Raw genomic sequence first — 57,671 nt, 5'->3', positions numbered from 1 at the left:
TGCCTGCACCGGGTCAGTGACGGTGCTCGAAAACCGTGTTGTCGAGCAGATCGCAGCCGTTGGGTAGCGCGAAGCCGGGAACATGGCGGTGGCCGATATCGACCAGGCCGGTACCCGCCGCGAGGATCGGTTTCTTCCGGACCACCTCGGCAAGAGCGGCCTGGAAGGCTGCGGGAAAGCCGACGCGCGGATAGAGCGCGAGGGTGTCATCGATGAGCTGGGGCGTGACTTCGTCGTAGTAAAAGCCCAGGACATCCAGGTGCGAGCCCAAGTGCACGAGCGCGATTTCGGGCTCCTTGTACTCGGCGATGCCGATGCTCGAGTGAAATGCGATCGCGTCCCACACGGCCTGCGCCTTCGCTTCGGGAAATCGATCTTTGCGCAGCAGGTCGCGCGCCGCATCGGCACCGTCGACCTCGAATCGCTTGTCGGCCATGTGTGCCTGGCTCAGGCCGAGGTCGTGCATGATCGCCGCGAGGTAAACCACCTCGCGGTCGTACTTCAGGCCTCGCTTGCGGCCAAGGAAATCGGCGAACCACCACGAGCGGTGGACGTGATTGACCATGTCCCTGTTATGGACCTGCTCGACAAGGGCGGCGGCTTTGCGCGTGAAAGCGGAATCGGGCGCGCTGATACCGCCGATGGATACGGGTGCGTTCACGGGGGAGGCTCCGGATGAGTCGGTACGGGTAACCAGGGTACCGACTCACCGGATGGCAAAAATGACTGTTTAACGTCTATTCGTGCCAATCATCAGATAGCTTCCACCGGGGTGTGGCTGATGTGCGGCACGGCGCCCGGATCGACGTCCTTGTCCGGACGGATGCGGAAGCAGAGTGCGTACAGCGCGGGCAGGAACAGCAGGGTCAGGATGGTGCCGCCGATCGTGCCGCCGATGAGGGTGAAGGCCAGCGAGCCCCAGAACACCGAGAAGGTCAGGGGGATGAAGGCCAGCACGGCGGCAAGCGCGGTGAGGATGACCGGTCGCGAACGCTGCACGGTCGCCTCGACCACGGCGTGGTACGCATCGAGACCTTGCCGCTCATTGGTTCGGATCTGACCGATGAGGATGAGCGTGTTGCGCATGATGATGCCGGCCAGGCCGATCAGACCGAGGATGGCGTTGAAGCCGAACGGCTGGTGGAAGGCGATCAGCGTCGGGACCACGCCGACCAGGGCCAGCGGCGCGGTGGCCAGGACCATCCCCATGCCGGCGAGGGAGCGCACCTCGAAGATGATCACGATCATCATCAGCAGGAGCATGACCGGGAACACCGCCGCCAGCGCCTTGTTGGCCTTGCCTGCTTCTTCCAGCGCGCCGGCCGGCACGATGGCATAGCCGGGGGGAAGCTTGTCCATGACGGGCTTGAGCTTGCCGATCAGGTCCATGGAAACATCGGGTGGCTGGAACTGCTCGCCGATATCGCCGCGAACGGTGATGGTGGTCATCCGGTCGCGCCGGCGCAGGATCGGATCTTCCATCCGGACTTCAGCATGGCCGAGCTGGTCCAGCGGGACACGACGTCCTTCCGAACCGACCAGCGAGAATGCGCCAAGCCGCGTCGGATCGAGGCGTGTCGGGCCGTTGCTACGCGCGACGACGTCCACCGAACGAATGTCTTCACGCACACGCGTCACCGTCACGCCGGTGAGCAGGAATTGCAGCTGGGTCGCGGCATCATGCGAGGTGAGGCCGATCGCCTGGAGACGATCCTGGTCCAGCACGAAGTGCACGGCAGGCACCCGCTCCATCCAGTCGGTATTGACCGTTCGCATGCCCGGGTTCGCCTGCATCACCTGTTGCACGTTCTGCGCGATGTCACGAACCTTCGATTCCTCGGGCCCGGAAACACGAAACGCGACCGGGAAGGGCGAATACGGCCCGAAGACGATCTGCGTCGCACGGACGCGTGCTTCGGGCGCGAGGCCATCCTGCACCGCCTGGCGCAGGCGCAGCTTGAGCGCATCGCGTGTCTTCTCGTTCTTCGTAAGCACGACGATCTTCGCGAACGAGGGATCGGGCAGTTCCGGCGCCATGGCGAGGAAGAAGCGCGGTGCGCCCTGGCCGACATACGAGGTCACGATCTGCGATTCGGGTTGCTTGCGCGCCCAGTCTTCGACTTTCTTCGCCGCCTTCGACGTGGAATCGATGGACGTGCCCTCGGGCATCTGCACCTCGACGAGCACTTCGGGGCGATCGGAGATCGGGAAGAACTGTTGCTTGACGAAGCCCATGCCGAAAATAGCGACGACGAACAAGCCGACCACCGACGCGATCACCAGGACCTTGTGGCGCACCATCGCGGCGATGAGCCGACGGAAGGCGCGGTAGCGCGGCGTGCCGTAGATCGCGGCATGCCCGCCCTCGATCACCGGGATCTTCGGCAAGAGCTTGACGCCGAGGTAGGGCGTAAAGATCACCGCGACCAGCCAGGAGGTCAGCAGGGAAAACATCACGACCCAGAAGATGTTGCCGGCATACTCACCGGCCGACGAGTGCGCAAAGCCCACCGGCATGAGGCCGATCGCCGTCACCAGGGTGCCGGCCAGCATCGGGGCCGCCGTATGGCTCCATGAGTAGGTTGCCGCGGCGACCCGATCGTGGCCTTCCTCCATCTTCACCACGATGGTCTCGATGACGATGATCGCATCGTCGACCAGCAGGCCCAGCGAAAGGATCAAGGCACCCAGGGTGATGCGATCGAAATCGCGGCCGGTCACCAGCATGATGACGAACACGCCGGCGAGGGTCAGCGGCACGGCGGCAGCGACCACCAGGCCGACACGGAAGCCGAGACTGACCAGGCTCACGGCGATGACCACGGCGAGCGCGACGAAGAACTTGAGCATGAACTCGTCGTAGGCCTCGGCGATGTTGACGGCCTGATCGGTGATCTTGGTGAAACTCAGGCCGAGCGGCAGGTTCGCGGAGATTTCCGTCGCCTTGCTCTCGAGCGCCTTGCCGAGTTCGAGGCCGTTGTAGCGTTCCTTCATCACCACGCCGAGAACAAGCGTCGGCTCGCCGTCGTTGCGGATGAGGAAGGTGGAAGGATCTTCGTAGCCGCGGCGTACCGTGGCGATGTCGGACAGGCGGATGGTCTTGCCGGCGGTGATCACCGGTGTGTCCTCGATGGCCTTGACGTCGTCGAAGGCGCCGTCGAGGCGAATCTGGATCTGCGGCCCTGCCGTGTCGATGGAACCGGCCGAGGTCAGCACGTTCTGCTTGTTGAGGGCGTCGAAGATCGCCGAGGGCGTGACGCCGAGCGTGGCCAGGCGCTCATGGGAAAACTCGACGAAGATCTTTTCCGGTCGCTCGCCGATGATGTTGACCTTCTTCACGCCTGCGACGTGCAAGAGATCCTGGCGCAGGCTCTCCGCTTCACGAACCAGCATGCGTTGCGGCTCGCCACGCGCCTTGAGGGCATAGAGGGCGAAGGTCACGTCGGCGTACTCGTCGTTGACGAGCGGGCCGATCACGCCGGGCGGAAGTTTCGCCGCTTCGTCGCCGACCTTCTTGCGCGCCTGGTAGAACTCCCCTTCCACGTCGGCGGGTGGGGTGTCGTCGCGCAAGGTCAGGGTGGTGAACGCCAGGCCCGGGCGAGTGAAGGTTTCGCTGCGGTCGTACCAGCGCAGTTCCTGCAAACGCTTCTCGAGCGGCTCGGCGACCTGGTCCTGCATTTCCTGCGCGGTGGCACCGGGCCACGCGGTCACGATGGTCAGGACCTTGATCGTGAAGTTGGGATCTTCGGCACGACCGAGGTGGACGAAGGCAAACAGACCGGCGACCGAGATGGCAATGACGAGGAAGAGCGTGACCGCGCGTTCGCGGACGGCCAGCGCCGAGAGATTGAATCCGGCGCTCATGGCTGCGCGCTCGCCGTCGGGCTGGTGCGGACGGGTTCGCCCTCGTGCAACTGGTGGGCGCCGAGTGCGATGAAGCGTTCGCCCGGCTGCAGCCCGCCGGTCACCGTGACCGTTTCCTCGCCGACGGCGCCGAGGGTCACCGGGCGCCACGTCACCGACTGCGCCTTGGCGGGAAGCATCCACACGCCGGGGCCCGTGCCGCGATCGAAGACGGCCGAGATCGGAATCAACGCGGCGGCGCGCGAGGCGTTCGGCAGGTGAACGACGACGGTCGAGCCGAGCGGTGCGTCGGCGGCGGCGCCTTCGAGCACGTAGCGCGCTTCGAACGTGCGTGTCGCTGGGTCGGCGGCATCGGACAACACGCGAAGACGCGCGCTGCCGGCCTCACCGTTGCCGCCGTAGAGCGTGGCGCGCGCCACCGAGCCGATCGCCGGACGCAGCGTTTCGGGAAGATCCACGAGGGCTTCGCGCGGCCCGGCATGCGCAAGGCGGACGACCATCTGGCCAGCGGCGACGACCTGGCCCGGCTCGGCGAGCGTTTCCATCACCGTGCCATCGGCGTCGGCGAGCAAGACGGAATAGCCGGCTTCGTTGGAGGACACCGAAGCCTGCGCCTGGGCGGCGCGAAGGCGCGCGGCGGCGGCATCGGCGGCGGCCTTGGCCTGATCGTAAGCCGAGGCGGACACGGCGCCTGCGTCGACGAGGCCGCGCAAGCGCTTCTCATCCGCGGCGGTCTGCAGCGCCTGTGCGCGTGCGGCTTCCACCTGGCCCACGGAGGCTGTGTCGGCCAACGCGAGGTCGGTGCGGTCCATCCGCATCAGCGGTTGGCCCTTCTTCACGGTCTGGCCGGCGTCGACCAGGCGCTCGATGACCTTGCCGGGAACGCGGAAGCCGAGATTGCTCTGCACCCGCGCGGCGACGATGCCGGAGTAGCTGGATTCCCCGACCTTGCTGGTGTCCAGCGTGGCCGTGCGAACCAGGGGAGGGGCGAGGCGGGGATCGGCTTCGGTCCGCGAGCAGCCGCTCAAGGCGCCGGCCAACAGAACGGCCCCGATCAATAGGGGGACAGGAAGGGAAACGCGGTGACGGGCGTGCATGACGGCTTTCCGAGAAGGGAAAGCGACACTTTTGTGTCTTGTGACCAGATTGTCAACTGGTCACAGCAAATATTTTTTCGCGGGGTCAGGTCGAGAGACTGCGCAGGATCAGTCCGATGACCGCAGGCAGGCCGTCTTCGACGATGTCCAGGTTGTGCTGCAGGAGCACGGGATCGGAGAACGGCAGGACGGCGATCCAGATGCCCCGGCACACTTCGTCCAGCGGCGTTTTCCGCTCGAAGTCGCCGTTGGCACGACCCAGGCGAATGATGCTTTCCAGCAGGGCATTCAGATCGGTGACGTACTTCGTCGAGCTCGCCCAGTTCTCCGAACGGGAGAAGGCCACGATGTCGTAGAGCTGCCGGTCGTTGAAGAACTGTTCCAGGCACTGCTTTACCGATGTGCGGAACAGCGCGCGGACCTTCTCGTGAGGCGTCGGGGCTGCCTCGACAGCGGCCGCGATCGTGGCGAACTGCGGCGCCAGGCAGCGCGTACAGATCGCCTCGCCGATGGCCTGCTTGGAGTCGAAGAATTTGTAGAGGTACGCCTTGGAGAAGCCGATGGCGCGCGCGAGATCGGCCATCGTGGTCTTGGCATAGCCGTAGCGGCTGAAATGAGCGTCGGCGGCCTCGACGATCTGGTCCCTGATGGTCGGGGTCTGGTCGTCGGCGGTAGGGGATGTCTGGATCATCCCATCCGTATACAGGAGCGGCTTTTACTTGACAACCAGTGACCATATCGTAATCTGGTCACTCAGTTTCTAAGGATTCACTCATGAAGCCCCTCCTGTTCGCGCTGGCGTCGACCCTGGCCGTTTCGGCCTGCGCGGTCGGTCCCGACTATGTCCGCCCCGACCTCCACGCGCCGGCCGCCTTCCATGCCACGGCCCCGGCCGCTTCGTCCGCGCCGGTCGCCAGCCTCGAGCGCTGGTGGGACGCATTCCAGGATCCGACCCTCTCGCGCCTCATCGCGGTTGCCGTGAGCCAGAACCTCAGCCTCGAGCAGGCGAAGGCACGGGTCCAGTTGTCACGTGCCGGGCTCGGCGCGGCAACGGCGGAGCTCCTGCCTTCGGGGTCCGTCGCCGCCTCCGCAGCGCGCGCGAAGCAGTCGACCGAGACACCGCTGGGGCGCGTGCTCGCCTCGCAGCCGGGCTTTGATCGGTTCGGCAACGCCTACGAGGGAGACCTCGTGGCCGGCTGGGAGCTGGACCTCTTCGGCGGCCTCCGGCGTGGACGCGAAGGCGCGGTGGACGACCTTGAAGCCGCGCAAGCCGGCTACGCCGCCGCCACGCTCGAAGTGCAGGCGCAGGTGGCCGACGACTATCTCGCCATTCGTGGACTGCAGCAGCGACTCGCCGTGGCCCGTGAGCAGGTCGACACGCAGACGCGGCTGACCCACACCATTCGCCTGCAGTTCGAGGCCGGCATCGCACCCGCGCTTCAGTTACACCAGGCCGAGGGCGCGCTGTCGCAGGTCGAAGCCACGGTACCGGCGCTCGAGTCGGCGTTGGCCAGTGCGATGAACGCGCTCGACGTCATGCTTGCCCGGCAACCCGGTGAGTCCCAGGTCGAACTCGCCGCGATCGAACCGATTCCGCAGGCGCCGTCGCTTGCGGACGCCGGCGGACCGGCCGACCTGCTGCGTCGACGCCCCGACCTGATCGCCGCCGAGCGGCAGCTGGCAGCGTCGAACGCGCGCATCGGCCAGGCGATCGCCGAGTACTACCCGAAGTTCTCTCTTTCGGCGCTGATCGGCACGGCGACGACGACGGCGGGCCAGCAGTTCTCCGGTCCGGCCAACCAGGCGCAGGGGGTGCTTGGCCTGCGCTGGCGTCTCTTCGATTTCGGCCGCGTCGATGCGGAAATCAAGGCGGCCAGGGCGCGGGATGCGGAGGCGCTGGCGACGTACCGACTATCCGTGTTGCGCGCGTCGGAGGACGTCGAAGACGCGCTCGTTGCGCTGGACAAGCGACAGCAGGAGGCGACTATCCTCGCGGGCGGCGAAGTCTCGCTGCAGCAGGCCGAGATAGCCTCGGAGGCGGCATACAAAGGCGGGGCGGTGAGTCTGATCGAAGTGCTGGATGCGAACTCGCGCCTGCTGGCTACCCGCGATGCGAAGGTGCAGGCACAGGCCGGCTCGGCGCGTACCGCGGTAGCCGCGTTCCGGGCACTGGGTGGCGGCTGGGATCCGCAGAACGGTGTCGCGTCGGTCGCTAGTCCCTGAGATGCCGGTGCCAGGCCTTCGTGGCCTCGTCGACCGGCACCAGGCATTCGACGCGCAGTTCCTGCGGGCCTGGGCTACGCGGCGTACCGACCGTGGTGACCAGGGAAAAATAGCTCAGGCGATGGTCGGCGTCGGCAAGTGTCAACGGAATGACCGGCAGGTCGCCTGCCGGGTCGTCCATCGTGCTGGCGTCGATGTCGGGGTACGCGTGCAGGGAGGTGACGAGTTCCCGCGTGGCGTCGTCGATCACGCCACCCACCGACTCGCGACGCACCCGTTGCAGCAGGGCGGCGGAGATGTCGTCCCAGTCCGCGACAAACGGCCGCAATCCCTCGGGATCGAAGATCAGTCGAAGCATGTTGCGCGGACGCGCCCAGCGGTCGAGGTCGATGAAGGAACCGAGCATGCGCCTGGTCGCCTCGTTGGCCATCACGACGTTCCAGTAACGGTCCATCACCAGGGCGGGGAAGGGCTCGTGGTGGGCGAGCATGCCTTCCAGTGCATGGCGGACGATCGCGAACGAGGCTGCATCCCACGACTCCTCCGCGTAGATCGGCGCGTAGCCGGCGGCGAGCAGCAGCTGGTTACGTTCACGAAACGGCATGTCCAGGCCGTCCGCCACGACCATCAGCATCTGCCGCGTCGGTGCACTGCGCCCACTTTCGATGAAGCTGAGGTGGCGTTGCGAGACGCCGGTTTCGAGGGAAAGCTCGAGCTGGCTGAGGCCGCGCATGCCACGCCACGCCTTCAGGATGCGTCCGAGCTCGCTTGCGGAAGCGTCGGCGTGCGTGGTCATGTCGCGGTCCTCGCCATTCTGGGGTTACTCGCCCTTGTTCCGGATCACCTCGGTGAGCTCACCGGTGTCCGTGTTGTAGAACAGCCCAAGGATCTCGGCATGCCTGGGCACGCCCGGGCTGGCACGGAGCAGGTCGGTATCGTACTTCAGCGACGCCTCGTAGTCGGTGATGCTGATGCTGCCGCGGTCGTAGACGCGCGAAAGGTCGGCGCCGTGCTCATGGCGAAAGGCCGTGATCATGCCGTCGGTCGAGTACGAGGTGGCGCCACAGTTCGAGTGATGCACGACGACGACCGTTTCGATCCCGAAGAGGAATTCGCCGACCGTGACCGAACGCAGGGCATCCACGGCACGCCCGGCGGCGACGGAAACGGTGCCCATGGTCGTCGTGGAGCCGACGCGGTTACCCGTCTCGTTGAAGACGACTTCGCCGGGATAGACCTGGTCGCCGAGAAACTGGGCGACGGCGCCTGGAATCTCGCGGACGCGCGGGTCGTAACAGTAGATGACGATGCTCTTCAGTGGCACGGCATGCGAGAACGCTTCGCGCATCGTCGGCTCATCGAAGCCGGGCTGAGCACTGAATACGAACTCGCTGAACCTGGCGGGTACGGTGTTCATCGGGATGATCTCGCGAGGGAAAGTAGGCGAAGTATTCGATCGCGGCCGATGTGCGGCAATTACGTTCGAGGTAATAAGCTTGGCTTTGGCCTCCGTGCAAAAAGACGTTTGTTCAATAAAACCCCGGTCGAATCCACAAACATTTCATGCATTTCCACCACCCCACGATTCAGGAGCGTTGTATGGACGGCACGATTACTACGAAAGACGGCGTATCCATCTATTACAAGGATTGGGGCACGGGCCAGCCGATCGTCTTCAGCCATGGTTGGCCCCTGTCGGCCGACGACTGGGATACCCAGATGCTGTTCTTCCTGGAGCAGGGTTTCCGGGTGATCGCCCATGATCGCCGTGGTCATGGTCGCTCGAGCCAGACCGAAGACGGCAACGACATGGATCATTACGCGGCGGACCTCGCCGCGCTCACCGAACACCTGGACCTGCGCGACGCCGTGCATATCGGGCATTCGACCGGTGGCGGCGAAGTGGCACGCTACGTCGCCCAGTACGGCCAGCAGCGTACGGCGAAGATCGCCTTGCTCAGCGCGGTACCGCCGATCATGGTGAAGACGGCGGCCAATCCCGACGGCCTGCCCATCGAGGTGTTCGATGGCCTGCGCTCCGCCCTGGCGGCCAACCGCTCGCAATTCTATTTCGACGTGGCGTCCGGTCCCTTCTATGGCTACAACCGTCCCGGCGCGAAGCCGTCGCAGGGCATCATCACCAACTGGTGGCGCCAGGGCATGATGGGTGGCACCAAGGCCCATTACGATTGCATCAAGGCATTCTCGGAAACCGATTTCAACGACGACCTGAAGAAGATCGAGCAGCCGGCGCTCGTCCTTCATGGCGACGACGACCAGATCGTTCCATACAAGGATGCCGGCGTGCTGTCGGCCAAGGTACTGAAGAACGGCACGCTGAAGATCTACGAAGGCTTCCCGCACGGCATGCCGACCACGCATGCGGACACGATCAACGCGGATTTGCTTGCGTTTATCAAGGGCTGATTCGCAGTCTCTCACGCAAGCCGCAAGTAATCGCCGGCTATAAATTGACACACGTAGTCAATCTACCGACACACGAGGCCGTTGCAGCGATGCAGCGGCCTCGTTCGTAACGAAGAACCGTTGAATCCCCCGCAATTTGTAGGAGCCGATTCATCGGCGATGCTCTTGATCCAAACTTGGCACGCCCATTGCTGACACAAAAGACCACCACAGCAAGGAAACCGTAAATGACTACGATTGGTTCGACGACCAGCGTCAATCCCATGCCCCAGATGCACGTTCGCGGCGGCCACGGTGGCCACGGCGGCGGCAAGGGTCTGCTCAACACGGATACCGATACGACGACGGACTCGCCGTTTACCGATAGCCTGACCTCGGCGACGGCGACCGACCCGCTGACCGCTGCGCCGACGGCTGCCACGACGGCGGCATCGAGCACGGCTTCGACGGCCACGACGCTTGCTTCGACCGTGGCTTCGCAGCTGCAGAATCTGTTGGGTATCGCCTGAAGCAAAGGACAGCGCCCGGTTATATCCGGGCGCTGTCTTCAGAAGCATCGCCGGCGAAGCCGGCTCCCACATAAGCGCTGGATCAGGGCGTGGCTTGCCAGATGGGTTTGCCGCCGTCGACGATCCACGTGGTGCCATCGTTGCGCAGATACAGGTACGCGCCCGGGTGTCCCGCCGAGCCACTGGCCCAGCGTGGCTGACCGCTCTGGTCGTATTCGACCAGGTTGCCGTCGCCCTGCATGATCGTCGTCTTGATCGGCTGACCCGCCGTGCCGCTCGAATAGAGTCGCGTGCCATCACGGTAGACGGTGAGGTCGCCATTCGCGTCCTGTGCCAGGCTGATGTGGCCATCGCACGAGGTCAGCGGATGCGCGGGGGCGAGGATCTCATTCGGATGAAGCACGCCACACTCCGGCACGACATCGAACGGACCCGGATCGGTCGGCATCGTGGCGGTCACCGGACTGGCGCCGTGGAACATGGCAGCGATCTCGTGCGTCACGCGCAGGTTCCAGTCGGTCGGTAGCTTGTATCCGTCGACATCGAGCGTCAGCCACGGGTATTGCGACGGAGCCTGCGAGGCATTCGAGGCGACCTTGAGCAGCGAGGTGCCTTCGCCGAGTTCGTCGAACATGGCGATCTTCACGGTGCGGACGCCCGCACTGCGATCCCGGTACGCCTGGTCCCAAAAGAACTTTCCGCCGAGGCTCTTTGCGCCTTCCGACGGCAGGTTGCCCTTGGTCTGGTCGCGGCTGGACGACGCCGGGAGAATCGTCGGCATGTAGATCTGCCCGTTCGCGGCAGTAGCCGCCAGGTGCACGCGTGTACGGTTGGTCTCGTACCAGTCGAGGTCGCTGTCCTGATACACGCCGACGTTCCACGGCTGGATGATGTCGAACTTCTTGACGACGTCCGCGTAGGCCGGCTGTTCGAGATAGGTGTTGCTCACGCCACCCATCACGGTCGCATGGGCCACGTTGTGGAACCAGTCGATCACCCGCGACGCCAGCGCCGGCTTCATCTGCCAGGTCGTCTCGCTACCGCCCTGGTCGATGCCCCAGAGGGAGACGACGGGGCGGCCGCCCTGTTGCTGGTACATCGCGCTCTGGGTGACGTGGAGGTCGTTGACCAGATGCAGCCAGTCGCTCGTCAGCTTGTTGAAGATGGCGTCTTCGTCGGCCTGGGTGCTGGTGTTCTCGAACTGACCGCTGACGTCGTACTCGATGAAGAACGAGCGGCCATTGTCTCCGGCCGCCTGCATGGCGTTGCGCAGCACGATGTCGTTTTCCTGGTACAGCATGTCGAGCGAGCCCAGGAAGCGCTGGAGGATCGCACCATCAACGCCGTATTCGCGCATCCAGCGGAAGTGCGTCTGTGCAGTGCCTGCATTCAACGACGAGAAGAAGTTCGCCTGCTTGCCACCGATCGTGAGTCCCGGGGCAGGGCAGAGGGCCTCGGCGGGATATTCATCGGTGATGGGGAAGGTCGGGATCGAGCTGTTCGTGGCCGTGGGGTCGATCTGCGAGATATAGGTCCAGTGGAACCAGTTGCTCTCGGGGCTTGGTGCACCCGGACAGTGGAACCATCCCTGATAGGCCGCGAACACCTTGTCGAGCACGGTCGAGGTATCGGCGACGTCGGCAGCCGATGCCATCACTGGCTGGAAGCACGCGAGCGCGATCATCGCGGCGAGAGTTTTTCTGAATGACATGGGTGTCCGATGGGTGGCGGGGTGATGCATCGTGGCCCGCCTGCCCAGGTTCGAACGTGTCTGGATTCACGCTTTCGGTAAGAGATTACGTCCAGCATGTCCGGGTAGTCATGCCGTCGCGTCCTGGCCCATCAGTCACATGCGACTCCGTCGTAGGCGCTGTTAGGCTGGATGCCCGCCGCACGTGAAGCAACGCCATGCTCCGTCGTCTTGCCTTGCTTGGTCTGTGCCTTCCTCTCGCGGCCTATGCCACGGATACCCCTGTGGAGACCTGGCTGGTCAAGACCGACCTCTGGGGCAATACGGCTTATCAGACGCTATCGCTGAGCCGGAACGGCGACACGTTGAGTGGAACCTTCGACGGTGACAGGTTGGTGGGAACGCGGCACGGCCCGTCGCTGGACGTGACAGTGACGGACGCCGACAAGGCGACCCATCACTTGAAGGCGACCATCGATGGCGAAGCGATGGTGGGCGTCGCGGACGATCCCGACACCAACCATCCCGGCAGGCGTGTGAGCCATGCGTTCACGGGTCGTCGCTTGCCCGAGCGCTCCCGTGCCTCGCCCCAGGTGGTCACGTTCACGCCCAAGGACTATGCCAACGAATTCTCCGCGAGTCGTGCGCCGGTGCTCACGCTCTGGCCGGGCGATGGCGTCCGTACACGCACCATCGATTCCGGTGGGGTGGATGAGAAGGGCGATACGGTGGCGCTGTTCGGCAATCCACAGGTGGGCCCGTTCTATGTCATGTCGGCTGAGCCGGGCGACACGCTGGTTGTCCACATCAAGCGCCTTCGCCTCAACCGTGACTACGCGGACAGCCTGGACAGCATCGTCGGGCCGGCACTGGGACAGTCGCTTGCAGGCAAGGCGCAGGAGCTAGGCAAGCCGATCCGCTGGAAGCTCGATCTCGCGAACGGGGTCGCGAGCCCCATGAGCCCGTCGCCTGCGCTCGCGCATTACCGCGTGCCAGTGCGGCCGATGCTGGGTGGCATGGCGGTCGCTCCCGGCTTCGGTTCGCCTGCGATGTCCACGGGGGACACGGGGCGCTCCGGTGGCAACATGGATTTCAACCAGGTGATCGAAGGCAACACAGTCTACCTGCCGGTGTACCAGCCCGGTGCACTGTTGTACTTCGGCGATGCGCATGCGCTACAGGGCGACGGTGAGACGTCCCAATACGCGTTGGAGACGTCGATGGACGTCGAGCTATCGGTCGACGTGATCCATGGCAAGACCATCGCCATGCCGCGTGTCGAATCACCGACGCAGATCATGGCGCTGGGGCAGGCCGGGTCGATCGACGAAGCCACGCGCGCGGCGACGACCGGATTGGTCAAATGGCTCGCCCAGGACTACGGTCTGAGCCTGTCCGATGCGGCGCAGGTGTTGGGCAGTGCCGTGCATTATTCGGTCGCGAATCTTGCCGGCCGCAGCGTGGGCGTCGCGGCGAGCCTGGACAAGGCCTTGCTGTCGAATCTGGGCAAGCCGGTCCAGCCGTCGCCCGCGAAGTAACGACGGGCCCGGCAGTGCCAGGACAGAGGTTTCTTCAAGACGCCGCGAATGGCCTGGGCTAGCGTTCGATGGCTTTCAGTCCGGCGCCTGGCCATGTGCGCCGTCGTTCGTCACCTGGATCGGGACAGCCCATGAACGCGACCGCGAAACTCCAGCACATCGGCCAGAGCCTCTGGCTCGACAACATCTCCCGGGACATGCTCGACACGGGGCAGCTCGAGACGTATATCCGCGACTTTTCGATTACGGGGCTGACCTCGAATCCGTCGATCTTCACCAAGGCGATCACGGGTGGGACCGACTACGACGCCCAGATCGCCACCGAGCGCGCGACGGGCGCAACGCCCGAAGAGATCGTGTTCCGTCTCATGGTCAAGGATCTCCAGCGCGCGGCGGATCTGTTCGCACCGATTCACGCGACGACTGGTGGCAGGGACGGTTGGGTTTCGATCGAAGTGTCGCCCCATCTGCTCGACGATGCGAAGGGTTCGCTGCAATGGGCGCAGACGCTTCATGCGCAAATGAATCGTGCTAATGCCTTCGTCAAGGTTCCCGGCTCGCCACAAGGCGCCGTCGCCATCGAGGAAGCCATCTTCCAGGGCATCGCGATCAACGTGACGCTGTTGTTCTCACGCGATCAATACCTGGCCGTGGCCGAGGCGTACATGCGTGGGATCGAGCGGCGCATTCTTGCCGGGCTCGACCCGAAAGTCCGCTCGGTGGCGTCGGTGTTCGTCAGCCGCTGGGATGCCGCTGCGGCGAAGCAGGGGCGGACGGACTTGCGCAACAAGCTCGGGCTCGCTGTCGCCGCCGATGTGTGGGATGGCTACCAGGGCGTGCTCGCGTCCGAACGCTGGAAGACGCTGGCTTCCGCGGGTGCGATGCCCCAGACCCTGCTCTGGGCAAGCACCGGTGTGAAAGATCCCGACGCCGACGACACGCTGTACATCACCGCGCTCGCCGCACCCGACACGATCGACACCATGCCCGATGCGACGTTGCGCGCCTTCGCCGATCACGGCAAAGTGCCAGACAAGGTGGGTCTCGATCGCGATGCGGGTGCCGCCGTCCGGCGCGCCGCCACCGAGGGCGGCCTCGATGTGGTTGCCCTGGCCAGGCAACTGCAGATCGACGGTGGCGCCGCCTTCGTCACCGCGTGGGACGAGTTGATCACACGCGTCGAAGGCAAGGTCACCGTCTAGGCCCATCGCCGATGAATCGGCTTCCACACGAGGCAGAGTGGTGCGATGTCCCACGTGCTTGTATTTCAACGCGCGCTCGTCTCGGAAGCCCCGTTGCTCACGAAACTGGCGTTCGCCTCCAAATCGCACTGGCCCTATCCGGTCGCCCAGTTAAAGCGCTGGGCACCTGCCCTCGAGGTCACGCCGTTGGAGATGGCCGGCTGCCCCACCGTGATCGCACGGTCGGGTGACACGGTGGTGGGGTTCTACCAACTCAGGAGCGGGGTGGAGGGAATCATGCGGCTGGAGCACTTCTGGCTCCTGTCCGCGTTCATGGGGAGAGGGTTCGGGCGGGCCATGCTGGCAAACGCTGCCGGAAGGGCCGGGGATCTCGGCGCCGAGCGCCTCAGTATCGAGTCCGATCCCTACGCCGAAGCCTTCTATCTTGCTTGCGGCGCCGTTCGCGTCGGCGAGGTACCCGCGCCGATCGAAGGCGCCGACGACCGGGTGCTTCCCGTCCTCGAATTGCCCTTGCCGTTGCCCGAAACGTCGTGAAACCTAGGTGAATTAAGGCGCTGAAGAGGCGGATTTCGCAGGGTTTTTTGCTATGGCGGGAGCCGGTTGATAACCGTTGCTTGATGATATATTTACCCGCTACGACAGCTAACAAGCCTGGTCATCATGAGCTCACCCGTACCCCGTGCGTCGCGCTCACGCGCGATGGATCAGCGCACGTCCATCGCGCTGGCCGCTGTTATCGTTTTTTTCGTGGTCAGCGGCGCGCTTGCGTACCTGAACATCCGGACCATCCGGGATGGCAACGAAAAGGTCATCCAGTCGCAGCAGACGGTCACTGCGCTCAGCGAGATCCTCTCCGCGGCGCAGGACGCGGAAACCGGGCAACGCGGTTTCCTGCTGACGGGGAACGAGCGTTATCTCGAGCCTTATCGGGCCGCGCTGGCGAGCATCCCGGCGCGTCTGGAGTCCATCCACGCCACGACCCGGGATAACGTCGGCCAGCAGGTGCGGCTGAAGGAACTCACCGTTCGCCTCGACGACAAGCTCGCCGAGCTCAAGGACACGATCGAGGTGCGGCGTGCCCGTGGGCTCGATGCCGCGCTGGTACTGGTCAACAGCGATCGCGGCAAGGCGGCCATGGATGCCGTGCGCAACCAGCTGGCCAGCATGCAGGCGGAGGAGTCGTCACTGCGCGACAAGCGCGTCGTGGAGATGACGGCCGCCTATGGCAACGCCCTGACCAGTGGCCTCCTCAGCGGTCTCCTCGGCGTCGCATTGACTGTCTTCGTGGCGGTGATGATCCGCAATGCGTCGCGTACGCGTCAGCGGGCGACGTGGTTGCAAGCCGGACAGCTCGAGCTGGCGGCCGTCATGGCCGGCGATCAGGAAACGGAGGCCCTCGGTGCGAACATCCTGGCGTTCCTCGGGCGTTTCGTCGACGCGCAAGCGGGAGCGTTGTTCGTCAACTCGGAGAGTTTCTACGAGCGCATCGGGGTCTACGGTCTTGCCGCCGGTCACGAGGTCGTCGCGCGTTTCCTGCCGGGGGAAGGCCTCCTCGGGCAGGCCGTCGCGGAACGCAGGACCTTCGTCATCGACGACGTACCGGACGGTTACCTCGCGATCGGTTCGGCCCTGGGCCAGGACAAGCCACGCCATCTGGTCCTGTTGCCGACCGTTGTCGACGGCGACGTCAACGGCGTACTCGAGCTCGGCTTCTTCAGTGCCGTGGATGAGGACGCCATCACGCTTCTCGAACAGGCTTCCGCCGCCATCGGTGTCGCGCTCCGCTCGGCGACCTATCGTGCCGACCTCAGCCGGCTCCTGGAAGAAACCCGTCGGCAGTCCGACTCGTTGCAGATGCAGGGCGAAGAGCTCCGCGTGTCCAACGAAGAACTGGAGGAACAGAGCCGCGCGCTCAAGCAGTCCCAGCACGAGCTCGAGCAACAGCAGGCGGAGCTGGAGCAGACCAACGCCCACCTCGAAGAGCAGGCCAATCAGCTCGAATCGCAGCGCGACGATCTGGCCCGCGCGAATGAAGTCATCGAGAACAAGGCGAAGGAGGTGCTGCGCGCAAGCCGCTACAAGTCGGACTTCCTCGCCAACATGTCGCACGAGTTGCGCACGCCGCTGAATTCGGCGCTGATCCTTTCCAAGCTTCTCGCCGACAATCCGCGTGGCAACCTGACCGAGGAGCAGATCAAGTTCGCCAATACGATCCACTCGTCCGGCAACGATCTGCTTACGTTGATCAACGACATTCTCGACCTGTCCAAGATCGAGGCGGGTCATATCGAGATCCACGCCGAGTCGCTGTCCGTCGAGCGGTTGATCAAGGGTCTTGTTCCGCAGTTCCAGCCAGTGGCCGAGCAGAAGGGCCTGATCTTCGAGGTGTCGACGTCACCGGATTGCCCGCCGATCGTCGAGACCGATCGTCAGCGCCTGGAGCAGGTGCTCAAGAACCTGCTGTCCAACGCCTTCAAGTTCACCGAGCAGGGCAGCGTCCAGTTGCATGTGTCGTGCGATGCCCACGGCGATTTCGTCTTCGCCGTGAGCGATACCGGTATCGGTATCTCGGCCGAGCAACAGACACGCATCTTCGATGCCTTCCAGCAGGCCGATGGCACGATCAGCCGCAAGTACGGCGGCACGGGCCTGGGCCTGTCCATTTCGCTGGAGCTGTCGCGCCTTCTCGGCGGCAGCATCGCGGTCGACAGCCAGGTGGGCAGGGGCAGCACCTTCAGCCTGACCCTGCCGCCGCTGCTGGGATCGGTTCGTGCGCCGGGCGCTGGCGAGTCGACCGCCCCGGTTGCCCTGGCCAACACGCCATCGCGCGACGATGTCGCGCTCCCGGTTCCGGTTCCCGCACCGAAGGTACCCGACGACCGCTTCGAACCGGCCGATCACCGGCGGGCGATCCTGGTTGTCGAGGACGACGAGCGGTTCGCCCAGATCCTCCTCGAACTGGCGCGCGAGATGAATTTCCGCTGCCTGATCGCCACCAGTGCGCAGGAAGCGCTCGCCCTGGCCCGGCACCATCTGCCGCAGGCGATCGTGCTGGACGTGGGCCTGCCCGACCAGTCGGGCCTTTCCGTGCTCGACATCCTCAAGCGCGACGTCCGCACCCGCCACATTCCCATCCACGTCGTTTCGGCGACGGATCACTCCCATGCCGCGATGTCGATGGGCGCGGTGGGCTACCTGCTCAAGCCGGTCAAGCGCGCGCAGCTGGCCGAAGTGCTGGGCAAGCTCGACGCCAGGCTCTCGCAAGCGGTGCGGCGCGTCCTCGTGGTGGAAGACGATGACGTCCAGCGCGATGCGATTCGCCAGCTTCTCGCGTCGGCCGATGTCGAAACCGTGGCCGCCGCGACGGCGGCGGAGTGCCTCGAACATCTCAAGAGCCAGACCTTCGACTGCATGGTGCTCGACCTCTCGCTGCCTGACGCCTCCGGCTTCACGCTGCTCGAGACGCTGAGCGGGGAGGGGATCCATGCCTTCCCGCCGGTCATCGTCTACACCGGTCGGGACCTCACGGCCGACGAAGAAGCACGCCTGCGTATCTATTCCCGATCGATCATCATCAAGGGTGCGAAGTCACCGGAGCGCCTGCTGGACGAGGTGTCGCTGTTCCTCCACCAGGTCGTGACCGAACTGCCGGCGGAACACCAGAAGATGATCCAGGAAGCGCAGCACCGCGATGCCTTGCTCGAAGGTCGGCGCATCCTGGTGGTCGAGGACGATGTGCGTAACGTGTACGCGCTGATCAATATCCTGGAGCCGCGTGGCTGTGTACTCACCGTCGCCCGCAACGGACAGGAGGCGATCGACGCGCTGAACAAGGCCAGCGACGGCTCGGGACAGGACATCGACCTCGTGCTGATGGATGTGATGATGCCGGTCATGGATGGCCTGACCGCCACGCGGGCGATCCGCAACGATCCTCGCTGGAAGAAGATGCCGATCATCGCGCTCACCGCCAAGGCCATGCCGGACGATCAGGAAAACTGCCTGAAGGCCGGTGCGAGCGATTACATGGCCAAGCCGCTGGATGTCGACAAGCTGCTTTCGCTGGTGCGCGTATGGCTCGCGCAGTGACGACGATGGAAGACAGCGCGGCCGATCGTCTCGAGGCGATCGAGATCGAGCTGATCCTGCAGGCGCTGTTCCAGCGCTTCCACTACGATTTCCGCGGCTATTCGCGGGCGTCGGTCACCCGGCGTCTGCGGCAATTGCGCGACAAGCTTGGCTATCGCACGCTGTCGGCCATGCTGGAAGCGCTCCTGCACGATCCGTCCATTGGCCCCCAGGTCGTGAGCTACCTGACCGTCCAGGTCAGTGAGATGTTCCGCGACCCATCCTACTTCCGTGCCTTGCGCGAGCATGTCGTGCCGCACCTGCGCACCTATCCGTCGCTGAAGGTGTGGGTCGCGGGTTGTAGCAGCGGTGAGGAGTTCTACTCGCTGGCGATTCTGTTTCGTGAGGAAGGCCTGGAGCAACGGACCATGTTCTACGCGACGGATATCAACGCCGGGGCACTCGAGGCGGCATCCGCCGGGGTGTACAACCTCGATCGCATCCGTGGCTTCACGGAAAACCATCAACAGTCCGGCGGCCGGTCCTCGTTGTCGGATTACTACACGGCGGCTTACGGCAAGGCCTCGTTCGATCGTTCGCTGCGGGAGCGGGTGGTATTCGCCGACCACAGCCTGGTGACCGATGCGGTGTTCGGCGAGATGCACCTGATTTCCTGCCGCAACGTGCTGATCTATTTCGACAACTCGCTGCAGGACCGCACCATCGGGCTTTTCAGCGATTCGCTCATACGCAAGGGATTCCTCGGCCTCGGCTCGAAGGAAAGTCTGCGCTTCTCCGCCCATGCCGATGCGTTCCAGGACTTTGTCCTCGAGGAACGGATCTACCAGAAGCAGGACCATTGACGTGGTTTCTCCCATCATCGGTAAGGACGCGGCCACCATGAGCCCGGTACATTTTCTTCTCGTGGACGACCTCGAAGACAACCTCGTTGCGCTCGAGGCACTGTTGCGTCGCGACGACCTGGTCTTGCTCAAGGCACGTTCGGGAGAAGAAGCCCTCGAGCTCCTGCTCGTGCACGACGTGGCATTGGGGCTGCTCGATGTGCAGATGCCCGGCATGGACGGCTTCGAGCTGGCCGAACTCATGCGTGGCAACGAGCGCACGCGCAACGTGCCGATCATCTTCCTGACCGCGAGCAATACCGATAACCACCGGAAGTTCCGGGGCTATGAGGCCGGCGCGGTCGACTTCATCCAGAAGCCGGTCGAGTGGGACATCCTGCGCAGCAAGACGAAGGTGTTCTTCGACCTGCATCGCCAGAAGCAGCAGATCGCGGCGCAGCGCGACGAACTCGAAGCCTACGCCGAGACGCTCACCCGGTCGGATCGCTACAAGGACCAGTTCCTGGCCATTCTTGCCCACGAACTACGCAACCCGCTTACGCCGTTGCGCATGGGGCTGGACGTGCTCAGGGGCCAGCCCACACCCGAGCGAACGACGCAGATCCACGGCGTCATGGACCGTCAGCTGGTCCACCTGGTGCGCCTGGTGGACGACCTGCTCGATGTGTCGCGAGTCAGCCAGGGCAAGGTCGTGCTCAAGCGCGAGAAAGTCGAGATTGCCGACATCGTCCAGGCGGCGCTCGAGGCCAGCCAGCCCTTCGTCGAAGGCGGCAACCATACGCTGCGCGTCACGGTGGCGCCGCATGCCCTGTGGGTCAGCGGCGACAAGACCCGCTTGACCCAGGTCGTGGGAAACCTCCTCAACAATGCGGCCAAGTACACGCCATCGGGCGGCACCCTCACTCTCAACGCGTATCGCGACGAGCAGGACGTGGTCATTGCCGTGTCGGATAACGGCATGGGCATACCGCTATCGATGCAGTCGAACATCTTCGAGCTCTTCACCCAGGTCGGTGAGCATCTGACGCGCTCCCAGGGTGGTCTCGGCATCGGCCTCGCCCTGGTGAAGCAGCTCGTGTCGATGCACGAGGGATCGATCGCCGTGAGCAGCGATGGCGAAAACCTGGGCAGCACGTTTACCGTGCGCCTTCCGCTTCTGGTCGCTCATGACGATGAGGTGTCGTCGCGCACGGCCGGCGCCGTCGCCCCGAATGGACAGGCGCTGCGCATCCTCGTTATCGACGACAACGCGGATATCGCCGAAACCATCGGCTGGCTGTTGAGCGACATGGGCCACATGCATCGCCTGGTGCTCGACGGACGGACGGCCCTCGATGCCGCTCGCGACTTCGAGCCGGATGTGGTCCTGCTGGATATCGGCATGCCCACGATCGACGGCTACGCGGTGTGCCGGGCATTCCGTGAGGACCCGGGTCTCAGGTTCCTGCCGATCATTGCGCAGACCGGCTGGGGCCAGGAAGCCGACAAGGCGGCGACCGCCCGGGCGGGCTTCGACTACCACCTGGTCAAGCCGGTGGGCTACGGCGAGCTGCAGCAGGCGCTTGCCTTCGTAACACAGCTGGAGCGCGCGCAGGTTGGCTGAGAGGTCGACAACCTTTTAGCCCCCCAAGGGCACGCACCCCGGTATGAGCCGGTTTTACCGGCGATCCCGCGGCAGCGGGCCAGTTCATCGCGAGCACCCGATCGCCGATGAATCGGCTCCCACAGGGGGCAGGTTATCGCGAGCACCCGATCGCCGATGAATCGGCTCCCACAGGGGCAGGTATGAAGCTTGTTTTTGCTCACCAACTCCGTGCCTTGGCGGCGTTGTCGGTCGTGGTGAATCACTACTGGGGAATCTTCTTCTCGCCTGTGGTGCGGGCGATCGTCGGCGTACCGGCGAGCTTCGTGCCGGTGCAGCCGGAATATACGCGGCACGTGCTTGCGCCGGGGGCAGGTGGTTTTCTCTACGGCGCTTTCGGCGTCGGCGTGTTCTTCCTCATCAGCGGCTTCGTCATCCCGATCAGCCTTCGGCAGCTTTCGACAGGGCAGTTCCTGATACGCCGCTTCTTCCGCATCTATCCGGTGTACTGGTTCTGCCTGCTGATCAGCCTGGCCATGTACGGCGTGAGCGCCTGGTATTGGTCGACGCCGTTGTCCGACCGGGTGAGCGTGTCTTACGTGGCGAGCAACCTTCTGCTGCTACACAGAGCAGCCGGCATACCGTCGCTGGATTTCGTCTGCTGGTCGCTGGCGGTGGAAGTGAAGTTCTATGTCGTGTTCGCACTGATCGTACTGATCGGGAAGGACGCACGGCAGGTAGTCCGGCTTTCCATCGGGCTGCTCACCATGTGTTGCGTTGCCACATACCTGACGACGCATGGCGCCTCTCCGGATTCGTTTATCGCGTACCTGGTCTCCGACATGAAGTACATGAGCTTCATGTTCCTGGGCTGCCTTTTCTACTACGTGCTCTACGATGAACTCGACGCACGTTCAGCCTTTGGCTATGGCACGCTCATCTTCGTTCTGTTCGCGGCGATCGGCGCCATGCACGAGGCGCAGGTGTTCGGGCCGCTGGTGAAAAATTACACGTACGCCCTCGTTCTGTTCGCGCTGTGTTATCGGCTCAGGGACACCTTCAGGAAGAACCGGATCCTCGATTTCCTCGCGGACATAAGCTTCCCGCTCTACCTGGTGCATTCGATGATCGGGTACGTGACCATGCCGATACTGATCGACCGTGGTATGTCCTACTCCCTTGCTTCCCTCGCGTGCGTCGGTCTGGCAATTCTTGTCGCCTGTCTTGTGCATGTCTACGTCGAATTACCCGCCAATGCCCTTGGCAGGCGTGCCTCAAGAATCGCCCCTGGGCGGGTCCCGGCAGGTATTTGACATTCGTAACTTCGTCCAGCAGCATGTGACGAGGTTCGGACATCTAAACGTCCCGTCCCCCTGGACACATCGCGAGGCAACACCCTTTTGATCCCGCAGCAGCTCACCAACACGCATTCCACAGCCGTCGCTACGTCGATCGCTGCGTGTTGTTGTCGCCGTACTGCCTGATCCGCCAGCGCTGAGGCGCTGAGCCCTGCCGTCACCCTGGCGGTTCGCTTGCCCTGATCCCACGTCACACGCGGCTGCCTGCCGCGACGTCATGACGTTGCCTGAAAACGAAGGAACTCCCCATGCGGCCTTTCCCGCCCTCGCGCGTCGCCCTGTCCCTGTTCATTGCTGCCGCGTTATATGCCGGAGGCGCCCACGCCCAGGACACACAGGCCGGTAGCCCCAGCCATCCCGGCGACCCCAGCGGTGCCGCCACCAAGTTGCAGACCGTCGTGGTCACCGGCACCCGCTCGGTCAATCGCAGCCAGAGCAGCTCCCTCTCGCCGATCGATGTCGTTTCCTCGCAGGATCTGCAGTCCTTCGGCGATACGCAGCTCGGCGCCGTCCTGTCGCGTCTCGCGCCGTCACTGAATTTCCCGCGTGCGCCCGGTAACGATGGCTCAGGCATCGTGCGCCCGGCCGCCTTGCGCGGCCTTTCGCCCGACGAGACGCTGGTCCTGGTCAATGGTAAACGCTGGCACACGGGGGCCTTGCTCAACCTGCAGGGTGCGCTCGGGCGGGGTTCCGCACCTGCCGACCTCAACTCGATTCCGATCTCGGCCATCGACCACATCGAGATCCTGCGCGACGGCGCGTCGGCACAGTACGGCTCGGACGCCATCGCGGGCGTGATCAACATCGTGCTGAAGGGCGCCGCAGGCAAGGGAACCAACGAGGCGAGTGTCACGGCGGGCCGATACAGCGCCGGTGACGGCAAGCAGTGGCAGGGCGATGCGAGCCTGGGCGTTCCGCTCGGCGGTGACAAGGGGTGGGCACGCATCAGCGTGGTCGACGGGCACGCGGATGCGACGGACCGGGGAGGGCGCGACTACCGCGATCCCACCTCGCCCGTGTATGGCCAGAAGACGCAGCGCATCGGCGAGCCGGACATCACGACACACCAGGCTTTGTTGAACGTCCAGTACGCGCTCGCGTCGAACATCGATTTCTATGCCTTCGCCGACACCAGTAGCCGCGAAGGTACCTCACCCGCGCTGTTCCGTACGTACAACAGCGCGCGCAACGTGCCTTCGATTTATCCCGATGGTTACCTGCCACTCAACGACGTGCGCTCGATCGACAGCGCCGTCGTGGCCGGTGTGCGTGGCACGACCGAGGGTGGTTGGCGCTGGGATATCAGCGGCAACTACGGCCGCAATCGGGTCAGCATCGACCCGATTCACACGCTCAACGTCGATCTCGGCGCGGCCAGTCCCACCCGGTTCAACGCGGGCCGCCTGATCGCGACGCAGAAGGCGTTCGATGTCGATATCGCTCGCGATCTCACCCTCGGCTGGCTGGATAATCCGGTCACGCTGGCGTTCGGCGTCGAGTATCTTCACCAGGCGTACGAGATCGAGCCGGGCGATCCGGCCTCGTATTTCGGCACGGGTTCACAGGGCTTTCCGGGCTTCCAGCCGGGTGACGCGGGCAAGAACACCCGGCACGACATCGCCGAGTACCTGAGCCTGGAGAACCAGATTACCGACAAGCTGAGCGGTTCGCTGGCCCTGCGCCATGAGGATTACACCGACTTCGGCAACACGACGTCTGGCACCTTGTCCGCGCGCTACGACTTTACCGACAGCTTTGCGCTGCGTGGCACGGCCGCCACGGGCTTCCGCGCGCCGTCCTTGCCGCAGCAGTTCTACTCGACGACGTCGACCAATGTGATCGGTGGCGTGCCCACGCAGATCCGTAACTTCGCGGTCGGCAACCCGGTCGCCCAGGCGTTGGGCGCGGAACCGTTGAAGGCCGAGAAGTCGCACAACTACACGCTGGGCGCGGTGTACGCGCCGGGCGCATGGACCCTTTCGCTGGATCTCTACCAGATCACCATCGGCGACCGGATCGTGCCTTCCGAGAACCTCGTCGGTGACCAGGTTCAGGCGTATCTCTCGAGCCAGGGCTTCGCGAATATCCAAGGCGGCAGCTACTTCACCAATGCCTTGAAGACGCGCACGCGCGGCGTGGACTTCAGCAGCGGCTATCGCCTGGACCTGGGCACGGCCGGTACGCTGCAGTTCACGGCGGCGTACAACCGCAACCATACGTCGATCCTGTCCGTGGCGCCGAATCCGCCGTCACTGGCCGCCAGTGGGCTGGAGCTGGTGCGCGTGGGACACATCGCCCAGGGCTACATCACCGATGGCGCGCCTCGCGACAAGATCGCCCTGGGTACCGATTACGGGCTGGGTCACTGGAACCTCCACGGTGCGCTGACGCGATACGGCCAGTTCACCGTCAACCAGGACCCGGTGAGCAATCCGGGCTTCGATCAGGTGTTCCCGGCACGCTGGCTGCTCGACCTGTCGGCAAGCTATGCGGTCAGCGGCTGGACGTTCACCGCGGGCGCCGACAACCTGACCAATGTCTATCCGCAGAAGTACAAGGCCGGTAGCGACGGTGCCGTCGGCGGGACGTGGCCGTACCCGGACTATTCGCCGTTCGGGTACAGCGGTCGCTACCTGTATACGAGGGTCAGCTATCGCTGGTGACCTGGATCACCTGCCGCGAGAAGCGCTCCATTTCCTCCAGTTGCGGGCTCATCTGCAACAACAGCAGGTCGAGTCCCGCAGCGGAGAATTCGGCGATGCGTGCACGCACCTGCGCGGGCGTTCCCACCAGGCCCGGGCGAAGACCGCGATTGGATACCGAGTATTCCTTGATCTTCAGTTCGCGCTCGAGTTGCGTTCCGGACAGCCACTGTTCGAAGTTGGCGAAGCCGGGGGCCTCGGTGTCCAGTGCGGTGATGCGCTCGACCTCGGCCTGGGCGTCTTCTTCGGTGTCGCGGACGATCGCATAAGCGGCCATGCCGTACTGCATGGGGGGCAAACCATTGCGCTCGCGACGCGCACGCATGTCCGCGATCTTCTCGGCGATGAACTCCGGCTCGTCGCCGTGCATGACATAGGCATCGCAGCGCAGGGCGATCAGCGACTTGGCGGCCTCCGATTCGCCACCGGCGTAGATGGTCGGTCGCGGCGACGACAGCGGTTTCGGTTCGCAGATGGCGTCTTTCAGCTGGTAGCGTTCGCCGGTGAAGGTGAAGGGTGTCTGCGACCACAGGCCGTCGACCACCTGCAACCATTCGCTGGTGCGGGCATAACGGTCGTCATGTTGATCGAACTGCAGGCCGTACTGGTTGGCTTCATCGGCCCACCAGGACGACACCACGTTCAGGGCCAGTCGGCCGCCCGAGATGCGATCGATGTTGGCGGCCTGCTTGGCGAAGAGGGCCGGCTGATGAAAGTTGGGGCGCACGGCCACCATGATTTCCAGCTTCTTCGTCACCGCGGCAAGCGCGGCCGCACTCGACCAGGCATCGAGCGCCGGCTCGGTGACGCCCTTGATGTCGTTGAGGTTCAACTCGGCGATGAGCGTGAGGTCGTAGCCGATTTCTTCGGCGCGCCGACACAGATGGCTGAGGTATTCCCAGCTGGCCTCCATGTTCTCGTCGCGGATATTGCGCAGCCATCCGCCGAAGACCGGCGCCCAGAATCCATACCTCATGCTGCTTTCCCCGTGGTGGCATCGATGGCGTGGGTCAGGTAGTCGACCAGTTTTTCGTGCGGATCCCAGCCGAGCACGTTGAGCGGGTCGGCCACGAAGTTGGAGAGACCGTTGATGTCGTAGAAGCGACGGGCGCCGTCGCGGTCGTCGATCATGAATTCGATGCCGCCGATATCGAGCTTTGCCGCACGCGCTATCGCCTCGACGGCGCGTATCGCCTCGGCATCCGGGGTGTACTCGCTCACCGTGACCGTCGGTTTGTCGATCAGGCAGACGTCGGCGGGACACAGGTCGAAGGTTCCGCCGTCCGTATTGAGTGAGATGGCGTAGAGGAACTTGCCGTCCAGGGTCTCCATGCGGACCATGCGCTGGTCGCGCGCCGGCACGTATTCCTGCACCAGGGTGACGCTGTCGATACCTTTCGGCGTGGTGCCATCGGCGACGGCCTGTGCCAGTTCTTCCAGTGTGTCGTAGCGCGACACGCCGGCCCCCGATCCGCCGATATTCACCTTGACGATGACCGGAAAACGCAGTCCCCTGGTGGCTGCGACGATGTCGGCCTGTCGGTGAACGACATGCGTGGCGGGGATGTCCAGCCCCAGCGACGTGATCACCGACATCTGCCGCGCCTTCGAGGCATCGATCGCGAGGGCAGGGGTGCCGTTGATCACACGCGTTCCATTCAACTCCCAGTGCGCGTAGAGCGACTGAGCGTAGAAGATGGGATGTTCGTCCTGGCGCAGGAAGGAACTCATGGCCAGCCGACTGAAGACGAGCGGGGCGGGCGCCTTCTTCTGTGCGATATCGAAGCCATGATCCTGGAACGAGATGGCCTGGTAAGTCACGCCGCGGCGATCGAGGGCGGCGAAAAGTGGCTTGAACCATTCGGGGTGTTCGTAAACGATCGCCAGCGACGGTGCGTTCGACATGCGTGGGTTTCGATCTGTAAGGACTTACAGAGAATTCACATGGCCCGGGTACAAAGTCAAGTGAAGATGGAAGTCTGGACGTCTTAACGTTCGCATGATCTTCCGATGCGCGTCCCCGTTCGTCCCTGCATGGGCGCCTTTCGTCCCTTTCGGATGGCAACGGCGGCCGGAAAGGGAGAGAGTGCTGCCTGGTCCACGGGAGGGGAGGGCACGTATGGTGTCTCGCAGCATCACGATCGTCGCTGGCACGGCGGCGTTGGTTCTCGTGGCGGCCGTCGTCGCCTTTCATGCGCTCTCGGTCGGGGACCTGTTTAGAACGGCGACCAACTCGGTCAGTCGCTCCCTCTGCGGTGCGGCCTTTATTTCGCACGTCGACCCGGATCGCCTCTTTCGTGAAGAGCAGTTGCCCAACATGCGCTCCATCGGTTGGGCGTTGCGTTACCGGGTCGATCGCGAACGGCACGACGTCCGCACGACGGTCCTCGGCGGGTTCGGTGCGCGTGCGGTTTATCGGCGAGGTTTGGGCTGCGTTCTCCTGCACGGTGATGATGCGACGCCGAATCCGGCCGGCTTCGCCGGCACGCTGAGCGATGCCTCCAGCGATGACCCTGACCCGTGGGGCGCCGCCGTGGTCGAGACGACCGACCCTGCCATTCGTGCGGCGCTGGATCTCGCCTTTTCCGAACCCAATCCCCAGAGTCCGCGGCACACCAAGGGCATCGTCGTGCTTCACGATGGCAAGCTGATCGCGGAGCGCTATGCCCCCGGCTACGGTCCCGACACCCCGATCTGGGGTCATTCCCTGTCGAAATCGCTGACCCAGGCGCTGGTCGGTATTCTCGTGCGTGAAGGCAAGCTTCGTGTGGATCAGAAGGCGGGACTATCGGCTCATCCGGACGTCACCGTCGACCAGTTGCTTCGTATGGACAGCGGCCTGCCTTTCGACGAGACCGACGGTCCGCTCAACCCGATGACGCGTATGTTCTTCCTCGAAAGCGACATGGCCGGGTACGCGGAAACCGTGCCCCTGATCCACGCACCCGGCACCGCGTGGGCGTACAGCAATCTCGGCTACGTATTGCTGTCGCGGGTCGCCATGGATGCCGCCGGTGCCCGCGACGCCGTGGCGGCCGAAACCTTCGTTCGAGACGAACTGTTCGCTCCGCTCGGCATGCGTCACGCGGTGATCGAGACCGATGTAGCGGGGACCCCGGTCGGGTCGAGCCATGTGTATGCATCCACCCGCGATTTTGCCCGCTTCGGCCAGCTCTATCTGGACGACGGCGTCGTCGATGGCCGGCGGATCCTGCCCGAGGGCTGGGTGGCATACAGCCACTCGCAGACGCTCGATACCGGCTATGGCGCTGGCTTCTGGACGAACCTGGTCGAGCACGGCACCGTGCCGGTCTGGGGCGCGCCGTGGGGCCTGCCGGAACTGCCGAAGGACATGTTCTTCGCCCGGGGCGCGTTCGGCCAGTACATCGTGATCGTACCGTCGGAACACCTGGTGGTCGCGCGCCTGGGCATCAGCGTCAACGGGGGCACCGGCATAGGCGACGTGGTCGCTCGGATCATCGCGGCCCTGCACGGGCGGCGCGAGTCGCAGTAATCCTTGCGACATACCTCTCCGTATCGGACTTTTGGGTGCTACCGGCGGGCCAGGATCGTGGCTAGGCTCGTCCGTGGCAACTTGCCCGGGGAAATGGAATGAGCAGCGTCGATATTGGCCGGACCTCGTCGAGGGTCGTGCGGCCACCGTTCTATCTTGTCATGTCGCTGGCCATGGCCGCGGTGATCATCGGGGGGTTCTCCACGACGGTACCGGACGATGTCGCGGCCGGACCCAAATTTCCGCTACTCCTCGCCATCCACGGCATGGTGTTTACCCTGTGGATCGTGCTCTTCGTCGCGCAACCGGCGATCGTCGCACGCGGCTCGCTCAAGCTTCATCGCCGGGTCGGATGGATCGGAGCGGGACTTGCCGCCGCGATGGTGCTCATGGGCCTGGCGGCGACGTTCTACGCGATCCACTCCAATCACATGCCTTCCTTCTTCCCGGCGCCGCTGTTCCTGGTGATGAATACGATAGGCATCGCGGTCTTCGGCGGCATGGTTGCGGCTGGCGTGACGCTGCGCAAAAAAGCCGAGTGGCACAAGCGCCTGATGCTCTGCGCGACCATATCGATTCTGGGCCCGGGTCTCGGAAGGTTGTTGCCGATGGAATCGTTCGGCCGCGCGGCGCCCATGGTGATGTTCGCCGCGATCCTGGCGTTTGGCCTGGCCGGGCCGATCTACGACATCATCATCCGTCGCCGCGTGCACCCGGCCTACCTCTGGGGCGTCTCGACGATCATGGTCAGCATGGTGATCACCGGGCCGATCGCGTTCACCCCGGCGGCGAGCGAGTGGGTGACCTTCATCCGTTCGCTTTAGCGGCGACCGTTCGACACGGGTTTCGGACCGCTCGTCCCTCGGACCGTGCCGTCCATCCTGCCGCGCACGACGGGAAGAGGCGTTTGACGTAGCGTTCGACCATGCACCCGACTGACGGCACTGTTCTCGACGTGGAGCGACTCTCATACTTGGCGCGCCCCGCCGGGAAGAACGTCGTGACCGATCCCATGACATGGCCAACGTGGAAAAAATGGGCGCTGGTGTGGGCCGTGTGGACCGTGCTGGCGGTTTCCTACGCGGCCAGTTCGGTCGTCTCCGCTCGCGCCGAAGGCCATCCGGGCGGCTGGTTCCGGCCGCTGGTCTGGACCTTCCTCGACTTCTACCTGTGGATGTTCCTGACGCCCCTGGTCGCCTGGCTCGGTCGGACGACGGCGCGAGAGAGCTGGGGAAGGTTCTTCGCCATCCATGTGCCGGCAGGGCTGATGCTGGCGACGATACAGGTGTCGCTGACCCTGTCGCTTTACTGGGCGATCTGCGGGCCGTCGGCATCGATGAAGGACATGACGTTTGCGGCCTTCGTGCGCATGCAGTTCGTCTACAACACCCACCTGAGCTTCATCACCTACGGTGTCTTGCTCGTGCTGCTCCGCGCGATTCACTCGCAGCAGCGTCTGCGCGACGAGCGAATGCGTAATTCGCATCTGGAAACACAGCTGGTGCAGTCCCAGCTGCAGACCCTTCGCGTGCAGCTGCAACCGCATTTTCTCTTCAATACCTTGAACGCCATCTCCGCGCTCGCACTTGCCGACCCGATGCAGGCACGCCTGATGATTTCGCGCCTGAGCGATTTCCTCCGTCTCACCCTGGAAGAGCGCCACTCGCAACAGGTGCCGCTCTCGCGTGAGATCGAGTTCCTCGAGTGCTATCTCGGCATCCAGCAGGTGCGCTTCCAGGATCGTCTGATCACGCATATGGATGTCGCAGGCAATACCGTTCACGCCCTCGTGCCGAACATGATCCTGCAGCCGCTCGTGGAAAACGCGCTGCGCCATGGACTGCTGGACAAACCCGAGCGCGGCACCCTGCATATCCTGACGCGCCGGGATGGCGACGATTTGCACGTGCAGGTCGACGACGACGGGCTTGGCCTGCCACCGGAGGGCCCCACCGACGGCATCGGTCTGGGCAACACGCGAACCCGCCTGGACATGCTCTTCGGCGGCTCGGCCACGTTGGAGCTGTCGCGGCGACCCGACGGCGGTACGCGTGTCGACATGCGCTTTCCGTACCGGGAGCAGGCGGCATGAGCACGCCCGCTATCCGCGCACTGCTGGTCGACGATGAAGTGCTGGCTCGTCTCGCGCTGCGCCAGGCGCTCGCCTCGCATCCGGACATCGCCATCGTCGGCGAATGCGGCAATGCCGCCGAAGCGAAGCAGGCGATCGCGGCGCTCGAGCCGGAGCTCCTGTTCCTGGATATCCGCATGCCGGGGATGGACGGCTTCCGGTTGCTGCACGGCATGCAGCGCAGCAGCCTGCCCATGGTCGTCTTCGCGACGGCGTACGGGCAGCACGCCCTGCGGGCGTTCGATGCGAATGCCATCGATTACCTGCTGAAACCGATCGACCAGGCGCGTTTCGACCAGGCCATGTGCCGGGTGCGTCAGCACTGGCAGGGCCTGAACATGGCGCCGACGCCTGCACCGACGGCGTACCTGCAACGTATCAGCGTGCCCAGCGGCGAGCGCATCCGGGTCATTGCGACCGCCGACATCGACTGGATCCGTGCCGATGGCAACTACGTGCGCATCCATGCGGCCGGTACCTCGCACCTGCACCGCGAACCGCTGACCGGTCTGCTGGCGACGCTCGATCCCGCGCGGTTCCTCCGTATCCATCGTGGCATCGTGGTGAACGTCGACCGCATCGCCGAGGTCCATCCCCTGTTCCAGGGCAGTGCCGAAGTCGTGCTGCACGACGGCACGCGACTCAACCTGAGTCGTCGCTTCCGCGCCAGCGCCCGTCATGCCCTCGGCATGAGCTGACCGCTCGCACCACGTCACCCACCGCTCGTCCCGGACAGCACACCATCGATCACATCCTGCATGCGGCGTCGCTCCGGTCGGTGCATCGTTTACAGGGTCAAACACACTCTGTGACGAGGAACGTAGTCATGCGATCGAGCACATACCTTCTGACTTCCACGCTCGTGCTCGGCCTGATCGGAGCCACGGCGATGGCCGGTGAATTGCTGGCCCCGGGCATCGTGTCCACGGGGCTTCAGGAAACGTCCGCCGCGATGATGCCGGACGGGAAGACCGTGTATTTCATGCGTTCGGATTTCGCCGAAAAGGACGACACGATCCTGGTCTCGCACCGTGACGGGAAGCAATGGTCGCTACCGGAGGTCGCGCCATTCTCCGGTCAGTGGCACGATTCCGAGCCAGCGATTTCGCCTGACGGCAAGCGCCTCTACTTCGTGTCGAACCGCCCGGTGAGGGCCGGGGACGCGGCGCTGGTCGCCGAGATGGATGGCAAGCAATTCCCCGGTACCAACCTGTGGTACGTGGAACAACAAGCCCATGGCCAGTGGGGTCCTGCCACGCACGTCGATGGTGAACTCAACGACGGCGCGCAGATCTACAACCCCTCCATCGCGGCAAGCGGCAATATTTATTTCTCCGCGCACCGTGCGGACTCGGGGAAGTTGTACCAGCTGTACGTGGCGCGTCGCACGGCGTCGGGTTATGCGGCACCCGAGCGCGTCGATCTGGGCGACGTGGCGAAGAATCGGATGGACCCGGGCATCGACCCCCAGGAGCGCTACATCGTCTACTCCGGCAACGAGGGCGATTCGGTCGGCAGCGCGGATATCTACATCAGCTTCCGCGGCGTGGACGGCACCTGGGGCAAGCCCGAGCGGTTGCCGGGTGACATCAACAGTGCCTCGCTGGATATCGCCCCCGCGCCAGGCCGCGTGTTCGGTGAGCTGTACCTTTCGAGCAATCGTTCGGACGGTCCGCGCTATCCGAAGGCGCGCGATGACCTGGCCTCGCTCCAGCGTCGCCTGTCGTCACCCGAGAACGGTTCGCGCAACATCTGGCGCTTCGACATTTCGCTGACCTTGAGGGATCACGGGCTGGATCACTGAACGATTCCGTGAAAGGATGTCCGGGCTAGTCTGAAAGCAGGGACGCTGCCATCCAAGCCCAGGTGCATGACAGGTGACCTTCCTAGATAGCGCGATGCTTCTCGGCGTCGGTGTTCTCGTCCTCGACTTCCTGTCGTGGCGCTTCCTTCGCTTCGGCGGCCGGAAAGGACACACATTCGTACGGATACCCCTGTTTCTCCTGCTGTCCTATGTCCTGTGGACCCATGGGATGGTGCCGTTCGCCGAGGCGCCCTGGAAAGACGACCCCTTCCGGCACGTCGTGGCCCAGGTGCTCGAGTTGACCTGGTGGCTGCAATTCGCGCAGATCGCCACGGCCCTGATGAGCGCCTTCATCCTTCCGCAGGGGCTGCGCGAAAAACTCTTCCGTGACGTGGTCCAGGCCCTGACGTTCACCGGCGCGCTGGTGGCCGGTCTGGGCTTTGTCGTCAACATGCCGATCGGCGGCCTCCTCGCCACGTCGGGTGCCGTGGCCATCGTGATCGGCCTGGCTGTACAGAGCACCCTGGCGGACGTCTTCTCTGGCGTCGTGCTGAGTGCGACCGAGCCTTTCAGTATCGGCGACTCGGTCACCATCGGCGACATCCAGGGCGAGGTCATCGAGAGCAACTGGCGGGCGACGACCCTGCTCAATGGCGACGGGAATACGGTCATCGTGCCGAACAGTTCCGCAGCCAAGTTGAACATCATCAACCAGAGCCGGCCGGAAAAGACGCACGGTGTGGATGTGCCTGTCCAGGTCACCACCCATGCGCGACCGGCGACCGTCATCGCCGCACTGACGGATGCGGTGACCAGCACTCGCGGCATTCTCGCCATGCCTGCACCGACCGTAACGGCTGTCGGTCTCCGCGGAAAACACGTCGATTATCGCGTGGTCGTCTACGTCGACGCGATGAGCGCGAAGATCAAGGTACGCAATCAACTGATCGATCAGATCCACCGGCATTTCCTTGCCAACGGTATTCCGCTGTCCTCCGGTGAGCCGGTGCACGATCTTTCCCGTGACGCGGTGAGCCTGCTCCGCGAGATCGACATGTTCCGGGCGCTGAGCGAAGCGGAACTGACGCAGCTCGCCGAAGCGATGGAGCGCAAGCAGTTCGAGCCGGGCCAGATGATCTACGAAGTGGGTACCACCTGCCCGGATGAGCGCCGTGCGCTGTACATCGTCACGTCCGGGGTGGCTTGTCTCCTGGCCGAGCACGCCGGGCGCTACGTCGAGATCGCCCGCCTTTCACCGGGCGATGCCGTGGGCAGGGCAGGCATCCTTACCGGTGAGAGCGTGCCCATCAAGCTCTGCGCCATCGGCCATGTCTCGGTCGCCTGGGTGCCGAAGGCGGCACTGACGCCGATCCTGCAGGCCAATCCCGCGGCGGGGCAGGACATGCTCGATGGACTCGTCGCCTTCCAGGCGATCGCGTCCGAAGCGTTCAAGGACCTGCCGGTGCATGCGGATTCGCATGCGGATATCTTCCACCGCCTGTTGGCGAGCATGCGTCGCCTGCATAGCCTGACGCCCAGGCATTGATCATGGTCTCTGCCCGGGTGGCGCTCAGCCGCCCTGAAGCGCCGGCTCGCCCGCCCGCAGCTTCCTGCCGGGACGGCTGGGCAGCGCGTGCCGCCAGATGCGCCAGATGACCTGGCCGAACTGACGGGGCAGGGAGCCGGTGTTGTAGTTCTGGCCATAGCGCGCGCAGATCGCTTTCACTTCCACGGCGATCGCGGCGTAACGATTCGCCGGCAGGTCGGGATAGAAGTGGTGTTCGATCTGGTGGCTGAGGTTGCCCGACAACACGTTGATCAGCTTGCCGCCGGCGATATTGGACGAACCGCGCAACTGGCGCAGGTACCAGTGGCCGCGCGATTCATTACGAATCGACTCCTTCGGAAAGACCTCGGCATCGGCGGTGAAATGGCCGCAGAAAATGATGACGAAGGTCCAGATGCTGCGCAGGGTGTTGGCGAGCATGTTGCCCAGGAGGACGGGCAGGAAGAACGGCCCGGCCAGCAGCGGGAACACGACATAGTCCTTGAGCAGCTGACGACCCATCTTGCGGCGCACCGGGCGGAAATCCTCGCGCATCTGCGCCGTCGACTTCTTGCCGGCGAACCAGCGACCCACGCGAAGCTCCTGGATGGCCACGCCCCACTGGAACAGCACCATGAAGACCATCGCGATCAAGGGCTGCATCAGGTAGAACGGGCGCCACCGCTGCTCGGGGAAGATGCGCAGCAAGCCATAGCCGATGTCGTCGTCCATGCCGCGGACGTTGGTGTAGGTGTGGTGCTGGAAGTTGTGCGTCTTGCGCCAGTTTTCGCCGGTCGCGACGATGTCCCATTCATAGGTATGGCCATTTAGCTTGGGATCGTTCATCCAGTCGTACTGGCCGTGCATGACGTTGTGACCCAGCTCCATGTTCTCGAGGATCTTGGACAGCGCAAGCAGCACGACGCCGGCGATCCACGCGGGAATCAGCACGCTGTGCACGAAAGCCCCGAGGAAGAGCAGCGCGCGGCCAGCAACGCCACACCAGCGCACCGAGGCGACGATACGCCGGATGTACGTTGCATCGCGTTCGCCGATGTCGGCGGTGACCCGAGCGCGGATGGCGTCGAGTTCATCGCCGAAAGCCTGTAGCTCGGCGGACGAGAGGGGGCGGTTGCGGACACGGCTCATAAGGATACTCAGAGGTCCAGGATCAGGTCGGTGCTCGGCGCGCTGATGCACAAGCGCACTTGCGAAGAAGGCTCGCTGCTGAGGTCACCGGTAAGGAGTTGACGTGTGGTGCCCGACTGGCGGCCACACGCGCAGGTATTGCAGATGCCCATGCGGCAGCCGTGGCGCGGACGAATGCCCTGTGCTTCGAGGCCTTCCAGCAGGGACGTGCCGCGAGGCAGGCTCAGCGTGCGGCCACTACGTGCGAGGTGCACCTGCACCTCACCCTCGTCGCCGTCGGCGCGCACCGGAACGCTGAAGGCTTCGGCTGCGAAATGCGCCACCTGGCCCTCGAGGCGGCTGCGAGCCGCCTGCACGAAGCCGCCGGGGCCGCAGGCGAGGACGCGACGTCCGGCCAGCGCGGTGATGGCATCGAGCGACACGGTATCGATACGCGGATCCGGCGAGGCATCGTCGCGGGTGATCAGGTAGCTCACTCGCAGGCGTGGGTGCGCCGCGGCCAACGCGTCCAGCTCGTCGACGAAGCACAACTCGTCGCGTCGGCGCGCCCAATACATCAAGTCCACATCGACCGGCATACCGCGCCCGGCGAGCGAACGAAGCAGGGCGCGCATGGGCGTGATGCCGCTACCGGCCGCGAGGAGCAGCAGGTTGTCGGTCCCGCCCGGGAGCACCATCTCGCCGAAGGCCGTATCCAGCGAGACCACCGTGCCAATGCGCGCATCGCGCGCCAGATGGCCGCTGACCAGGCCGCCGGTGATCGCCTTGACCGTGATCGCCAGGTTGCCGTCGCCCAGGACCGTCGGGCTGTAGCTGCGCTGCAGGCGCCTGCCTTCGATCTCCACGCCAAGATTGACGTGCTGGCCGGCATGCATGCCCTTCCAGTGACGGTTGGGCCGGAGCACCAGGGTGACCGCGTCACGGCTGGCCTGTACGCGCGAGACGATCCTCGCCAGCGGCTGCTCCAGCGTCCACAGGGGATTGATCCGGGTCGACCAGAAGTCGAACAGGGCGGGTGAGACCACGTGCCGGGCCAGGCGGACAGGCCACAGGGGCCGGGGGGCGAGGATCGCATTCATGGGGCTACTATACGCATGCACGCACAGCTGTGTATACAGTTGTGCATTCTCGGCATCGGGTTATGATTCAGGCCACGCCCGCTGCCGCCATCCCATGACCTCGATCATCCTGACCCCGTCATCCGACCTCCCGCCGCCGCGGAAAACGGCGATCGCGCGCGAGGACCTGATCGTGGCGGCCCTCAAGCTGATCGGACCGCATCGCAGCCTGTCGACGGTGAGCCTGCGCGAGGTGACGCGGGAGGCCGGTATCTCGCCGAACAGCTTCTATCGTCAGTTCCGCGACATGGACGAGCTGGCCATCGCCTTGATCGACCTGGCGGGCCGCTCGTTGCGCACGATCATCGGTCAGGCGCGCGAGCGCGCGACGTCGACCGATCGCAGCGTGATTCGCGTCTCGGTCGAGACCTTCATGGAACAGCTGCGTGCGGACGACAAGCTGTTGCACGTGCTTCTGCGCGAAGGTGCCGTCGGTTCGGACGCGTTCAAGCAGGCCGTCGAGCGCGAACTCAGCTATTTCGAGGATGAATTGCGGGTCGACCTGATCCGGTTGGCGGCCGCCGAAGGCGCAAGGCTCCATGAGCCTGCACTGGTGTCCAAGGCGATCACCCGCCTGGTCTTCGCCATGGGCGCCGTGGCCATGGACCAGCCGCCCGAGCGCGATCCGGCGCTGATCGAGGAGATCTCGCAGATGCTGCGCATGATCATTACCGGCGCGCGGGTGCTGGACAGCTCGCTCTCCTGAACCGTGCGCCCGATCCTGGCGCAAATTCGGCAACTTCCCGGAAATGCCTACATCGGGCCCTCCCGCCGACGCCATGATGGGCGCGGGACAGGGAGAACGTATGCCAGGGCAACATCGATCACCTCACGGCGCCGAACACAGGTCGCCGGCCAACACACTCGACGAACAGGATGTCGCCACGCTGCGCCAGCTCGACGACACCCGCTTCCTCGCCATCGGCCACCTGGACTGCGCCGCATGCGCCCGCCTGGCCCGACTCGGCCTGGTGCTCAGGGAAGCGGACGAGTACTGGAGGATCACGCCGGCGGGCCGGCTCATCGCCCGGGCCAACCAGGGCAAGCGGGCCAGCAGCTAGTGGCAGACCAGCACGGGGATATCGGTACTCAGCAGCACCTTGTGCGTTTCGCTGCCGAGCAATAGCCGGTCCAGCCCGCGTGTGCCGTGCGAACCCATCACGATGAGATCGCAGCCTTCCCGTGCGGCGATGCTGACGATCTCGCAGTACGGCCGGTTGTCGATCACGGTCTGGCTGGTGAATGGCACGCCGGCCGACCGGGCCTTGTCGCACACCTGTCGCAGATAGCCCTCCGACCGCCGTGCCGTCGCTTCCGGCAGGGCATCCGCGCCCTGGATCGCTTCGGCGACGACGGCGAAGGCGGGTAGGGGCGGCTCCACGCAGAGGACGAAGACCTTCGCCCCGATCCCGGCCGCCAGTTCGATCGCCTGATCCGCGGCGCGGCCGGCGGCGTCCGAACCGTCTGTCGCAATCATGATGTGCCTGTACATGCTCGACCTCGTCGTGTTGGCTGGCGCTAACGTACACCTGGCGTCGCTTTAAGGTCGCGGACCGTTTGTCGCAGCGCCATGTCCGGCGGTTAGCCGCTATATTTCAGGGCCGGCTACCCAGAGATCGTCGATGCCCCTGAATGTGCAGGCCCTGGCGAACCGTTCGCGGTTTGGATGGCCGGTGGTCGTGCTCTTCGCCGTCGGCTGCCTGGTTTCCACGGTCACGTTCGCCCGGCCGTTTCTCACCCTCGAACAGTGGGCACACACGACCTTTACGACGAAGGATGGCGCGCCCCTCGGTGTGCGAGCCATCGCGCAGGATCGCGATGGCTTCCTCTGGTTCGGCAGCGAAGAAGGCCTGACCCGCTTCGACGGGGTCCGCTTTGTCCGCATGTTCGCCGATCAGCTTCCGGCCACGCCGATCACGGCGCTGTATGCGGCCGGCGACGGGTCACTCTGGACTGGCGATCGCTACGGGTCGGTAACGCATATCGCCAGCGATGGCGCAGTCACTACGTACGCGCCGCCGACGTTGCTGCGGGCCACGGTGATGTACCTGTCGCAGGCGCGCGACGGCACGCTCTGGGTCATCACCGTTTCCGGTGCGCAAAGCTTCCGTGATGGGACATGGCGGCGGTATACCCCGGAGGCGGACGGCACGCCGACGGAGCCACTGTTCCAGGCGTACGGGGACCGACACCAGAGAATCTGGCTGCTCACCGAGCAGAAGGCCTATCGCCACGACCCGGGCGCCGCGCGTTTCGTCCCGGAAACGCTGGAAGCCGCGAAGGACGCCATGCTGGATCGGCCCGGCACGTCGTGGCGTCCCAACGACCTGACCAGCGATGAGCAGGTGGATGCCGATGGCGCCTTGTGGATTCCGACCTTTCGCGGCCTCGTGCGCCTGCACTGGCCCGCGGATAAGCCTGCCGCGGGAGCGCCGGTCGAGGAGTGGGTGAAGCGCGAGGACGGACTCACCGGCCAGGAAGCCGAGAACGCGTTCGCCGATCGGGACGGTGCGATCTGGGTGACGACCAGCGGGGGAATCGATCGCTTCAGGGTCGGCAAGCTGATCCCCCTGGCGATCGTTCCGGCGCCGTATACCCCGGCCATTTTCGCCGACAGCTCAGGCGGCCTGTGGATCGATTCCCTTTCGAACGTCCCCGTTGTCCGCTACACGGACGGCGCCGTACGTCATCCGGAACTCGGCAGTCGCGTGGAGCGACTCGCCGTGGCTCCGGATGCCGCGGTCTGGGCTCTCGGGCCGGAGGGACTGGTCCGGCTGGACAACGGCGTGACCACGCCCGTACCGCTCCCGCCGGACTTCGCCTTGCTCAAGGCCATGCGTGTGGGAAGCAACACGATGGCCGTGACGGCCAGTGGCGCGCTATGGCTCGGGCACATGGGCACCTGGCGCTTCGATCACGGCGCGTGGCTCGACCAGAGGCAGATCCCCGGGCTTCCTGGTCACGAGGCACCTCCAACGGCCATGGCCGCGCGGGGCGACACGGTATGGATTGGCTACACGTCGGACCGGCTGGCGCGAGTGGATGAGCCCGACAGGCAGGTTCGTGTTCTGGGGCGGCCCGAAGGCCTGGCCGTGGGCAACGTGCTGTCGCTGCACCCGACCTCGACGGACCGTGTCTGGGTGGGTGGCGAGCTGGGTGTGCAGCGCATGCGTGACAGGCGGTTCGTCACGCTCACGGGCGTGGGCGGCGAGCGATTCAGCAACGTCTCCGGGATCTGGGAACGTGCGGACGGCGAGCTCTGGTTAAATGCCGTGCGAGGGCTGTATCGGGTCCCGGCGGAAGACATCCGCGCGTGGGAAGCGGCGCCGACGACACGCGTGCGATTCGAGCTGTTCGACGAGCAGGACGGAAGGCAGGGCATCGCCAAGGCATACAGCGGTCCGTCGCTGGCCAGCACGGACGGTCATACGCTCTTTGTCGCATCGGCGCGCGGCGTGTCCCGGATCGATACCTTGCATGTCGCGCGGAATGCCTTCCCCGCGACGCCGGTCATCGACGCCATCAACGATATGCCCGTGAGTGCACATGACATGCGCCTGCCGGCGACGACACAGCGCGTGGATATCGATTTCACTGCGGCGGTGCTGGATCGGCCGGGTGAGGCGCGCTTCATGCTGCGTCTTCTCGGTGCGGACTCCGACGTCTGGCAGGAAACATCGAACCGGCGCATCAGCTACGCGAATCTTGCGCCGGGTGCCTACCGGTTCGAGGTCAAGGCCACTAACGGCGATGGACTGTGGTCGACGTCCGTGGCATCGACCGGTTTTTCGATCGCGCCGGCGTTCTACCAGACGGGGTGGTTCCGACTGCTGTGTGCCGCCGCGTTCGCCGCGCTGCTATGGCTGCTTTACCTGACGCGGGTGCGGAGCCTGCGCATCCTCATGAGCGCGCGGTCCATCGAGCGCGAGAGTATCGCGCGGGACCTCCACGACACCTTGTTGCAGAACCTGCATGCGCTGCTCTTGCGCGTGCACCTGGCGTCGAAGGCCGTCACCGATCCCGATGCTCAGGCCAAGTTGCAGAAGGCCATGGAAGTCACACGGCAGGCCGTGGAAGAGGGGCGTGACAAGGTTTCCCAGCTGCGCGAGGAGCGACCGCCTGTCCACGATTTTCCGGAACGCGTCGAACGGCTCGCCGCCGCGCTCGGTGATGGCCAGTCGAGTCGGGTGGTGCTCGAACTTCGTGGAGCGGCGCAGGCGCTGTGTGCGCCGGCGGAAGAAGACATCTACGCGATCGCCTCGGAGTTGCTGAGCAACGCGTTCCGCCACGCGGGTGCGCATACGGTGACCGTCACCCTGGACTTCAGCGTGCGGTACTTCGAGCTATCGGTTCGCGACGATGGCGTGGGCATGCCGGCCGGCAGCGCCGATCTGCAGGACCCACGTTCCGGCTGGGGGCTGGTCGGCATGCGGGAACGGGCAGGGCGCTTGTCTGGCGAGCTGCGAACGTCGAGCTCACCGGGTAAAGGCACCTTCGTCCGCTTGCGTGTGCCGGCACATCTCGCTTACTGGAAACCGCCCGGCATCCTGGCGAGGCTCCGGGCCTGGCTGCGGCGCTGAGGCCTGGGTAGCGTCAATCCTGCGCTTCGTCCTTCGCAAGCATCAGGGTGAAGACCAGCACCGTCGCACCGGCGAGCGCGAGCGGCGGCGCAAGCCCCCATCGCAGCACCATGAAGGCGCCCAGTGCCGCGCCGACGAACAGGGCCAGGATCGCGCGCAACCGGCGGCCGAGATGGCGCCCGGGTCCACCGGCCAGACGTGAGTCGGCGGCCAGCCCGGTAATCGTCCGGGTGACCACGGTGGTGGTCAGGTCCGGCACATTCAGCTGCCGAACCGTCGCATTGCGTGAGCCCATCGCGATGGCGACCAGCGCGATGAGCAGATAACGCAGCCAGGTGGCGGTGTCCGATGGAGCGGCGAAGGCGCAGGCCGCGGCGATCCACAGCAGGCCGGCTTCGACCGTGGCTGCGATGACGAGCCAGCGGCGACGGCTGCGGGCGATGGATGACCGGCCCAGGCGTCCGGAAGCCACCGCACCAAAACCGAAAGCGAGCAGGGCGAGCACGTAGAGTTCCCAGTGAAATCCGGGCGCGCCCGCCGCCGCAAAGCCCAGGAAAACCACGTTGCCCGTCATGTTCGCCACGAACACCTTGCCCAGGCCGAGCACGCTCGTCGCATCGACGATCCCGGTGCTGAGCGAAAGCAGGGTGAGCAGGACGACCAGCGGGTCGCGATCGGTCATCGCTGCCGGTGCAGGCACAGGCGTCAGTCCAGCGGCGCCATGTCGAACAGCAGGACTTCGCCGTCGACGCCGTCACTGAACACCACGCGATCCTCGGCGGTGATCTTTGCCGCATCGCCCGCCGACAGCGGATGGCCGTTGACGTGCACCGTGCCACGTACCACGTGGACGTAGACCAGACGCTCGTAGTCGATCGTGTGATGCGCGGTTTCGTCCGGACCGAACAGGCCGGCATAGATGCGCACGTCCTGGTGCACGGTCACCGATCCGTGCTCGCCGCGCTGGCTGGCGACGAGGCGGAGCTTGCCGCGCTTCTCGCTATCGGGAAACGTCTTCTGCTCGTAGCCGGGCTTAAGGTGCAGCTCGTTGGGGATGATCCAGATCTGCAGGAAGTGGGTGAGCGTGTCGGCGTGGTTTTCCTCGGCGTGCGTCACGCCGCTACCCGCGGACATGATCTGCACTTCACCGGGACGGATCACCACCTTGTTGCCCATGGAGTCGCTGTGGGCAAGCTCGCCTTCGAGCACGTAGCTGATGATTTCCATGTCGCGATGGGAATGCGTGCCGAAACCGGCACCGGCGGCGACGCGGTCTTCGTTGATGACGCGAAGCGGCCCGAAGTTCATGTGGTCCTCGTCGCGATAATCGGCAAACGAGAAGCTGTGGTGCGAATCGAGCCAGCCGTGGTTGGCGTGGCCACGGTCGGCGGCATGGCGAATGACGAACATGGGGAACTCCGGAGCAGGGTGGGGACGGCCGGGTCGTGGCCCAGCATACCTTCCCACGCTAGCGTGGCGCAGCCATAACCTCTTGCACAAAGCGCCACTGACGGCGCCGGGTCGAGACTCACCCGCCCGGGTGTCACGAACCGGGTCTAGACTGGGCCGTCTTTTGCTTCAGGTTGCCCCGGTGACGTCCCAGGAACCGATTGTCTCGTCTGGCGAGCTGACCGCGCTGCGGTTGATCGACATCGCTTACACCATCGACCTCGTACAGGCTGAAACCCTCTGGGCCGCCCGGGCCAGCAGTGCGTTCAGTCGCTCGCACCTGAGCAGCACGCCGCCCAAGGCCGTGGCTTTCGGCGTGGCCCCCCTGTGGCTGGCCCTTGGCCAGACGGAGCTGGCGCTCGGGTCGACAGCGGTGGTACTCGATCTTTCGGTCCGCCTCTACGACTTCGGCGTGGCGGCGCTGGCGGCACGCGTCAAGGTCAAGGACCAGCCCTGGAGTCAGTTCGTCACCGATTTCGACGGCCTCGACCGCCTGCTCGGCGCCGAGGCGCCGGCCACGTTCTGGACCGATCTGCTCGCCCGTGTGCGCGACATCATTTCACCGGCGCTGGATCGTCCCGCCATCGATGCGTCGCTCGAGGAGGACTACCTGATCGGCACGGTCCATGCCTTCGACGAGCCGATGGACGCCACGGCGTTGAAGGAGCGGGTCGACCTGACCAGCCTGCTTTCCGGCGAGAAGCGACGTCTGTCACCGGCGGCACGCAAGGAACTGATGTCGCGCAGCTTCTCCTACTACGCGGACGACCTGGTGGTCCTCACCTGGGACCGCGCCTTCATCTACGAGCCGCGTCGCGATTCGGACGTGGCCGATGTGATCGAGGTGGCCAATGCCCAGCTCGTCGAGTTCCGCTATTACGACACCTTGCTCGACGACGAGTTGCCGCGGATGTACGACCGCGTGGAGAACGCGCGCGGTGCCGCCTCGGTCTTCGCATCGCGGCGCTTCGCCAACCTGGCGCGCCGGTTGTACACGCTCGTCGCCGAAGTGACCGAGTTGACGGAGCGCGTGGACAACGCGTTGCAGGTCACCGAGGACGTTTACCTGGCACGCGTCTACAGCACGGCGCTGGCACTGTTCCGTGTACCCACGCTCGGTGCATCGGTGGATCGCAAGCTCGCGATCATCCGCGACACCTACGCCGCGCTGTACGAAGAGGCGTCCAGCCGTCGCGCGGAGCTGCTGGAGATCGCCATCGTCGTCCTGATCATGCTGGAAATCACGATCACCCTAGTGCGCGGCTGGTAGGCCGTGGGCGGATAGCCGAAGTCCGGTCGACTTGCACACGTCGATGGCGTGGTAGACCTCGTGTCGTCCGTCGCGAAACGTCGCTCGCACATCACGGAGGCAGGCACCATCGGGTAGCCGTACCGTCGTCGAAGTGAGCCCGCCCTGGAGTGGCTCGCCCAGGTTGATGGGCTGGAAGCTGCTGGTCGAATCGTCGGCGATCTCGAGTGCGGTCACGCTGTCGAACGTCGCATTGACGATACGAAAGAGGCGACCGGGCTGTTCGCGGGGCTGGCGGTCGGCGGCGACGGCGGGCGCCGTCGCCGCGAGGAGAGCAAGTGCCGTCAGGGCGTAGACGAGGCGGGCGGGGTGTTTGCACATGGGGGCTCTCCGTGGCGGTGGGAGGCCTCAGGGAACGTGCTTTGCGCCACCCCGAAAAGTCGTTTGTGATGAATCGTCGTGGCAGGCGGACGAAACGTAGTGGGCCATACGTCACGCTTCCCGCCGCCAGGGGCGGGCCCTAAGATGGGTCGCTATCTCCGCTCGGACGCATCGCCATGAAGGTTCGCCTCGGCAGCACACAGATCGGACTCGCTCGTTACGTCGGCTTGTGGACGATCGTGGCCGTGGTGTTCGCGGTGCAGCGCCACCTGCAGGACGATCTCACCGGCCACACATGGGGCGCCCTCGACTACCTGCGCTGGTCGCTGATCCAGTGGTACACGTGGGCGGCGCTGGCTCCCCTCATCTTCCGGCTGGCAGCGCGCTATCCGATCCGTCCGCCGGTCCGCTTGCGTGGCCTCGGCATGCAGCTGCCGCTGAGCCTGGGCGTGACGATGCTGGCGCAGGTGGTCGGCGCCTTCGTTTCGATGTTCACCGAGGGAAACTCGCTGGGCGAGCAGCTGAACCAGTTCGTCGGCCAGCATTTCGCCACGGGGTTGTTGACCTACTGGGCGCTGTTTGCGATCCAGCAGGCCATGCATTATCACGACGAGAAGACGCGCCGTGACGTCGAGGCCAGCCGCCTGGCCACCGAACTCGCACAGTCGCGCCTGCAGGCCTTGAAGTCCCAGTTGCAGCCGCATTTCCTGTTCAACACACTGCATGCCATCGCCACCTTGCTCAAGGAAGACGCGCTATCCGCGGAAGACATGCTGCTGCGCCTGAGCGACCTGCTGCGTGCCTTCCTGGAGGATTACGACGGCCAGGAAATCAGCCTTCGACGGGAGCTGGTGTTGCTGGACCTCTACCTCGGCATCCAGCAGATGCGTTTCAAGGATCGCCTGACGACGCGCATCTACGTCGCGCCCGACACGCTCGATTGCGCCGTGCCCAGCCTGATCCTGCAACCGATCGTCGAGAATGCGATTCGCCATGGTATCGGTGAGCGCCTGGGCGTCGACTGCGTCGAGATCGAGAGTCGCCGCGATGGCGACACCTTGCGCATCGAAGTACGCAACCGCAACAGCACGCTGGAGAAGGAGGGACAGGCCATCGGTAAGTCGGCAGGGCATGGCATAGGCCTGTCGAATACGGCGCTGCGCCTTCGCGAGCTCTACGGCGATGCGGCCCAGGTGCGCCTGGACATGATCTGGCCGGAAGGCGTTGTCTGTCGCATCGAGTTGCCGTACCGCGACATCGAGGAGATCGACGATGCGCCCGAGGTCGTCACGGCATGACGATCACCGCCCTGGTCGTCGACGATGAGCCACTGGCTCGAAGCGCTATCGTGCGGCTGCTGCGCGACGACACGGATATCGAGGTGATTGGCGAATGCGGTGACGGTGTCTCGGCAGTCAGGGCCATTCGCGAGCAATCGCCGGATCTCGTCTTTCTCGACATCCAGATGCCGGGCATCCAGGGCATGGACGTGGTGGCGACCATCGGCGCAGATCGCATGCCGGCGACGGTTTTCGTGACGGCCTTCGAGCACTACGCCGTCAAGGCGTTCGAAGCCAACGCCGTGGACTATCTCGTCAAGCCTTTCAGCCGGCAACGCTTCACCGAGACCCTGCAGCGCGCCAAGGCCCGGCTGTCCGCTGCCGCGGTGCACGCGGCGGGTGGCGCCGGCATACAGCAGGTGCTCGACGCCCTGCGCCAGCGCGACAATTACCTGGAGCGCATTCCGGTGCGTACCGGCGAGCACGTGGCCTTCGTCGATGTCGGCGACATCGTCTGGATCAAGGCGGACGGCAATGTCGTGCAGCTCCACCTCGCCGACCGCCAGTACGAACTGCGCGAAACGATGGCCGGTCTTGCCGAACGTCTCAATCCCAACCAGTTCGCGCGCATCCACCGTTCCGCGATCATCAACGTCCGTCGTGTGCAGGCCATCCATCCGTGGTTCAACGGCCACCACGTCGTCACCATGGACACGGGACAAAAGCTGCGCATGAGCCGCTACCAACACGAAGCCTTCCTCCGCCTCGTCTCCACCCGCACCGCCAACTGATCTTTTGACCCTGTGGGAGCCGATTCATCGGCGATTGTGGGAGCCGATTCATCGGCGATCTCGCGGCAGCGAGCAACCTCGCCTCGACGTCTCAACAACTTCACGCCCCTCACGACACGCTTTCCCGTTATCCGCGCTCAACATCGATGCGCAAGAACTTACGAGGCGCGTCATGCCAGTCAAGGGAATCGTCGAACCGCAGGATCGCGCAGAGAATCTCACCGCGCTACGCCATCTGAAAATGGCACGCTCCGCGCACGCCTTCGTGCGCGGCAATACCATCCAGTTCTACGACTGGCTCGAGCAAGCCGGTCACACCCTGCCAAAGGGTCCCGATATCTGGATCTGCGGCGACTGCCACGTCAGCAACATAGGCCCGGTGGCCGACAACAACGGCGGCATCGACATCCAGATTCGCGATCTCGACCAGACCGTCATGGGCAATCCCGCGCACGACATCGTGCGTCTTGCGGTCTCCCTCGCCACCGCCGCCCGGGGCTCCGATCTTCCCGGTGTGATTACGGCACGCATGGTCGAGCAGCTGATCGATGGCTACGAGCGGGCCATGGGAAGCGGACGAAAAGAGTATCGTCTCGTCGATCGTCCGTCGTGCATCAGCGTGGTCATGAAGGCAGCGACCAAGCGCCGCTGGAAGCATCTTGCCGATGAACGCATCGAAGGCTCGAAGCCGACCATTCCGTTGGGCCGCCGCTTCTGGCCGGTCACCGACGAAGAGCGCGCCGAGCTGGAGACGCTCGCCTTGAGCGACGGCATGCAGAAACTGGTCACCCAGCTGGTCCACCGCGAGGACGATGCCAGGGTGGAACTGGTCGATGCGAAGTACTGGGTGAAGGGCTGTAGCTCGCTGGGACGACTGCGCTATGCGCTGCTGATACGCGTCAGCGGTCGCAAGGAACTATGCCTGGTCGATATCAAGGAGGCCTTGCGCGCCGCCGCACCGCGCAGCGCGACGGCCGACATGCCTCGGGACAACGCGCTCCGTGTGAAGGAAGGTGCGCTCCATCTCGCCCCCAATCTCGGCCAGCGCATGATGGCCTCGCGCATCCAGGGCAAGACCGTCTTCGTTCGAGAACTGCGTCCACAGGATCTCAAGATCGATCTCGAGCAGATGGCCCCCGACGATGCGATGGAGGTCGCCCGCTATCTCGGCAACGTGGTCGGCCGGGCGCACGCCGCCCAGTTGAGTCGCGAGCAGCGCAAGAGCTGGCTCAGCGAACTCGCACGTAACCGTCCGCAGAATATCGACGCGCCGTCGTGGCTATGGCGTAGCGTGGTCGAACTGGTCCAGGCCCATGAGGGCGGCTATCTCGAGCACTGTCGCAAATACGCCGGAGCACTGGCCTGATAACAGACATGTGGGAGCCGATTTATCGGCGATTCAACGGTGCGGCTTCGCCGCACCGTTGGCTTTTCGCCGCTGAAGCGGCTCCCACACAAAGCGGATCAGCCGTTGGCCAGCGAATAGGTGAACTCATAGTGGTGCTTACCGTCGGCGATGACGATCTTCATCGAGCCGCTGAGTCCCTTCAGATCCTCGGTGCCGGAGTCAGGAACGACATCGATGGTCCATTCCGTCGGAACGCCGCCGACCATCAGGGCGCGATGGATCATCACGAAGCTGCCCTTGTGCCCGGCCAGCGTGCCGCTGATCTTTTCCAGTGCCACGTAGCCACCCGAGGTCTTGCCATCGCCGGCGCCGAGCATCTCGCCCTGTCCGCTGCCCTCGAGATCGCCCTGGAACTGCTTCCGCAGGGACAGGCGTGCCAGTCCGGATCCCTCGGCGGCGGGGTTATCCGGCGTCTGCGGTTTCACCTCGACGTTGAAGCTTCCCCTGGCGTGCTGCAAAGAGGCATGGCTGTTCATGGAGTCCCCGGGCATGGCGGTTGGAAGGGTTCCACGGGTTATACGCCGGCCGGGCGCGCGGGGCGACATCTGCCCTAACATACGGCCCACGTCCCACCACCAGGCCCAGGTCCGCCCATGCAAGCCCTCCTGTTCGACCGCTTCGGCGGCACCGACGTCCTCCGCTGGGACAGCATGGCCGATCCCGTTCCCGGTCCCGGGCAGGTACTGGTCCGCACGCAGGCCGTGGGCCTGAACTTCGCGGACGTGTATCGGCGCAACGGTACCTACCATCTCTCGGGGCAGGCGCCGTGGATCCTCGGCTACGAAGGCGCCGGCGTCTTGGCCTCGCCGGGCAGCCCGTACCCGCAGGGCTCCCGCGTCGGCTTCGCGGACATGCCGTTCGCCAACGCCGAGCTGGTCGCCGTCGACATCGACAAGCTGATTCCCTTGCCGGACGACATTTCCTCCGAGACGGCAGCGGCGGTCCTGCTCCAGGGGCTCACCGCGCAGTACCTGGTGACCGACAGCTCCCGGCCGCAGCCCGGGCAGGTCGCCCTTGTGCACGCAGCGGCCGGCGGCGTCGGTCTGCTGCTCGTGCAGATGCTGCGCGCGAAGGGCGTCCTGGTGATCGGTGTGGCTTCGTCGGACGTCAAGCGCGACGCTGCGCGACGCGCGGGGGCGGACATGGTCATGGGTTATGACGACCTCGTCGAGCGTGTGCAGGACGCGACCGAAGGCGCTGGCGTGCATGTGACCTACGACTCGGTCGGCCGCACGCTCGGCGACAGTCTGGCGGCGACGCGTACGGGCGGCACGGTGGTCTTCTACGGCATGGCCGCGGGTGACCCGGACCCGGTCGATCCGCGCCTGTTGATGGACCGCTCGCTCACCCTGACCGGTGGCGATCTGTGGAACGTACTTGTGAGCGCCGAGGTTCGCCGGCACCGCGCCGCAGAGCTCTTCGAACTCATTCGCAAGGGTTCCCTCGTGCCGACGATCGCCGGCACGTTTCCGCTGCGTGATGGCGCCAAGGCGCATGCCTTCCTCGAAAGTCGCCGCGCCATCGGTAAGGTGGTGATGACGCTCTGATGCGTCGTGGCGAGGCCGGTTCACACCGGTGAAGGCCGCTTTGACGGCAGATGGTGCATCGTCGGCGTTCAACCTAGCTGAGGTGTGCCATGGCCAAGAAATCCCCGTCGGCGGCAAATGTTGCCGCGCCGAAAGCTGCCGCTGCCAAAGACCGACGTGGGCAGGGCGATGAGCTCCACCAGACGGCTGGCGACGGCCACGTGCCGCTGACGACCAATCAGGGCCTGGTGGTCGGCGACAACCAGAATTCGCTGAAGGCCCATGCGCGTGGCCCGACGCTGCTCGAGGACTTCATCCTCCGCGAGAAAATCACTCACTTCGACCACGAGCGCATTCCCGAGCGCATCGTGCATGCGCGGGGCTCGGCGGCGCATGGTTTCTTCGAGCTGACCGCCTCCCTGGCCGAGTACACCACCGCTCGCGTCCTGACCGAGGTCGGTGAACGCACGCCCTTGTTCACGCGGTTCTCCACCGTGGCCGGTGGCTCGGGCTCGGTCGATACCCCGCGCGATGTACGCGGCTTCGCCGTCAAGCTCTATACGAAGGAGGGCAACTGGGATCTGGTCGGCAACAACATCCCGGTGTTCTTCATCCAGGACGCGATCAAGTTTCCCGACCTGATCCATGCGGTGAAGATGGAGCCAGATCGTGGTTTCCCGCAGGCAGCCAGCGCGCACGACACGTTCTGGGATTTCATTTCGCTCACGCCCGAATCGATGCACATGATCCAGTGGGCCATGTCCGATCGCACCATCCCGCGCTCGCTGCGCATGATGGAAGGCTTTGGCATTCATACGTTCCGCCTGCTCAACGCGAAGGGCAAATCGACCTTCGTGAAGTTCCACTGGCGGCCGAAGCTCGGCCTGCAGTCGACGGTGTGGGATGAGGCGGTGAAACTCGCCGGTGCCGATCCGGATTTCCATCGTCGCGACTTGTTCGAGGCGATCCAGGCAGGCAACTTCCCCGAATGGGAACTCGGCGTGCAGCTCTTTACCGAGGCACAGGCAGCGAAGTTCCCGTTCGATCACCTCGATTCCACCAAGCTCATCCCGGAGGAACTCATCCCGCTGAAGATCGTCGGCCGGATGGTGCTCGATCGCTGGCCGGACAATTTCTTTGCCGAAACCGAGCAGGTCGCCTTCTGTCCCTCGCATCTCGTCCCCGGCATCGATTTCAGCAACGATCCCTTGCTCCAGGGTCGCCTCTTTTCTTACCTCGACACGCAGCTGTCGCGCCTGGGCTCGCCCAATTTCCATCAGCTCCCGATCAATGCGCCGAAGTGCCCGTTTGCCAACCAGCAGCGTGATGGCCACATGCAGACGCAGGTCCCCAAGGGCCGCGTCGCCTACGAGCCAAGTTCGTTGCAGGCGGACTCCCCGCGTGAGGACCCCGCTCGCGGATTCCGTAGCGCGGCCGTGCACGAAGAGGGCACGCGCGAACGCGTACGTGCCGAAACCTTCGCCGATCACTACAGCCAGGCCCGCCTGTTCTTCACCAGCCAGACGGCCTTCGAGCAGGCGCATATCGCCTCGGCCTTTGTCTTCGAGCTGTCGAAGGTGGATGCGGTGCACGTGCGCGAAGCGATCGTCGGCCATCTGCTTCATGTCGATGAGGATCTGGCGAAACGTGTCGCCGCCGGGCTGGCCATGTCGCCCTTGCCCAAGGCGCCGAAAGCGGCCGCGCCGGTCGTGCCGATGAAGCCATCCCCGGCCTTGCAGATCATCGGCAAGATGAAGGCGACCCTGCAGGGTCGGGTCGTTGGCATACTCGTCAACGACGGCTCCGATGGCGCCGCGGTGGCGAAGCTGCGCAAGGCCGTTGAAGCGGCGGGCGCGACCGTAAAGATCGTTGCCCCCAAGGTGGGTGGGGCAAAGCTTGCCGGCGGCCAGCTACTCGTCGCCGACGGGCAGCTGGCCGGCACGCCATCCATCAACTTCGATGCGGTTGCCGTCCTGCTTTCGACGGAAGGTGCCGCTGCCTTGACGAAGGAAGCTGCCGCGATCGACTTCGTTCGCGATGCCTTCGGTCACCTGAAGGCGCTTGCCCTGGATGACGGGGGGCGCGCGCTCTTTGCCAAGGCAGGACTGGAAGCCGACGCCGGTGTGGTCAAGGCGTCGGATGCCGAGGCCTTCGCCAAACTCGCGGCGACCAGGCAGTTCGCGCGCGAGGCGAAAGTGCGTACGCTAGCGTGAGCTCCCACCACCACGCCAAGGGTCGCCCATGAAAGCAAGGTCCCTCGCTACCGTCGCCATGACCGTCCTCGGTCTGGCGACGGCCACGCCTTCGTCAGCCGCCGATACGGATGAACGCGCCGTGCTCGCACCCGTCCAGGCCTTCTTCGATGGCATGGCGAAATACGACAGTGCCGCCATACGCGCCACGGTGCAGCCCGAGGGCAGCGTGGCCTTGCTGCGCAAGGGCAAGGTGGTGCGCATGACGCTCGGTGAGTTTGCCGACCACATGAAGCCGGCGAAGGATCGCATCGAGGAGCGCATTTACGATCCGCTGGTCCGCATCGATGGCGACATCGCCATCGTATGGGCGCCGTATGACTTCCTGGTCAACGGGCAGGTGAAGCACTGCGGCACCGATGCCGTGAACCTCGTGCGCATCGATGGGCGCTGGCTGATTACCGGCATCGCGGATAACAGTCGGGATACCTGTCCGGCCCGTTAGGCCGGGCACGACGACTCAGGCGTCGCCGAACACCAGGTCGATCTCGTTGGAGATGGCCACCATGGCCGCTCCGTAACCCGGCTGCGGCTCGCTGCCGGGCGGACCGAGCAGGCGACTGAGTTGATAGGCGGCTTCGGCGATCCCGTCGAAGCCTTCGGGTGCGGCGAGGGACGCGATGCGGCGTGCGCGAAAACGGCTTTCGTCAAGATCGCCCGCCACCGCGGCCTCGTTCATGGCCACGGCGTCGAAAATGATGTCACCCATGGTGAGGCTATCGGTTTCCTGGCGGTGCACGTCGTAAGTCCCTGATTCGGCCCGGGAGAAGGATACAGCGGGCGCGCCGCCGCAGGCGTCATCAAAGTGTGAATTGGCCGGCCTTTTGCGACATCGCCCCGGCGACAGGCCACTTTCAGTTGCCGTAGACCCTGGCCAGCGCAGCCGTCTTGCCCTGGATCACGTCCATGTCCGCGCCCACCAGTTCCGCGGGGGTCAGCTCGCGACCGAAGAAGCGCTCGAGGATCTCTTTCGGCGGCGCATCGAAGCCGGAGGCCATCATCGCCTCGTAACGCTTCTGGAAATCGCGGGGATCGTTCGTCGCCATGGCGAACATCTTCGTCGCCAGAAGCCCCGCGTAGAGGTAATTGGCGAGGTAGAGCGGATCCTGGAACATGAGCCGCTTGCCGATCCAGGCGTGCTTCAGTTCAGGATCGATGGCCGGCCAGATCTCGAAGCCGGTGGTCGTGGCGAGGGTAAGGGCATCGATGTCGGCCGCGTTACGGATCTTGCCCGCGATCACCCCGTCGTAGATGGCCTCTTCCAGCTGGGCCTCCTCGGCGGACGTGAAGATCTCGAAGGTCATTTCATCGAGCTGCGCCTGCAGGTAATAGGCCCGGGTGGCCGCATCGGGCGCGTGCTTGTAGAGGTATTCGTAGAACAGCATCTCGTTGAGGATGGCGATGGCTTCGTGCATCCAGCTGGGGCCGTGGTTGTAGAACGGCGACACCCCGTGTGCGTTCATCAACTCGCTGTGCAGGGCATGACCGCCTTCGTGTGCCACGACGCTCGCGCCCTTCAGATCCGCATTCCATTGCCCGAGGAACAGCCCCGGCGGCACACCGGGGGCCGCGATCGAGAACGCGTCCTGAATCCGGTTGCCGCGTGCCCCGGCGAGGTCCGTGCGATGCGCGGACGGATCCAGCAAGGCGGTGAAACGCGCCACGTAATCACGACCCAGCGGCGCGAGCGCGACGGGAACGATGCGGCGAACCTGCGCGTAGTCGAAGATAGGAGGCGTAAAACCCGACGGCGGCAGCGTGATGTCCCAGCTGTGCACGTTCGCGATGTTCGCCGTGCGACCGATCTGGCGGGCCCGCAGTCGCTGATAGTCCATCAGGACCGACGCACGCTGTTCCACCGCGTGTGCCGTGGCGTCGACATCCGCACGATCGAACTGACGGGCAAAGTAGGCAGCCTCGGGACCATTGGCGAAATGCTGCCGATGCGCCGTGGCGTCGTTGAGACGCACGATGCCGACCAGCAGGGCGGCGTAGGTTTCGGCGTGGGCCGCGTTCGCTGCCTGCTTCTGCTGCCACGCCTGTTGCCTCACGCGGCGATCCGGATCGGTGCCCAGGCGATCCGCATCCTTGCCCGCATCGAGGTCGCCGGCGCTCGTGTGCACGCTGCCGTAGACCGTCGCGCGGCGGGTCTTCTGGTACGTGTTCCACAACGCCGTGCTGCCCTGGTCGGAGATATCGTCCAGAATCGCCTGCTCGCCTGGAGGTAACTCATGCGGGAGGACGCGGACCGCGCGATCCAGCACGTAGGCATAGTGATTCAAGCCCGGTTCCGATCGGGCTGCCTCATCGAAGCCCGTCTTACCCAACGCGCGCAATGTATTGCGCACCTTGATGACGATGTTTTCCGCGTCGGACCCCGCAGCGGTATGCGCGTCCGCCGCAGCGTGGTCGTCGATGTCGCGCGCCGTAAGCAGGTGCAGATAGGCGACGTGCCGCTGGTCCCGGGCGAGCAGCGACTCGGCGCGACGCAGGTAGGCGAGCAGGTCGGGTGGTGACGGTGCCGCGAGCACGGGGAGGGCGGCGATGTCCACTTCGAGTGCCGTTCGTTCGGTCGCCTCGGCGGTGGGCGACGGAAAGTACGCCGTCGCATCGATGCGGTAGTCGTCGGCGAGAGCGAGACCGGGAAGGAGGATCAGGGCGGCGAGCCAGCGGGATGTCTGCATGGCCCCACCGTAGCAAGCGGGATGGTGGTCTGCTTTACCCGGATTAACGCGTGTTGACTCCGCTTAGCGCACGGCCTGTCGCCATGCGGTCGGTGTGGTCGCATGCACCGCGCGGAACGAACGCGAAAACTGCGCGGCGCCCGCGAAGCCGCATTCCAGGGCGATGTCCAGCAGCGGACGTCGCGTGGCGCGCAGGAGCGCCGCGGCACGCTCGACGCGCAGGCGGCGCACGTAGTCGCCGATCGTGCATTCGTGGACCGTGCGGAAGGTGCGCGCCAGATGGACGGGGTGGCGCTCCGCGATGCGCGCGAGCTGTTCCAGTGTCACTTCCTGGGCCGGGTCGTCATGCAGAAACTCGCGCACGCGTCGAAGCCAGGCCGGCTCCTGACACGTCCGCTGGTCCAGCCCTGCCGCGGCGAGCGCGAGGGCCTCCAGGGTCAGGCCCTGGGCAGACAGTTGGGCGAAGGCGTCGCCCAGCGCAAGCTGGTCGACGATGCGTCGTCCCAGTCCGAGCAAGGCCGGGGAACGGCGAAGCAGCGGACGTCCGTCGAGGCGTGTGGCGTGGCTGGAGAGCAGGGCGGTGGTGTCGGCATCGGGCGAGAAGATCACCTTGCGAGCGCCTTCATGGCCGAACCGCTGTGCGTGTGTCGCGTGGGCCGGACAGAACAGCAGGTCGCCCGGTGCGTGCTCGTTGGTTTCGCCGAGGATGCGTTCCTCGTAACCGCCCGCGACGACCAGGCAGAACGAGGCCTCGTCGTGGGCATGCGCGGCCATGGCGCCACCTGGCGCGTAGCTCGACACGTGCAGCTCGGTGATGCCGCTCATGGTGCGCTCCTTGCGACCCTGGCGATACCTAGTGCGGTACCAGCAGCCGGAAGAGCCCGGCAACACAGGCTACCGCGGCGACGCCTCCGAGATAAAGCGTCACGAACCAGGCCGCCTGACGCAGGCGTGATCGCTTCGCCATCAGTGGTAGCCTTCGTCGCCCTGCCGCACTTTCCCGCGGAAAACCCAGTACGCGAGCACGGTGTAGGTCAGGATGATGGGAATGACGATAGCCGCGCCGACCAGGGTGAACACCTGACTCGAGCGCGGCGCGGAGGCAGCCCAGATATCGAGCGAGGGCGGAATGATGTTGGGAAAGATGCTGATCAGCAGGCCGCTGTAGCCAAGGAAAACGATGGCCAGGGTGAGCAGGAAGGGCAGTCGCTCCGCGCCGCGCTTCACGGCGACAAGGATGCCGACCACGCAGGCGAGGACCAGTACAGGCACCGGCAGGAAGAACAGCAGGTTCGGCATGCTCAGCCAGCGCGCGGCCACGCCGGGCTGACCGAGCAGGGTCCAGACGCTGACGATCCCCACCGTCACGGCAAGGCACAGCGTGAGGGGACGCATCAGCACGGCCATGCGCCGTTGCAGTTCGCCCTCGGTCTTCATCAACAGCCAGCCGCACCCCAGCGTGGCGTAGGTCAGCAGCAGGCCGATGCCGGTGAACAGGTTGAACGGCGAGAACCAGTCGAAGGGGCCGCCGACGAACTTGCCGTCACGCACGTCGATACCCTGCAGCAGGCTGCCGAGGATCACACCCTGGGCGAACGTCGCCACGCCCGAGCCGGCGATGAAGGCGAGATCCCAGAGGTGTTGCGTACGCCGCGCCTTGGCCCGGATCTCGAACGCCACACCACGGAAAATGAGTCCGCAAAGCATGGCGATGATGGGCAGGTAGGTGGCAGGCAGCAGGACGGAATAGGCCACGGGGAACACGGCGTACAGGCAGGCGCCGCCCAGGACCATCCAGGTTTCGTTGCCGTCCCAGACCGGGGCCACGGTGTTGAGCATGACCTCGCGTTCGCCTTCGCGATCGAAGAACGGAAAGATCAGGCCGATACCGAGATCGAATCCGTCGAGCATGACGTAGAGGAAGACGCCGAAGCCGATGATGGCCGCCCAGATGACGGGCAAGTCGATATGCATGGCGTGGTTACTCGTCGATGGGATCGGTGGGGCGCGAAAGCGGACGATGGTCGAAGCGATCGCGACCCAGGCCTGTGTCACCGGAGGAGGAACCTTCGGCTTCGTCGCGTGGCAGGTTGGGACCCTTGGCCATCAGCTTGAGCATGTAGTAGATGCCGGTGCCGAAAACCAGGAAATACACCATGACGAAGATCATCAGCGAGGTGCCGACCTGGTCCACGGTCAACGCCGTCGACACCGCGTCGCGGGTGCGCATCACGCCGTAAACGACCCACGGCTGGCGACCGGCTTCGGTGGTAATCCAGCCGGCTAGCAGGGCGATCAGGCCACTCGGACCCATGAGCAGGGCGAAGCGCTGGAACCATCGCGCCTCGTAGAGTCGCGCGTTGCGCCTCAACAGCAGGCCGAGCACGGCAAGCAAGAGCATCAGCAGGCCCATGCCGACCATGATCCGGAAGCTCCAGAAGACGATCGTCGAATTGGGCCGGTCTTCGCGAGGGAAGGATTTCAGTCCCTGGATCTCGCCGTCCCAGGTGTGCGTGAGGATCAGGCTGCCCAGGTGCGGAACCTTGATCGCGTAATGCGTGGTCTCGTTCTCCATGTCGGGCCAGCCGACGAGGTTGAGCGAGGTGCCGCCGTGTTCGGTCTCCCAGAGGCCTTCGATGGCGGCGATTTTCGCCGGTTGATGTTCGCGTGTGTTGAGGCCATGCGCGTCGCCTGCGGCGATCTGGATCGGCACGACGACGAGCATCATCCACAGCGCCATGGAGAACGACTTGCGGATGCCCGCATCGCGCCGGCCACGCAGCAGGTGCCAGGCCGCACAGGCGCCGACGAGCATGGCGGCGACGATGAAGGCTGCCAGTGCCATGTGCACGAGCCGGTAAGGGAACGAAGGGTTGAAGACGATCTTCAGCCAGTCGACCGGGACGATCCGTCCGCCGATCACTTCATAGCCCTGCGGGGTCTGCATCCAGCTGTTCGAGGAAAGGATCCAGAACGTCGAGATGAGCGTTCCGGTGGCCACCATCAGCGTGGCGAAGAAATGCGCCTTCGGACCCACACGCGTCCAGCCGAACAGCATGATGCCGAGGAAGCCGGCTTCGAGGAAGAACGCCGTCATCACCTCGAAGGCGAGCAGGGGGCCGGTGACCGAGCCGGCGAATGCGGAGAAACCCGACCAGTTCGTGCCGAACTCGTAGCTCATCACCACGCCCGATACGACACCCATGCCGAAGCCCACGGCGAAGATCTTCGACCAGAAGAAGAACAGTTCCTTGTAGACGACCTTGCCGGTCTTCAGCCACAGGCCCTCCAGCACGGCGAGGAAGCTGGCCAGCCCGATGCTGATCGCCGGGAAGATGATGTGAAAGGACACGGTGAAGGCGAACTGCCACCGGGCAAGGAGAAGCGCCGTGTCGGATACGTTCACTCGGGAGTCCGTGCGTGGGAGCCGGCCTCTAGTGTCACAAGTTGCGGAGCCGCTGGATTGTTCAAATCGGCCACGGCGGGCGCGACCGATCGTCGCGCCGATTCGGCAGACTCACTTAACTTTGCAGGCGGCAGGCCGATGATCCTGCGACCTTGCACAAGGAATGCCCGTGAAGCTTCGTCTCCTGCCGCTCGTATGCTCCATCGTCATTTTCCTCGCCGGCTGCATGGGCGACGACTTCCATCTCTCGGGCAAGTCCGCCGATGGCGCCGACATCGTC

Annotated in this window: 49 protein-coding genes (1 of these 49 running past the window's edge); 28 read left to right on the top strand and 21 right to left on the bottom strand. The window is 64.8% G+C overall.

Annotated elements, in window-relative coordinates; genetic code table 11:
* Positions 1-13: 13 nt before the first annotated feature.
* From BJI69_RS19400 to BJI69_RS19385, 4 genes are all read right to left on the bottom strand, one after another.
* Positions 14-661, bottom strand: a complete 648-nt coding sequence (locus BJI69_RS19400) for an HD domain-containing protein (RefSeq protein ID WP_046967537.1) — start codon at positions 659-661, stop codon at positions 14-16.
* A gap of 92 nt (positions 662-753) precedes the next feature.
* Positions 754-3,864, bottom strand: coding sequence for an efflux RND transporter permease subunit (locus BJI69_RS19395; RefSeq protein WP_046967538.1), 3,111 nt, complete (start codon positions 3,862-3,864; stop codon positions 754-756).
* Positions 3,861-4,961, bottom strand: a complete 1,101-nt coding sequence (locus BJI69_RS19390) for an efflux RND transporter periplasmic adaptor subunit (protein WP_046967539.1) — start codon at positions 4,959-4,961, stop codon at positions 3,861-3,863. The genes BJI69_RS19395 and BJI69_RS19390 overlap by 4 nt, the downstream gene beginning before the upstream one ends.
* Before the next feature lie 85 nt (positions 4,962-5,046).
* Entirely contained in the window at positions 5,047-5,652 is a 606-nt protein-coding gene (locus tag BJI69_RS19385) for a TetR/AcrR family transcriptional regulator (RefSeq protein ID WP_046967540.1), read from the bottom strand.
* An 83-nt stretch (positions 5,653-5,735) separates the two neighbouring features.
* Between BJI69_RS19385 and BJI69_RS19380 the strand changes: the two genes are divergently transcribed.
* The gene (locus BJI69_RS19380; RefSeq protein ID WP_046967541.1) at positions 5,736-7,184 is read left to right on the top strand and encodes an efflux transporter outer membrane subunit; all 1,449 of its coding nucleotides are present in this window, start codon (positions 5,736-5,738) and stop codon (positions 7,182-7,184) included.
* Here the strand turns inward: BJI69_RS19380 and BJI69_RS19375 are convergent.
* A complete protein-coding gene (locus BJI69_RS19375) occupies positions 7,174-7,980 on the bottom strand; it encodes a helix-turn-helix domain-containing protein (protein ID WP_046967542.1) in 807 nt (268 codons plus the stop codon). The two genes, BJI69_RS19380 and BJI69_RS19375, sit on opposite strands and share 11 nt — an antisense overlap.
* A gap of 24 nt (positions 7,981-8,004) precedes the next feature.
* The gene (locus tag BJI69_RS19370) at positions 8,005-8,601 is read right to left on the bottom strand and encodes a carbonic anhydrase (protein WP_046967543.1); all 597 of its coding nucleotides are present in this window, start codon (positions 8,599-8,601) and stop codon (positions 8,005-8,007) included.
* 182 nt (positions 8,602-8,783) lie between these two features.
* Between BJI69_RS19370 and BJI69_RS19365 the strand changes: the two genes are divergently transcribed.
* Together BJI69_RS19365 and BJI69_RS19360 are read left to right on the top strand one after the other, a co-directional pair.
* Positions 8,784-9,611 carry an alpha/beta fold hydrolase gene (locus BJI69_RS19365; protein ID WP_046967544.1) on the top strand — a complete coding sequence of 276 codons (828 nt, stop codon included), beginning with the start codon at positions 8,784-8,786 and terminating at the stop codon, positions 9,609-9,611.
* A 227-nt stretch (positions 9,612-9,838) separates the two neighbouring features.
* Positions 9,839-10,120, top strand: a complete 282-nt coding sequence (locus tag BJI69_RS19360; RefSeq protein ID WP_046967545.1) for a hypothetical protein — start codon at positions 9,839-9,841, stop codon at positions 10,118-10,120.
* A gap of 82 nt (positions 10,121-10,202) precedes the next feature.
* Here the strand turns inward: BJI69_RS19360 and BJI69_RS19355 are convergent, their stop codons facing one another.
* Positions 10,203-11,831, bottom strand: coding sequence for a hypothetical protein (locus BJI69_RS19355; RefSeq protein ID WP_125903126.1), 1,629 nt, complete (start codon positions 11,829-11,831; stop codon positions 10,203-10,205).
* Positions 11,832-12,028: 197 nt separating this feature from the next.
* On the opposite strand from BJI69_RS19355, the gene BJI69_RS19350 reads away from it, so the two are divergent.
* From BJI69_RS19350 to BJI69_RS19315, 8 genes are all read left to right on the top strand, one after another.
* The gene (locus tag BJI69_RS19350; RefSeq protein WP_046967547.1) at positions 12,029-13,348 is read left to right on the top strand and encodes an acetamidase/formamidase family protein; all 1,320 of its coding nucleotides are present in this window, start codon (positions 12,029-12,031) and stop codon (positions 13,346-13,348) included.
* Between the two features lie 131 nt (positions 13,349-13,479).
* A complete protein-coding gene (tal, locus tag BJI69_RS19345; protein WP_046967548.1) occupies positions 13,480-14,550 on the top strand; it encodes a transaldolase in 1,071 nt (356 codons plus the stop codon).
* Between the two features lie 45 nt (positions 14,551-14,595).
* Positions 14,596-15,084 carry a GNAT family N-acetyltransferase gene (locus BJI69_RS19340; protein ID WP_046967549.1) on the top strand — a complete coding sequence of 163 codons (489 nt, stop codon included), beginning with the start codon at positions 14,596-14,598 and terminating at the stop codon, positions 15,082-15,084.
* A gap of 126 nt (positions 15,085-15,210) precedes the next feature.
* Positions 15,211-18,639: a response regulator gene (locus tag BJI69_RS19335; protein WP_211258488.1), complete on the top strand. Its 3,429-nt coding sequence runs from the start codon at positions 15,211-15,213 to the stop codon at positions 18,637-18,639.
* Positions 18,624-19,481: a CheR family methyltransferase gene (locus BJI69_RS19330; protein WP_046967551.1), complete on the top strand. Its 858-nt coding sequence runs from the start codon at positions 18,624-18,626 to the stop codon at positions 19,479-19,481. The genes BJI69_RS19335 and BJI69_RS19330 overlap by 16 nt, the downstream gene beginning before the upstream one ends.
* 1 nt (position 19,482) lies before the next feature.
* Positions 19,483-21,084 carry a response regulator gene (locus BJI69_RS19325; RefSeq protein ID WP_211258489.1) on the top strand — a complete coding sequence of 534 codons (1,602 nt, stop codon included), beginning with the start codon at positions 19,483-19,485 and terminating at the stop codon, positions 21,082-21,084.
* Positions 21,085-21,266: 182 nt separating this feature from the next.
* Entirely contained in the window at positions 21,267-22,376 is a 1,110-nt protein-coding gene (locus tag BJI69_RS19320; protein ID WP_046967552.1) for an acyltransferase family protein, read from the top strand.
* A gap of 293 nt (positions 22,377-22,669) precedes the next feature.
* Positions 22,670-25,084 (top strand): TonB-dependent receptor, encoded by a 2,415-nt coding sequence (locus tag BJI69_RS19315; protein WP_046967553.1) that lies wholly within the window; start codon positions 22,670-22,672, stop codon positions 25,082-25,084.
* On the opposite strand, the gene BJI69_RS19310 is transcribed toward BJI69_RS19315, so the two are convergent.
* Together BJI69_RS19310 and BJI69_RS19305 are read right to left on the bottom strand one after the other, a co-directional pair.
* Positions 25,068-26,099: an LLM class flavin-dependent oxidoreductase gene (locus BJI69_RS19310; protein WP_046967554.1), complete on the bottom strand. Its 1,032-nt coding sequence runs from the start codon at positions 26,097-26,099 to the stop codon at positions 25,068-25,070. The genes BJI69_RS19315 and BJI69_RS19310 overlap by 17 nt on opposite strands.
* Positions 26,096-27,028 carry an ATP-grasp domain-containing protein gene (locus BJI69_RS19305; RefSeq protein ID WP_046967555.1) on the bottom strand — a complete coding sequence of 311 codons (933 nt, stop codon included), beginning with the start codon at positions 27,026-27,028 and terminating at the stop codon, positions 26,096-26,098. The genes BJI69_RS19310 and BJI69_RS19305 overlap by 4 nt, the downstream gene beginning before the upstream one ends.
* Positions 27,029-27,242: 214 nt before the next feature.
* On the opposite strand from BJI69_RS19305, the gene BJI69_RS19300 reads away from it, so the two are divergent.
* The 6 genes from BJI69_RS19300 to BJI69_RS19275 all read left to right on the top strand — a co-directional run bounded on the left by BJI69_RS19300 (position 27,243) and on the right by BJI69_RS19275 (position 34,118).
* Positions 27,243-28,637, top strand: a complete 1,395-nt coding sequence (locus tag BJI69_RS19300) for a serine hydrolase domain-containing protein (protein ID WP_046967556.1) — start codon at positions 27,243-27,245, stop codon at positions 28,635-28,637.
* A 98-nt stretch (positions 28,638-28,735) separates the two neighbouring features.
* Positions 28,736-29,461, top strand: a complete 726-nt coding sequence (locus tag BJI69_RS19295; RefSeq protein WP_052767161.1) for a hypothetical protein — start codon at positions 28,736-28,738, stop codon at positions 29,459-29,461.
* Between the two features lie 176 nt (positions 29,462-29,637).
* Complete coding sequence (locus BJI69_RS19290) at positions 29,638-30,729, top strand: sensor histidine kinase (RefSeq protein WP_244465262.1); 1,092 nt, start codon at positions 29,638-29,640, stop codon at positions 30,727-30,729.
* Positions 30,726-31,466 (top strand): LytR/AlgR family response regulator transcription factor, encoded by a 741-nt coding sequence (locus tag BJI69_RS19285; RefSeq protein ID WP_046967557.1) that lies wholly within the window; start codon positions 30,726-30,728, stop codon positions 31,464-31,466. Before BJI69_RS19290 ends, BJI69_RS19285 begins: the two co-directional genes overlap by 4 nt.
* 128 nt (positions 31,467-31,594) lie before the next feature.
* On the top strand, positions 31,595-32,572 hold the full coding sequence (locus BJI69_RS19280; RefSeq protein ID WP_046967558.1) for a TolB family protein: 978 nt from the start codon (positions 31,595-31,597) through the stop codon (positions 32,570-32,572).
* A gap of 73 nt (positions 32,573-32,645) precedes the next feature.
* Positions 32,646-34,118 carry a mechanosensitive ion channel family protein gene (locus tag BJI69_RS19275; protein WP_125903124.1) on the top strand — a complete coding sequence of 491 codons (1,473 nt, stop codon included), beginning with the start codon at positions 32,646-32,648 and terminating at the stop codon, positions 34,116-34,118.
* A 24-nt stretch (positions 34,119-34,142) separates the two neighbouring features.
* On the opposite strand, the gene BJI69_RS19270 is transcribed toward BJI69_RS19275, so the two are convergent.
* Both BJI69_RS19270 and BJI69_RS19265 read right to left on the bottom strand, forming a co-directional pair.
* The gene (locus tag BJI69_RS19270) at positions 34,143-35,267 is read right to left on the bottom strand and encodes a fatty acid desaturase family protein (RefSeq protein ID WP_046967559.1); all 1,125 of its coding nucleotides are present in this window, start codon (positions 35,265-35,267) and stop codon (positions 34,143-34,145) included.
* Positions 35,268-35,275: 8 nt separating this feature from the next.
* Positions 35,276-36,346 (bottom strand): ferredoxin reductase, encoded by a 1,071-nt coding sequence (locus tag BJI69_RS19265; protein WP_046967560.1) that lies wholly within the window; start codon positions 36,344-36,346, stop codon positions 35,276-35,278.
* Positions 36,347-36,440: 94 nt separating this feature from the next.
* Here BJI69_RS19265 and fabR point away from each other — a divergent pair, with 94 nt between their 5' ends.
* Together fabR and BJI69_RS19255 are read left to right on the top strand one after the other, a co-directional pair.
* A complete protein-coding gene (gene fabR / locus BJI69_RS19260; protein ID WP_046967561.1) occupies positions 36,441-37,091 on the top strand; it encodes an HTH-type transcriptional repressor FabR in 651 nt (216 codons plus the stop codon).
* A 100-nt stretch (positions 37,092-37,191) separates the two neighbouring features.
* Positions 37,192-37,446 (top strand): helix-turn-helix domain-containing protein, encoded by a 255-nt coding sequence (locus tag BJI69_RS19255; protein WP_046967562.1) that lies wholly within the window; start codon positions 37,192-37,194, stop codon positions 37,444-37,446.
* Here the strand turns inward: BJI69_RS19255 and BJI69_RS19250 are convergent.
* Positions 37,443-37,877: a universal stress protein gene (locus BJI69_RS19250; RefSeq protein ID WP_046967563.1), complete on the bottom strand. Its 435-nt coding sequence runs from the start codon at positions 37,875-37,877 to the stop codon at positions 37,443-37,445. The two genes, BJI69_RS19255 and BJI69_RS19250, sit on opposite strands and share 4 nt — an antisense overlap.
* Positions 37,878-38,007: 130 nt before the next feature.
* On the opposite strand from BJI69_RS19250, the gene BJI69_RS19245 reads away from it, so the two are divergent.
* Positions 38,008-40,965, top strand: coding sequence for a sensor histidine kinase (locus BJI69_RS19245; protein ID WP_046967564.1), 2,958 nt, complete (start codon positions 38,008-38,010; stop codon positions 40,963-40,965).
* 13 nt (positions 40,966-40,978) lie between these two features.
* Here BJI69_RS19245 and BJI69_RS19240 read toward each other — a convergent pair whose 3' ends face one another.
* Complete coding sequence (locus BJI69_RS19240; RefSeq protein WP_211258490.1) at positions 40,979-41,665, bottom strand: YoaK family protein; 687 nt, start codon at positions 41,663-41,665, stop codon at positions 40,979-40,981.
* 5 nt (positions 41,666-41,670) lie between these two features.
* Entirely contained in the window at positions 41,671-42,375 is a 705-nt protein-coding gene (locus tag BJI69_RS19235; protein ID WP_046967566.1) for a pirin family protein, read from the bottom strand.
* 181 nt (positions 42,376-42,556) lie between these two features.
* On the opposite strand from BJI69_RS19235, the gene BJI69_RS19230 reads away from it, so the two are divergent.
* Positions 42,557-43,684, top strand: coding sequence for a hypothetical protein (locus tag BJI69_RS19230; RefSeq protein WP_125903123.1), 1,128 nt, complete (start codon positions 42,557-42,559; stop codon positions 43,682-43,684).
* Here the strand turns inward: BJI69_RS19230 and BJI69_RS19225 are convergent.
* Positions 43,667-44,044 carry a hypothetical protein gene (locus BJI69_RS19225; protein ID WP_046967567.1) on the bottom strand — a complete coding sequence of 126 codons (378 nt, stop codon included), beginning with the start codon at positions 44,042-44,044 and terminating at the stop codon, positions 43,667-43,669. The two genes, BJI69_RS19230 and BJI69_RS19225, sit on opposite strands and share 18 nt — an antisense overlap.
* Positions 44,045-44,220: 176 nt before the next feature.
* On the opposite strand from BJI69_RS19225, the gene BJI69_RS19220 reads away from it, so the two are divergent.
* The 3 genes from BJI69_RS19220 to BJI69_RS19210 all read left to right on the top strand — a co-directional run bounded on the left by BJI69_RS19220 (position 44,221) and on the right by BJI69_RS19210 (position 47,481).
* Positions 44,221-45,342, top strand: coding sequence for a sensor histidine kinase (locus tag BJI69_RS19220; protein ID WP_046967568.1), 1,122 nt, complete (start codon positions 44,221-44,223; stop codon positions 45,340-45,342).
* Entirely contained in the window at positions 45,339-46,115 is a 777-nt protein-coding gene (locus BJI69_RS19215) for a LytR/AlgR family response regulator transcription factor (RefSeq protein WP_046967569.1), read from the top strand. Before BJI69_RS19220 ends, BJI69_RS19215 begins: the two co-directional genes overlap by 4 nt.
* A 172-nt stretch (positions 46,116-46,287) precedes the next feature.
* On the top strand, positions 46,288-47,481 hold the full coding sequence (locus tag BJI69_RS19210) for a DUF2252 family protein (protein ID WP_046967570.1): 1,194 nt from the start codon (positions 46,288-46,290) through the stop codon (positions 47,479-47,481).
* 98 nt (positions 47,482-47,579) lie between these two features.
* Here BJI69_RS19210 and BJI69_RS19205 read toward each other — a convergent pair whose 3' ends face one another.
* The gene (locus BJI69_RS19205; protein ID WP_046967571.1) at positions 47,580-47,999 is read right to left on the bottom strand and encodes a DUF3224 domain-containing protein; all 420 of its coding nucleotides are present in this window, start codon (positions 47,997-47,999) and stop codon (positions 47,580-47,582) included.
* A 117-nt stretch (positions 48,000-48,116) separates the two neighbouring features.
* Between BJI69_RS19205 and BJI69_RS19200 the strand changes: the two genes are divergently transcribed.
* The 3 genes from BJI69_RS19200 (at position 48,117) to BJI69_RS19190 (ending at position 51,746) form a co-directional block, all read left to right on the top strand.
* Positions 48,117-49,070, top strand: a complete 954-nt coding sequence (locus BJI69_RS19200) for a quinone oxidoreductase family protein (RefSeq protein WP_046967572.1) — start codon at positions 48,117-48,119, stop codon at positions 49,068-49,070.
* Positions 49,071-49,159: 89 nt separating this feature from the next.
* Positions 49,160-51,262 (top strand): catalase, encoded by a 2,103-nt coding sequence (locus tag BJI69_RS19195; RefSeq protein WP_046967573.1) that lies wholly within the window; start codon positions 49,160-49,162, stop codon positions 51,260-51,262.
* A gap of 28 nt (positions 51,263-51,290) precedes the next feature.
* Positions 51,291-51,746: a nuclear transport factor 2 family protein gene (locus BJI69_RS19190; RefSeq protein ID WP_078023350.1), complete on the top strand. Its 456-nt coding sequence runs from the start codon at positions 51,291-51,293 to the stop codon at positions 51,744-51,746.
* A gap of 15 nt (positions 51,747-51,761) precedes the next feature.
* On the opposite strand, the gene BJI69_RS19185 is transcribed toward BJI69_RS19190, so the two are convergent.
* From BJI69_RS19185 to BJI69_RS19165, 5 genes are all read right to left on the bottom strand, one after another.
* Positions 51,762-52,040, bottom strand: a complete 279-nt coding sequence (locus tag BJI69_RS19185; protein ID WP_125903122.1) for a hypothetical protein — start codon at positions 52,038-52,040, stop codon at positions 51,762-51,764.
* Positions 52,041-52,155: 115 nt separating this feature from the next.
* Positions 52,156-53,985, bottom strand: a complete 1,830-nt coding sequence (locus tag BJI69_RS19180) for a M3 family metallopeptidase (RefSeq protein ID WP_046967576.1) — start codon at positions 53,983-53,985, stop codon at positions 52,156-52,158.
* 63 nt (positions 53,986-54,048) lie between these two features.
* On the bottom strand, positions 54,049-54,810 hold the full coding sequence (locus tag BJI69_RS19175) for an AraC family transcriptional regulator (RefSeq protein WP_046967577.1): 762 nt from the start codon (positions 54,808-54,810) through the stop codon (positions 54,049-54,051).
* Positions 54,811-54,951: 141 nt separating this feature from the next.
* Complete coding sequence (gene cydB / locus BJI69_RS19170; RefSeq protein WP_046967578.1) at positions 54,952-55,959, bottom strand: cytochrome d ubiquinol oxidase subunit II; 1,008 nt, start codon at positions 55,957-55,959, stop codon at positions 54,952-54,954.
* Positions 55,960-55,966: 7 nt separating this feature from the next.
* Positions 55,967-57,391, bottom strand: coding sequence for a cytochrome ubiquinol oxidase subunit I (locus BJI69_RS19165; RefSeq protein ID WP_046967579.1), 1,425 nt, complete (start codon positions 57,389-57,391; stop codon positions 55,967-55,969).
* A 169-nt stretch (positions 57,392-57,560) separates the two neighbouring features.
* Between BJI69_RS19165 and BJI69_RS19160 the strand changes: the two genes are divergently transcribed.
* On the top strand, positions 57,561-57,671 hold the 5' end (the start) of the coding sequence (locus tag BJI69_RS19160) for a hypothetical protein (RefSeq protein WP_046967580.1). 237 nt of this gene lie beyond the right edge of the window; only the first 111 of its 348 coding nucleotides appear in the window; its start codon is at positions 57,561-57,563; its stop codon lies beyond the right edge, outside the window.

The sequence above is a fragment of the Luteibacter rhizovicinus DSM 16549 genome (assembly GCF_001887595.1).
GTDB lineage: Bacteria > Pseudomonadota > Gammaproteobacteria > Xanthomonadales > Rhodanobacteraceae > Luteibacter > Luteibacter rhizovicinus.
Note: the sequence above shows the minus strand (reverse complement) of the source record. Positions and strands in the feature narration are given on the sequence as shown.

Coding starts and splice junctions, on each gene's coding strand:
- BJI69_RS19395 (WP_046967538.1), bottom strand. CDS start 3,864: ATGAGCGCCGGATTCAATCTCTCGGCGCTGGCCGTCCGCGAACGCGCG.
- BJI69_RS19390 (WP_046967539.1), bottom strand. CDS start 4,961: ATGCACGCCCGTCACCGCGTTTCCCTTCCTGTCCCCCTATTGATCGGG.
- BJI69_RS19385 (WP_046967540.1), bottom strand. CDS start 5,652: ATGATCCAGACATCCCCTACCGCCGACGACCAGACCCCGACCATCAGG.
- BJI69_RS19380 (WP_046967541.1), top strand. CDS start 5,736: ATGAAGCCCCTCCTGTTCGCGCTGGCGTCGACCCTGGCCGTTTCGGCC.
- BJI69_RS19375 (WP_046967542.1), bottom strand. CDS start 7,980: ATGACCACGCACGCCGACGCTTCCGCAAGCGAGCTCGGACGCATCCTG.
- BJI69_RS19370 (WP_046967543.1), bottom strand. CDS start 8,601: ATGAACACCGTACCCGCCAGGTTCAGCGAGTTCGTATTCAGTGCTCAG.
- BJI69_RS19365 (WP_046967544.1), top strand. CDS start 8,784: ATGGACGGCACGATTACTACGAAAGACGGCGTATCCATCTATTACAAG.
- BJI69_RS19360 (WP_046967545.1), top strand. CDS start 9,839: ATGACTACGATTGGTTCGACGACCAGCGTCAATCCCATGCCCCAGATG.
- BJI69_RS19355 (WP_125903126.1), bottom strand. CDS start 11,831: ATGTCATTCAGAAAAACTCTCGCCGCGATGATCGCGCTCGCGTGCTTC.
- BJI69_RS19350 (WP_046967547.1), top strand. CDS start 12,029: ATGCTCCGTCGTCTTGCCTTGCTTGGTCTGTGCCTTCCTCTCGCGGCC.
- tal (WP_046967548.1), top strand. CDS start 13,480: ATGAACGCGACCGCGAAACTCCAGCACATCGGCCAGAGCCTCTGGCTC.
- BJI69_RS19340 (WP_046967549.1), top strand. CDS start 14,596: ATGTCCCACGTGCTTGTATTTCAACGCGCGCTCGTCTCGGAAGCCCCG.
- BJI69_RS19335 (WP_211258488.1), top strand. CDS start 15,211: ATGAGCTCACCCGTACCCCGTGCGTCGCGCTCACGCGCGATGGATCAG.
- BJI69_RS19330 (WP_046967551.1), top strand. CDS start 18,624: ATGGCTCGCGCAGTGACGACGATGGAAGACAGCGCGGCCGATCGTCTC.
- BJI69_RS19320 (WP_046967552.1), top strand. CDS start 21,267: ATGAAGCTTGTTTTTGCTCACCAACTCCGTGCCTTGGCGGCGTTGTCG.
- BJI69_RS19315 (WP_046967553.1), top strand. CDS start 22,670: ATGCGGCCTTTCCCGCCCTCGCGCGTCGCCCTGTCCCTGTTCATTGCT.
- BJI69_RS19310 (WP_046967554.1), bottom strand. CDS start 26,099: ATGAGGTATGGATTCTGGGCGCCGGTCTTCGGCGGATGGCTGCGCAAT.
- BJI69_RS19305 (WP_046967555.1), bottom strand. CDS start 27,028: ATGTCGAACGCACCGTCGCTGGCGATCGTTTACGAACACCCCGAATGG.
- BJI69_RS19300 (WP_046967556.1), top strand. CDS start 27,243: ATGGTGTCTCGCAGCATCACGATCGTCGCTGGCACGGCGGCGTTGGTT.
- BJI69_RS19295 (WP_052767161.1), top strand. CDS start 28,736: ATGAGCAGCGTCGATATTGGCCGGACCTCGTCGAGGGTCGTGCGGCCA.
- BJI69_RS19285 (WP_046967557.1), top strand. CDS start 30,726: ATGAGCACGCCCGCTATCCGCGCACTGCTGGTCGACGATGAAGTGCTG.
- BJI69_RS19280 (WP_046967558.1), top strand. CDS start 31,595: ATGCGATCGAGCACATACCTTCTGACTTCCACGCTCGTGCTCGGCCTG.
- BJI69_RS19270 (WP_046967559.1), bottom strand. CDS start 35,267: ATGAGCCGTGTCCGCAACCGCCCCCTCTCGTCCGCCGAGCTACAGGCT.
- BJI69_RS19265 (WP_046967560.1), bottom strand. CDS start 36,346: ATGAATGCGATCCTCGCCCCCCGGCCCCTGTGGCCTGTCCGCCTGGCC.
- fabR (WP_046967561.1), top strand. CDS start 36,441: ATGACCTCGATCATCCTGACCCCGTCATCCGACCTCCCGCCGCCGCGG.
- BJI69_RS19255 (WP_046967562.1), top strand. CDS start 37,192: ATGCCAGGGCAACATCGATCACCTCACGGCGCCGAACACAGGTCGCCG.
- BJI69_RS19250 (WP_046967563.1), bottom strand. CDS start 37,877: ATGTACAGGCACATCATGATTGCGACAGACGGTTCGGACGCCGCCGGC.
- BJI69_RS19245 (WP_046967564.1), top strand. CDS start 38,008: ATGCCCCTGAATGTGCAGGCCCTGGCGAACCGTTCGCGGTTTGGATGG.
- BJI69_RS19235 (WP_046967566.1), bottom strand. CDS start 42,375: ATGTTCGTCATTCGCCATGCCGCCGACCGTGGCCACGCCAACCACGGC.
- BJI69_RS19225 (WP_046967567.1), bottom strand. CDS start 44,044: ATGTGCAAACACCCCGCCCGCCTCGTCTACGCCCTGACGGCACTTGCT.
- BJI69_RS19220 (WP_046967568.1), top strand. CDS start 44,221: ATGAAGGTTCGCCTCGGCAGCACACAGATCGGACTCGCTCGTTACGTC.
- BJI69_RS19215 (WP_046967569.1), top strand. CDS start 45,339: ATGACGATCACCGCCCTGGTCGTCGACGATGAGCCACTGGCTCGAAGC.
- BJI69_RS19210 (WP_046967570.1), top strand. CDS start 46,288: ATGCCAGTCAAGGGAATCGTCGAACCGCAGGATCGCGCAGAGAATCTC.
- BJI69_RS19205 (WP_046967571.1), bottom strand. CDS start 47,999: ATGAACAGCCATGCCTCTTTGCAGCACGCCAGGGGAAGCTTCAACGTC.
- BJI69_RS19200 (WP_046967572.1), top strand. CDS start 48,117: ATGCAAGCCCTCCTGTTCGACCGCTTCGGCGGCACCGACGTCCTCCGC.
- BJI69_RS19195 (WP_046967573.1), top strand. CDS start 49,160: ATGGCCAAGAAATCCCCGTCGGCGGCAAATGTTGCCGCGCCGAAAGCT.
- BJI69_RS19190 (WP_078023350.1), top strand. CDS start 51,291: ATGAAAGCAAGGTCCCTCGCTACCGTCGCCATGACCGTCCTCGGTCTG.
- BJI69_RS19180 (WP_046967576.1), bottom strand. CDS start 53,985: ATGCAGACATCCCGCTGGCTCGCCGCCCTGATCCTCCTTCCCGGTCTC.
- BJI69_RS19175 (WP_046967577.1), bottom strand. CDS start 54,810: ATGAGCGGCATCACCGAGCTGCACGTGTCGAGCTACGCGCCAGGTGGC.
- cydB (WP_046967578.1), bottom strand. CDS start 55,959: ATGCATATCGACTTGCCCGTCATCTGGGCGGCCATCATCGGCTTCGGC.